49 protein-coding genes (2 of these 49 only partly in view) are annotated in these 57218 nt (G+C 62.2%); 24 read left to right on the top strand and 25 right to left on the bottom strand.

The window, feature by feature from the left end; translation table 11 throughout:
• Positions 1–986, top strand: partial view of a macrolide transporter subunit MacA gene (gene macA, locus ACXX81_RS12220; RefSeq protein WP_458571751.1) — the 3' portion only. 166 nt of this gene lie to the left of the window's left edge; 986 of the gene's 1152 nt are visible here — the last part of the coding sequence; the start codon falls outside the window, past its left edge; the stop codon is at positions 984–986.
• 3 nt (positions 987–989) lie between these two features.
• Complete coding sequence (locus ACXX81_RS12215) at positions 990–2948, top strand: MacB family efflux pump subunit (RefSeq protein WP_322213367.1); 1959 nt, start codon at positions 990–992, stop codon at positions 2946–2948.
• Between the two features lie 110 nt (positions 2949–3058).
• On the opposite strand, the gene ACXX81_RS12210 is transcribed toward ACXX81_RS12215, so the two are convergent.
• Positions 3059–3727, bottom strand: a complete 669-nt coding sequence (locus ACXX81_RS12210) for a helix-turn-helix transcriptional regulator (protein ID WP_231421854.1) — start codon at positions 3725–3727, stop codon at positions 3059–3061.
• A 278-nt stretch (positions 3728–4005) separates the two neighbouring features.
• Between ACXX81_RS12210 and ACXX81_RS12205 the strand changes: the two genes are divergently transcribed.
• The 3 genes from ACXX81_RS12205 to ACXX81_RS12195 are packed head-to-tail and all read left to right on the top strand — an operon-like array spanning position 4006 to position 6092.
• Positions 4006–4596 carry a histidine phosphatase family protein gene (locus ACXX81_RS12205; protein ID WP_458572587.1) on the top strand — a complete coding sequence of 197 codons (591 nt, stop codon included), beginning with the start codon at positions 4006–4008 and terminating at the stop codon, positions 4594–4596.
• A gap of 9 nt (positions 4597–4605) precedes the next feature.
• On the top strand, positions 4606–5361 hold the full coding sequence (cobF, locus tag ACXX81_RS12200; RefSeq protein WP_322213368.1) for a precorrin-6A synthase (deacetylating): 756 nt from the start codon (positions 4606–4608) through the stop codon (positions 5359–5361).
• An 11-nt stretch (positions 5362–5372) separates the two neighbouring features.
• On the top strand, positions 5373–6092 hold the full coding sequence (locus tag ACXX81_RS12195) for an alpha/beta hydrolase (RefSeq protein ID WP_458571750.1): 720 nt from the start codon (positions 5373–5375) through the stop codon (positions 6090–6092).
• Between the two features lie 466 nt (positions 6093–6558).
• Here ACXX81_RS12195 and ACXX81_RS12190 read toward each other — a convergent pair whose 3' ends face one another.
• Entirely contained in the window at positions 6559–7110 is a 552-nt protein-coding gene (locus ACXX81_RS12190) for a DcrB/PsbP domain-containing protein (protein WP_209981258.1), read from the bottom strand.
• A 74-nt stretch (positions 7111–7184) separates the two neighbouring features.
• Positions 7185–8993: a monovalent cation:proton antiporter-2 (CPA2) family protein gene (locus ACXX81_RS12185; RefSeq protein WP_458571749.1), complete on the bottom strand. Its 1809-nt coding sequence runs from the start codon at positions 8991–8993 to the stop codon at positions 7185–7187.
• Between the two features lie 196 nt (positions 8994–9189).
• Between ACXX81_RS12185 and ACXX81_RS12180 the strand changes: the two genes are divergently transcribed.
• The 4 genes from ACXX81_RS12180 to ACXX81_RS12165 all read left to right on the top strand — a co-directional run bounded on the left by ACXX81_RS12180 (position 9190) and on the right by ACXX81_RS12165 (position 12855).
• Complete coding sequence (locus ACXX81_RS12180) at positions 9190–9555, top strand: type II toxin-antitoxin system RelE/ParE family toxin (protein WP_209981262.1); 366 nt, start codon at positions 9190–9192, stop codon at positions 9553–9555.
• The gene (locus ACXX81_RS12175; RefSeq protein ID WP_209981264.1) at positions 9548–9853 is read left to right on the top strand and encodes an XRE family transcriptional regulator; all 306 of its coding nucleotides are present in this window, start codon (positions 9548–9550) and stop codon (positions 9851–9853) included. Before ACXX81_RS12180 ends, ACXX81_RS12175 begins: the two co-directional genes overlap by 8 nt.
• A gap of 87 nt (positions 9854–9940) precedes the next feature.
• A complete protein-coding gene (locus ACXX81_RS12170) occupies positions 9941–11497 on the top strand; it encodes a DUF726 domain-containing protein (protein ID WP_209981265.1) in 1557 nt (518 codons plus the stop codon).
• A gap of 38 nt (positions 11498–11535) precedes the next feature.
• The gene (locus tag ACXX81_RS12165) at positions 11536–12855 is read left to right on the top strand and encodes an Nramp family divalent metal transporter (protein WP_209981269.1); all 1320 of its coding nucleotides are present in this window, start codon (positions 11536–11538) and stop codon (positions 12853–12855) included.
• 27 nt (positions 12856–12882) lie between these two features.
• On the opposite strand, the gene ACXX81_RS12160 is transcribed toward ACXX81_RS12165, so the two are convergent.
• From ACXX81_RS12160 to ACXX81_RS12150, 3 genes are all read right to left on the bottom strand, one after another.
• Positions 12883–13260, bottom strand: coding sequence for a type II toxin-antitoxin system VapC family toxin (locus ACXX81_RS12160; protein WP_057009402.1), 378 nt, complete (start codon positions 13258–13260; stop codon positions 12883–12885).
• Positions 13257–13610 (bottom strand): type II toxin-antitoxin system Phd/YefM family antitoxin, encoded by a 354-nt coding sequence (locus ACXX81_RS12155; protein WP_322213374.1) that lies wholly within the window; start codon positions 13608–13610, stop codon positions 13257–13259. The genes ACXX81_RS12160 and ACXX81_RS12155 overlap by 4 nt, the downstream gene beginning before the upstream one ends.
• Before the next feature lie 140 nt (positions 13611–13750).
• On the bottom strand, positions 13751–14683 hold the full coding sequence (locus ACXX81_RS12150) for a LysR family transcriptional regulator (protein WP_003235598.1): 933 nt from the start codon (positions 14681–14683) through the stop codon (positions 13751–13753).
• Between the two features lie 118 nt (positions 14684–14801).
• On the opposite strand from ACXX81_RS12150, the gene ACXX81_RS12145 reads away from it, so the two are divergent.
• From ACXX81_RS12145 to ACXX81_RS12135, 3 genes are all read left to right on the top strand, one after another.
• A complete protein-coding gene (locus tag ACXX81_RS12145) occupies positions 14802–15290 on the top strand; it encodes a DMT family transporter (protein WP_057009399.1) in 489 nt (162 codons plus the stop codon).
• A gap of 4 nt (positions 15291–15294) precedes the next feature.
• Positions 15295–15747, top strand: a complete 453-nt coding sequence (locus tag ACXX81_RS12140) for a DMT family transporter (protein WP_057009398.1) — start codon at positions 15295–15297, stop codon at positions 15745–15747.
• An 89-nt stretch (positions 15748–15836) separates the two neighbouring features.
• The gene (locus ACXX81_RS12135; RefSeq protein WP_338480643.1) at positions 15837–16007 is read left to right on the top strand and encodes a metallothionein; all 171 of its coding nucleotides are present in this window, start codon (positions 15837–15839) and stop codon (positions 16005–16007) included.
• A gap of 182 nt (positions 16008–16189) precedes the next feature.
• On the opposite strand, the gene ACXX81_RS12130 is transcribed toward ACXX81_RS12135, so the two are convergent.
• From ACXX81_RS12130 to ACXX81_RS12115, 4 genes are all read right to left on the bottom strand, one after another.
• Positions 16190–16462 carry a hypothetical protein gene (locus tag ACXX81_RS12130; RefSeq protein WP_458571748.1) on the bottom strand — a complete coding sequence of 91 codons (273 nt, stop codon included), beginning with the start codon at positions 16460–16462 and terminating at the stop codon, positions 16190–16192.
• Positions 16463–16766: 304 nt separating this feature from the next.
• Positions 16767–17795, bottom strand: coding sequence for a purine-nucleoside phosphorylase (locus ACXX81_RS12125; protein ID WP_231421824.1), 1029 nt, complete (start codon positions 17793–17795; stop codon positions 16767–16769).
• Positions 17796–17809: 14 nt separating this feature from the next.
• Positions 17810–18760, bottom strand: coding sequence for a nucleoside-specific channel-forming protein Tsx (locus ACXX81_RS12120; protein ID WP_209981280.1), 951 nt, complete (start codon positions 18758–18760; stop codon positions 17810–17812).
• A 172-nt stretch (positions 18761–18932) separates the two neighbouring features.
• Positions 18933–19853, bottom strand: a complete 921-nt coding sequence (locus ACXX81_RS12115; RefSeq protein WP_322213377.1) for an AraC family transcriptional regulator — start codon at positions 19851–19853, stop codon at positions 18933–18935.
• A gap of 245 nt (positions 19854–20098) precedes the next feature.
• On the opposite strand from ACXX81_RS12115, the gene ACXX81_RS12110 reads away from it, so the two are divergent.
• The 7 genes from ACXX81_RS12110 to ACXX81_RS12080 all read left to right on the top strand — a co-directional run bounded on the left by ACXX81_RS12110 (position 20099) and on the right by ACXX81_RS12080 (position 27720).
• The gene (locus tag ACXX81_RS12110) at positions 20099–20872 is read left to right on the top strand and encodes an L-iditol 2-dehydrogenase (protein WP_458571747.1); all 774 of its coding nucleotides are present in this window, start codon (positions 20099–20101) and stop codon (positions 20870–20872) included.
• Between the two features lie 91 nt (positions 20873–20963).
• A complete protein-coding gene (locus ACXX81_RS12105; protein ID WP_209981287.1) occupies positions 20964–21554 on the top strand; it encodes a putative antibiotic biosynthesis monooxygenase in 591 nt (196 codons plus the stop codon).
• Positions 21551–23389, top strand: coding sequence for an amidohydrolase (locus tag ACXX81_RS12100; protein WP_458571746.1), 1839 nt, complete (start codon positions 21551–21553; stop codon positions 23387–23389). Before ACXX81_RS12105 ends, ACXX81_RS12100 begins: the two co-directional genes overlap by 4 nt.
• Positions 23390–23411: 22 nt before the next feature.
• The gene (ycaC, locus tag ACXX81_RS12095; protein WP_209981292.1) at positions 23412–24029 is read left to right on the top strand and encodes an isochorismate family cysteine hydrolase YcaC; all 618 of its coding nucleotides are present in this window, start codon (positions 23412–23414) and stop codon (positions 24027–24029) included.
• 118 nt (positions 24030–24147) lie between these two features.
• Positions 24148–25029: a LysR family transcriptional regulator gene (locus ACXX81_RS12090; RefSeq protein WP_458571745.1), complete on the top strand. Its 882-nt coding sequence runs from the start codon at positions 24148–24150 to the stop codon at positions 25027–25029.
• A gap of 354 nt (positions 25030–25383) precedes the next feature.
• A complete protein-coding gene (locus ACXX81_RS12085) occupies positions 25384–26442 on the top strand; it encodes a diguanylate cyclase (protein WP_231421829.1) in 1059 nt (352 codons plus the stop codon).
• Between the two features lie 48 nt (positions 26443–26490).
• A complete protein-coding gene (locus ACXX81_RS12080; RefSeq protein ID WP_231421830.1) occupies positions 26491–27720 on the top strand; it encodes a M20/M25/M40 family metallo-hydrolase in 1230 nt (409 codons plus the stop codon).
• Positions 27721–27839: 119 nt separating this feature from the next.
• On the opposite strand, the gene ACXX81_RS12075 is transcribed toward ACXX81_RS12080, so the two are convergent.
• Together ACXX81_RS12075 and ACXX81_RS12070 are read right to left on the bottom strand one after the other, a co-directional pair.
• Complete coding sequence (locus ACXX81_RS12075) at positions 27840–28256, bottom strand: hypothetical protein (protein WP_458571744.1); 417 nt, start codon at positions 28254–28256, stop codon at positions 27840–27842.
• A 7-nt stretch (positions 28257–28263) separates the two neighbouring features.
• Positions 28264–33093, bottom strand: coding sequence for an RHS repeat-associated core domain-containing protein (locus tag ACXX81_RS12070; protein ID WP_458571743.1), 4830 nt, complete (start codon positions 33091–33093; stop codon positions 28264–28266).
• A 278-nt stretch (positions 33094–33371) separates the two neighbouring features.
• Between ACXX81_RS12070 and ACXX81_RS12065 the strand changes: the two genes are divergently transcribed.
• On the top strand, positions 33372–34238 hold the full coding sequence (locus tag ACXX81_RS12065; protein WP_231421833.1) for a pirin family protein: 867 nt from the start codon (positions 33372–33374) through the stop codon (positions 34236–34238).
• 340 nt (positions 34239–34578) lie between these two features.
• On the top strand, positions 34579–36024 hold the full coding sequence (locus ACXX81_RS12060) for a mechanosensitive ion channel domain-containing protein (protein ID WP_458571742.1): 1446 nt from the start codon (positions 34579–34581) through the stop codon (positions 36022–36024).
• Between the two features lie 37 nt (positions 36025–36061).
• Here the strand turns inward: ACXX81_RS12060 and ACXX81_RS12055 are convergent, their stop codons facing one another.
• Positions 36062–36760, bottom strand: a complete 699-nt coding sequence (locus ACXX81_RS12055; protein WP_231421834.1) for an SDR family oxidoreductase — start codon at positions 36758–36760, stop codon at positions 36062–36064.
• A 104-nt stretch (positions 36761–36864) separates the two neighbouring features.
• Between ACXX81_RS12055 and ACXX81_RS12050 the strand changes: the two genes are divergently transcribed.
• Positions 36865–37293 (top strand): winged helix-turn-helix transcriptional regulator, encoded by a 429-nt coding sequence (locus ACXX81_RS12050; RefSeq protein ID WP_209981311.1) that lies wholly within the window; start codon positions 36865–36867, stop codon positions 37291–37293.
• Between the two features lie 17 nt (positions 37294–37310).
• On the opposite strand, the gene gudD is transcribed toward ACXX81_RS12050, so the two are convergent.
• Positions 37311–38660, bottom strand: coding sequence for a glucarate dehydratase (gudD, locus tag ACXX81_RS12045; protein ID WP_458571741.1), 1350 nt, complete (start codon positions 38658–38660; stop codon positions 37311–37313).
• Positions 38661–38673: 13 nt separating this feature from the next.
• Complete coding sequence (locus ACXX81_RS12040; RefSeq protein WP_458572586.1) at positions 38674–40023, bottom strand: MFS transporter; 1350 nt, start codon at positions 40021–40023, stop codon at positions 38674–38676.
• Between the two features lie 319 nt (positions 40024–40342).
• Between ACXX81_RS12040 and ACXX81_RS12035 the strand changes: the two genes are divergently transcribed.
• A complete protein-coding gene (locus tag ACXX81_RS12035; protein ID WP_209981316.1) occupies positions 40343–41044 on the top strand; it encodes a FadR/GntR family transcriptional regulator in 702 nt (233 codons plus the stop codon).
• Between the two features lie 608 nt (positions 41045–41652).
• Here the strand turns inward: ACXX81_RS12035 and ACXX81_RS12030 are convergent.
• The 10 genes from ACXX81_RS12030 to ACXX81_RS11985 all read right to left on the bottom strand — a co-directional run bounded on the left by ACXX81_RS12030 (position 41653) and on the right by ACXX81_RS11985 (position 56781).
• The gene (locus ACXX81_RS12030) at positions 41653–42801 is read right to left on the bottom strand and encodes a hypothetical protein (protein ID WP_209981318.1); all 1149 of its coding nucleotides are present in this window, start codon (positions 42799–42801) and stop codon (positions 41653–41655) included.
• A gap of 149 nt (positions 42802–42950) precedes the next feature.
• Complete coding sequence (locus ACXX81_RS12025; RefSeq protein ID WP_458571740.1) at positions 42951–45461, bottom strand: fimbria/pilus outer membrane usher protein; 2511 nt, start codon at positions 45459–45461, stop codon at positions 42951–42953.
• Between the two features lie 89 nt (positions 45462–45550).
• Entirely contained in the window at positions 45551–46279 is a 729-nt protein-coding gene (locus ACXX81_RS12020) for a fimbrial biogenesis chaperone (protein WP_458571739.1), read from the bottom strand.
• Positions 46280–46351: 72 nt separating this feature from the next.
• Positions 46352–46954, bottom strand: coding sequence for a fimbrial protein (locus tag ACXX81_RS12015; protein ID WP_209981324.1), 603 nt, complete (start codon positions 46952–46954; stop codon positions 46352–46354).
• Between the two features lie 184 nt (positions 46955–47138).
• Positions 47139–47786 carry a response regulator gene (locus tag ACXX81_RS12010; protein WP_209981326.1) on the bottom strand — a complete coding sequence of 216 codons (648 nt, stop codon included), beginning with the start codon at positions 47784–47786 and terminating at the stop codon, positions 47139–47141.
• A gap of 12 nt (positions 47787–47798) precedes the next feature.
• On the bottom strand, positions 47799–50981 hold the full coding sequence (locus ACXX81_RS12005; protein WP_458571738.1) for a hybrid sensor histidine kinase/response regulator: 3183 nt from the start codon (positions 50979–50981) through the stop codon (positions 47799–47801).
• Positions 50982–51064: 83 nt separating this feature from the next.
• The gene (pvrR, locus tag ACXX81_RS12000; RefSeq protein WP_209981330.1) at positions 51065–52258 is read right to left on the bottom strand and encodes a response regulator cyclic di-GMP phosphodiesterase PvrR; all 1194 of its coding nucleotides are present in this window, start codon (positions 52256–52258) and stop codon (positions 51065–51067) included.
• On the bottom strand, positions 52245–55043 hold the full coding sequence (locus tag ACXX81_RS11995; protein ID WP_458572585.1) for an ATP-binding protein: 2799 nt from the start codon (positions 55041–55043) through the stop codon (positions 52245–52247). Before ACXX81_RS11995 ends, pvrR begins: the two co-directional genes overlap by 14 nt.
• Positions 55044–55100: 57 nt before the next feature.
• A complete protein-coding gene (locus ACXX81_RS11990; RefSeq protein WP_209981332.1) occupies positions 55101–56081 on the bottom strand; it encodes a fimbrial protein in 981 nt (326 codons plus the stop codon).
• 16 nt (positions 56082–56097) lie between these two features.
• Positions 56098–56781, bottom strand: coding sequence for a fimbrial biogenesis chaperone (locus tag ACXX81_RS11985; RefSeq protein WP_458571737.1), 684 nt, complete (start codon positions 56779–56781; stop codon positions 56098–56100).
• 214 nt (positions 56782–56995) lie between these two features.
• Between ACXX81_RS11985 and ACXX81_RS11980 the strand changes: the two genes are divergently transcribed.
• Positions 56996–57218, top strand: the 5' portion of a protein-coding gene (locus ACXX81_RS11980) for an ANTAR domain-containing protein (RefSeq protein WP_458571736.1). 299 nt of this gene lie beyond the right edge of the window; 223 of the gene's 522 nt are visible here — the first part of the coding sequence; its start codon is at positions 56996–56998; the stop codon falls past the right edge of the window.

The following is a 57218-nucleotide window of genomic DNA, read 5'->3' as shown; positions in this document are numbered from 1 at the left end:
AAGGCATCAAACAAGTCGACGTCGGCGCCCAGGTCTCCGGCCAGTTGAAATCACTCAAGGTCAAAGTCGGCGACAAGGTAAAAAAGGGCCAGTGGCTCGCCGAAATCGACCCCCTGATCCTGCAGAACACCCTGCGCAAGGCCCAGGTCGACGAAGAAAACCTCCAGGCCCAGCGCCGCGCCACGGCGGCGCAGCTCAAGCAGGCCAAGTCGGTGTACGAGCGCTACAAGGGCCTGCAGATCGACGAGTCAGTGTCCCGTCAGGACTTCGAAGACGCCGAGTCAACCTACCAGGTGCAGCAGGCCAACCTGCTGTCGCTGGATGCGCAGATCAAGAGCGCGCATATCCAGATCGACACCGCGAAGGTCAACCTGACCTACACCCGCATCAATGCGCCGATCGACGGCGATGTGGTGGGCATCGTCACCCAGGAAGGCCAGACGGTGATCGCCAACCAGCTGGCGCCGGTGCTGCTCAAGTTGGCGGACCTGGACACCATGACCGTCAAGGCCCAGGTGTCCGAGGCGGATGTGATTCATATCAGCCCCGGCCAGCAGGTGTATTTCACCATTCTCGGCGAGGCCGACAAGCGCTACTACGCCAAACTGCGCGGCACGGAGCCGGCGCCGCAGAACTTCCTCGAGACCCAGAGCGCCGGTACGCCCAAGCAGAACACGGCGGTGTTCTATAACGCGCTGTTCGACGTGCCCAACCCCGACCATCGCCTGCGCATCGCCATGACCGCCCAGGTGCGCATCGTGCTCGACACCGCCCAGGGGGCGCTGATGGTACCGGTGGCGGCGCTGGGCGCGCGCAACAACGATGGCAGCTATGCGCTGCGGGTGCTGGATGCCAAGGGCAAGGCGCAGGCGCGCAACGTGAAGACCGGCATCAACAACAACGTCAAGGTGCAGATCCTCGACGGCTTGGTCGAGGGTGACAAAGTGGTGATCGGCGACGCCACGCCTGCCGTGGCGGGGAACTAAGCCATGACCCAGCCACTGTTGGAGCTCAAGGGCATCACCCGCAGTTTCATGGCCGGCGAGCGTGAATTCATTGCGCTCAAGGGCATCGACCTGACCATCCAGGCGGGGGAGATGGTCGCGATCATCGGCGCGTCCGGCTCGGGCAAGTCCACCTTGATGAACATCCTCGGCGGCCTGGATTACGCCACCGCTGGCAGCTACAAAATCAACGGCATCGAGACCCGCTCCCTGGGCGATGAGCAACTGGCGGAGCTGCGCCGCGATTACTTCGGGTTTATCTTCCAGCGCTACCATTTGCTGGCGCACCTGAGCGCGTTGCACAACGTGGAAATGCCGGCGATCTACGCCGGCACCCCCGAGACTCAGCGCCACAGCCGCGCCCGCGAACTGCTGACGCGGCTGGGCCTGGCCGGGCACACCCGCCACCGGCCCAGTCAGTTGTCCGGCGGTCAGCAGCAACGGGTGAGTATCGCCCGGGCCTTGATGAACGGCGGCGAAGTGATCCTCGCCGACGAGCCCACCGGGGCGCTCGACACCCACAGCGGCAAGGAGGTGATGCGCATCCTCGCCGAGCTGCACGCGGCCGGGCATACGGTGATCATTGTCACCCACGACCCCAAGGTGGCGGCCAATGCCCAGCGCATCGTCGAGGTGTGCGATGGCGAGATCGTCAGCGACAAGGCCAATGCCAGTGTCGGCCTCGAGCTGCCCGGCGAAACGCCCATCGAGTCACGACGCAGTGGTGCGCGGCGGCTGGTGGCGAGCCTGGGGTTGTTCAAGGAGGCGTTCAACATGGCCTGGGTCGCGCTGGTGTCGCACCGCATGCGCACGCTGCTGACCATGCTCGGCATCGTCATCGGCATCACCTCGGTGGTGTCGATCTCGGCCATCGGCGAAGGGGCCAAGCGCTACGTGCTCAAGGACATCCAGGCCATCGGCAGCAATACCATCGATATTTTTTCCGGCACCAGTTTCGGCGACAGCCGTGCTTCGGCCATCGAGACGCTGATGCCCTCGGATGTGGACGCGTTGAACCAGCTGTATTACGTCGACAGCGCCACGCCGGTGGTGGGCCGCAACCTGCTGCTGCGCTTTGGCAATATCGACCTGGATGCGCAGGTCAACGGGGTGAGCGAGCGCTACTTCAAGGTCAAGGGCCTGAAGCTCGAAGCCGGTATTGCCTTCAGCGAAAACGATGCGCGGCGCCAGGCCCAGGTGGTAGTGATCGACCACAACACCCGCCAGCGCCTGTTTGGCGCGCATGTCGACCCGCTCGGCCAGGTGATTCTGGTGGGCAACCTGCCGTGCACGGTGATCGGGGTGACGGCCGAGAATAAAAACATGTTCGCCGCCAGCAAGTCGCTGAACGTGTGGGTGCCTTACGAGACGGCGGCGGGGCGCGTGCTGGGTCAGCGTCATCTGGACAGCATCACCGTGCGCATCAAGGACGGCCAGCCGAGCAAGGTGGTGGAGGACAACGTCAATAAGCTGATGCTGCAACGCCACGGCACCAAGGATTTCTTCACCAATAACCTCGACAGCATCATGCAGACCGTGCAAAACACCAGCCGCTCCCTGGCCTTGCTGCTGTCGCTGATCGCGGTGATTTCGTTGCTGGTGGGTGGTATCGGTGTGATGAATATCATGCTGGTGTCGGTCACCGAGCGGACCCGCGAGATCGGCATTCGTATGGCGGTGGGCGCGCGGCAGTCGGATATTCGCCAGCAGTTTCTGGTGGAGGCGGTGATGGTGTGTCTGATCGGCGGGATCATCGGGATCTCGCTGTCCTACGCCATCGGCTACCTGTTTTCGCTGTTTGTGAAAGAGTGGGAGATGGTGTTTTCGGTGGGCTCGGTGGTCACCGCGTTTGCCTGTTCCACGCTGATCGGCATTGTGTTCGGGTTTGTGCCGGCAAGGAATGCGGCGCGGCTGGATCCGATTGAGGCGTTGGCCAGAGATTGACAAAGGTGGAAGGGGGCTTGCTCCCGATCGCGGTGTTTCAGTCGCACATGCAGTGGCTGACACGCTGCAATCGGGAGCAAGCCCCCTCCCACAATTTGCTGGATGCTGGCTTAAAGACCGCTGTTGTTCTCGGTGGCATACATCCACCGCAACAGCGAATGCCGCCCGCTGATACCCAGTTTGATCGACGCGCGCTTGAGGTAGCTTTCGATGGTGTTGACCTTCAACGCCAGTTGTTCGGCCAGCTCTGGCGCGGTTTTCCCGGCCAGCAGGCCGACGCACACTTCCAGCTCGCGGGTGGACAGGGTCAGCCCCGATTGCACCAGGCGCTCCTCGATGCGCTTGCGCAGGGTTTCGATGCCCTGATGTTTTGCCGCCACCGGTTCGCTGTCGTTGCCAGGCTGGATCGCCGTGATGTGTTTTTCCACCATGGGCAGCAACAGCGTGGAAAACTCCTGCAGCATGTTGCGTTCCTGCGGCGAAAAGCTTTCGGACTGGTGCGAACGGTAGACCGAGAGGATGTAGCGCACGTCATCCTTGCGCCGAGTCAGGTGCAGTTGCGCTGCGGGCTGTTCCTCGCCCAGCGTTGCCATCGAATCGGTGTAGACCGGGCTGATTTTGCGCCGCGTATGCCCCTCGGGGCTCACTCGCAATTGGGTGATATGGGTAGCGTCCACCGCCAGTTGGGTGAGGATCAGGTCGTGCAGCATGCGTGGGAAATGTCGGCTCCCGGTGCTGGCAATGACTTTGCCTATATGAGGAAACAGCTGAGCGTTCATCCAATCGTCCATGAGTGTCAGGTGCGGGTATTCGGCCTTGCAGCGACGGGGTTCAGGTGCCAATACGAATAACCCACAGTGATAGTCCATCCCGCCAGCACCTATGCTAGTACAGCCTCGCCACAGGAAGGGGATCCAATTTGAAAAAAACGGCTCAAGGCCGCACGCTGCGGGCTGTTGGCCCAGCGTCCAGCGGCCTTTTCCAGGTTTGTTGTAACATATGAATACAACTTCGCCGTTTCAGGGCGGACTGCATGCCAACCCAGAGTGAACCCGCGATGCAACCCACCCGGTTGACCCTTGTCTGCCACGCCGCCACTCCCGCGCAGAAATACGCGCGATTTGCCGATGACGACTCGGTGGTAATGGATTGGCAGAGTGACGCGTTATCCCTGGCCGGTCGCTTCAGCAAACCCCCGCAACTGGTGTGCGGCCCCGAGCTGCGAACCCGTCAGACCGCGAGCCTGTTCGGTAACGAGGCCACGCTGGAAACCGCTCTGCGTGACCTCGACATGGGCCGCTGGAAAGGCCAGGCGATTGACCAGCTCGACACTCACGCGGTGAGGGCCTGGCTCGCCGACAGCGCCGGTGCGCCCCATGGTGGCGAATCGGTGGATGCGTTGTGCGAGCGGATCGCGCAGTGGCTCAAGCAGCTGCAAACCCAACCCGGCCATGTGCTGGCCGTGACCCATCCGTTCGTGATCCGCGCGGCGATGCTGCAGGTGCTGCGGATGCCGGTCGAGATGATCTACCGGATCGACGTCGCGCCACTGTCCTGCATCGAGCTGCGCTTTACCGGCGTGTGGCGTCTGCGCCTGGACACTCACCCCTGGCCGTCCGAACATGGCAACATCCACGCCCCGCACTGAGAGCACCCCATGAAACGCATCCTGATCATCGGCATTGGCGCCGGCAACCCTGACTACATCACGATGCAGGCGGTGAAGGCGCTGAACCGCACCGACGTGTTCTTCCTGATGGACAAAGGCCAGAGCAAGGACAAGCTGATCGACCTGCGCCGCGAGATATGCGAAACCTACATCACCGAACCCGGCTACCGCTTCGTCGAGGCCGATTGCCCCGAGCGCGTGCGCGGTGAGATCGACTACACCACGGCGGTGCAGGTGCTTAACCGCGACAAGCAAGCCACTTTTGAACGCCTGATCAATGAGCACATGGCCGACGGCGAGGTCGGTGCGTTCCTGGCCTGGGGCGACCCGGCGCTGTACGACAGCACCCTTCGCATTCTGCAGGCGATTCTGGCCGCAGGTCAGTGCGAATTCGAGTTCGAAGTGATCCCCGGCATCACCAGCGTGCAGGCCCTGGCCGCGCAACATAAAGTGCCGTTGAACCGCATCGGCAAGTCCGTCGAAATTACCACCGGCCGGCGTTTGGCGGCAGGGCAGGCCAGTGATGCGGATACGCTGGTGGTGATGCTCGATGCCGAAGACTCCTACCGCAGCGTGGCTGAGCAGGGCTTTGATATTTATTGGGGGGCCTACCTGGGCACGCCGGATGAAATCCTGATCAGCGGCAAGGTCAGTGAAGTGGCTGAAGAAATCGAACGGGTGCGCAAGGCCGCGCGCCTGGAAAATGGCTGGATCATGGACACTTATCTGTTGCGCAAACCCTGAGGTGACCTCCCATGCTCAAACTGTTTGCCCTGGCACTGACCCTGGTGGCCGCTGCCGCCCACGCCGACTCGAACCTGCACACCGATTTGCCGTTGTCCTACCTGGAACAGACCCAGGGCGATGCGCGCAACCAGCCGTTGGTGATCTTCCTGCACGGGTTCGGCAGCGACGAGGAGGATCTGTTCGGGATCAAGGACGCGTTGCCCTCGACCTGGACCTACCTGTCGACCCGCGCGCCAACGCCGGTGGACCCCCATGGCTATCGCTGGTTCACCAAGACCACCGGCGAGCGTGATTACAACGGCGAGACCGCTGACCTGCAGCGCAGCGCCGCGCTGATTGAAGACTTTGTGCGCAAGGCCACGGTCAAGTACCACACCCAGAGTGATCGCGTGTTCCTGGTGGGGTTCAGCCAGGGCGCGATCATGTCCTACGAGGTGGGCTTGCGTAAGCCTGAGCTGCTGCGGGGCATCGCGGCGCTGAGCGGCAGCGTGCTGCCGGTACTCAAGGCTGAGCTCAAGCCCGATGACGCGCTGGGCAGGCTGGCGATCTTTATTGGCCATGGCACATTGGATCAGGCGCTGCCGTATGCGTCGGCGACGCGGGCGAACGAGGTGCTGGTGGGGTTGGGGTTGAAGCCGCAGTTTCATACCTATGAAGGCATGAACCACACGATCAGCGAAGCGGAGGTGCAGGACCTGAAGGCCTGGCTTGAATCGAACCTGAAGTGAGCACGGTTGCAATGTGTGAGGGGGGCAAGCCCTAATGCCGCTCAGTTAAGCCAGCGTGATGCTCGAAGCAACGAGCGGTGCGACTTTTCGGTGTACATATCGGTTTGTTCGGTAACGGCGGCTTAGGGTTCCGCCCTGACGGCGGGTAACCCGGCGTCCTGCCGGGTTACCCACGCTCCAAAACCTGCGTTCGGCCAGCGTGTTTGACGGGGCGCTTCCAGATCAAAAGCAAAAGCGCGGCGGCCTGAGCGCCGACCGGAATGGTTTGCGAACGCTGTACAAAATGTGGGAGGGGGCTTGCTCCCGATGGCGTCGGCCCAGCAAACATTGATGTTGAAGACCCACCGCTTTCGCGGGCAAGTCGAATCGTCGCACCGCCGCTCCCACAGGGGAGCTGCGCTTAACTGAACGGCATTGGGGCAAGCCCCCTCCCACAAGGGGTTTTGTGTTGGTTGTGGGAAGTGGGTTATTTGCCGGTGATCTGTTTCACCAGTTCGGCGTGCCCCTTCACATCATCGGCCCGCGAAATGGCCTGGATCACCAGCAACTGGTTGCCCGAGCCGCCGAGGAACGTGGAGTTCAAGGTCTTGCCGCCGCCCTGGGTAGCGGTGCTGTCGACCTGACGCATGCCCAGGCCCTTGAAGTTGAGCTTTTTCTCGCTCTGTTTCTTGAAGTCGGGCAGGGCGGCGCTCTGGTCCTTGATGAAACCGGCGACGGCGCCGTCAAGGAACTTGGGGTCGTTGTCCTCGATCTTTACCCCGTCCTTGCGCACGGTTTCGGCGACGATCACCACACTTTTCGTACTCTGATTGGCGTACAGGGTGCCCTGGGTGTCGCCGGTGCCATCCTCGGCCTTGCCGGCCGGCAGGGTATCGGCGACGTAGGCCTTGGGCAGGCTGAAGGTGAACTTGCCGCCCAGGGTGGAGATGGTCTGTGTGCTTGGCTTGGCGGCAGCGAACACGCTGCCGGCGGTCAGTGCGAGGGCAAGCAGGACGGCGGTCTTGGTGAAAGTGGCCATGAAGCACTCCGGTGATAAAACGAAATTGCGCCTTATTCTGTCAGAAAATTTGCAAGATCGTTCCTCCCCCGGCCTCACGCCTTGTCGGACTCTTCCTCAAGCCGATCCATCTCAAACAGCCGCGCCAGTTCGGTGCGGGCTTCCTGGGCGGTCTGCATGACCTTGGCCGCGTCGTCGTATACCGCATGCTGGGCGGCGAGCACTTGCAGGTCGTGGTTCCTGAAGCGGCTGATGCGCGCATCGGCCTGGGCCTGGCTCAACCCCAGGCCAACCAGGGTACGGCGGCTCATTTCGAGGCTGGAGTAGAAGGTCTCGCGAATCGGCGAGGCGTCGAGGTCCACCAGGCGGTGCACGTGCTGGCGGTTACGTGCGCGGGCGATGATCTTCATGTGCGGGTAGAGGTTGCGCACCAGTTCGGCGGTTTTGATGTTGATTTCGGGGTCGTCCATGGCGATCACAAAAAATTCCGCCTGGTCGACCTTGGCCGCGTGAAGGATTTCCGGACGCTGCGGATCGCCGTAGAACACCGGCATCCCGCCGAAGCTGCGGGTCAACTCGATGGTTTCCACCGAGGTGTCGAGGGCGATGAACGAAATGTTCTGCGCGCGCAGGATCCGCGCGACGATCTGCCCCATGCGGCCCATGCCGGCGATCACCACGCGTGGCGCATCGCCTTCGATGGCGCGGTATTCCTCGGGCACTTCCAGCGGCCTGGTCTTGCGCTTGAACAGCTTCGGGCAGATCAGCAGCAACAGCGGCGTGATGGCCATGGACAGGGTGATGGTCAGCACCAGAATGTCGTACAACTGCGGTTCGAACAGGCCCTGGTCACGGCCGATCTTGAACACCACGAAGGCAAACTCACCGCCGGCCGCCAGCACCACGCCCAGGCGCAGGGCGCTTTCGCGATTGAGGTCACCGGCCATGCGGCCCACGGCATACAGGATCGGCAGCTTGAGGCCGATCAACAGCAGGGTCAGGCCGATGACCACCAGCGGCGAACTGAGCAGCAGGCTGAGGTTGGCGCCCATGCCCACACTGATAAAGAACAGCCCGAGCAGCAGGCCCTTGAACGGTTCGATCTGCGACTCCAGTTCGTGACGGTACTCGGAGTCTGCCAGCAGCAGGCCGGCGAGGAAGGCGCCCAGAGCCATGGACACGCCGACCAGTTCCATCAACCAGGCCGTGCCGATCACCACCAGCAGCGCGGTGGCGGTGGACACTTCGCGCAGGCCGGTTTTGGCCACGATGCGAAACACCGGGCGCAACAGGTAACGCCCGCCGATGATCACCACGGCGATACTGCCCAGCACCTGCAAGCCGTGCTGCAGGCCTTCGGACTCGGTGGTGGGGTGGCTGCCGCCGGCCAGCAACGGCACCATGGCGATCAGCGGGATGGCGGCGATGTCCTGAAACAACAGGATCGCAAAGGCCATGCGCCCGTGGGGCTGGTTGAGTTCCTTGCGCTCGGCCAGGCTTTGCAGGCCGAACGCCGTGGACGACAGCGCCAGGCCCAGGCCCAGCACAATCGCGCTGTTCCACGCCTGACCGAACAGCCACAGCGCCACCGCGCCCATCACCAGACCGGTAAGCAGCACCTGCGCCAGGCCGATGCCGAACACCGCCTTGCGCATCACCCATAAACGCTTGGGCGACAGCTCCAGGCCGATGATGAACAGCAGCAGCACCACGCCCAGTTCGGAGAACTGCGCCACGCTCTGCGGGTTACGCACCAGGCCCAATACCGACGGCCCAATGATCACCCCGGCGAACAGATAGCCGAGCACCGCGCCCAGTTGCAGGCGCTTGGCCAACGGCACGGTGAGCACGGCGGCGAGCAGAAACACCACGGCTGCTTGTAACAGGTTGCCTTCATGGGGCATTGCGAACTCCAGAATCTTCAAAGCCAGTCAACAGGGCGCTATTAGAGCGCTTTTTGCCGACTGAGAATTGTATTTTTGCCGCGCGTGCGCATCGGCCAAGACTTGTAGTACGTACAAATAATTTGCCACTGGCGAGGAAAGTCTTACGGTCTAGGGTTATGCCATTGAGTTTATATTCCATGGGTGGCATATTTGCATGAGTTGGGACATAGAATACACGGACGAATTCGGAGACTGGTGGGCTGATCTGGATGCAGGAGAGCAATCCTCGGTATCTGCCAGCGTTGATCTGCTGGGGCTGTTTGGACCAGGTCTGCGCTTTCCCCACAGCAGCGATGTCAAGGGATCTCGACACGGTAACCTGCGAGAGCTAAGGGTGCAGCACGCCGGTCGCCCTTATCGGGTGCTGTATGCATTCGATCCCCGCCGTTGCGCATTGCTGCTGATAGGTGGCGATAAAACATCGCGACATCGATGGTACGAAGAGCACGTCCCCGTGGCAGATAAGTTGTATGACGTTCATTTGGAAACATTGCGTAGAGAGGGCCGTAACCATGGCTAGAAAATTCGCTGAACTTCAAGCTCGCATGTCACCCGAATCGCGGGCTGAGGCCGAGCAGATATTCGCGCAGCATGTGAGAGAAATGCCGCTGCATGAGCTGCGTAAAGCCCAGCAGTTGAGCCAGGAAAGCCTGGCCAAGGCGTTGAAGATCAACCAGGCTGCGGTCTCTAAAATGGAACGCCGCACTGACATGTATATCAGTACCTTGCGTGACTACATACGCGCCATGGGGGGTGAGCTGGAAATCATCGCGACGTTTCCCGACGGGCAGGTGAAGATCGACAACTTCGCTTGCTGAAGGCCGCGAGCGCCATGCTTTTTTCACATTGCCCCTGGCTGCCCTTTGTTACCATCGCCTTCCATCGTCGCCAGGAGTCACCGCCCCATGCAGCACCAGTGGGATGAAATGCACCGCACCCGCAAGCCCACGTTCGTATTGTGTGGCGAGCCTCAGGGCGATGTGCTCAATCTCTATGTCCACGGTTACTCGGCATTCTTCAACCAGCAACAGCTGGGTAACTTCAAGCAGCAGCTGGCAGGTATCGAAGGCTCGACCAACCTGATGCTGTTCTGGCCGGCCGGGCATTTTCTGGAAAACCTGTTTGCACCGTTCAAGGACGTGATCGCCTCGATGCTCGGCGGTGGCGGCCTGGGCGCGGCAACCGTGGGGCTGGGCAAGGCGATTGCGTATTTTCTCGACCACTACAAAAGCGTCGAGACGCGGGTGGATGAGGTGGCCAAAAGCTTGCTGCCGGAGCTGGCCAATTACCTGCATGGCGAGTCACTGACGGTGCGCCGCATCAACCTGATCGGTCATTCCCTGGGCGCGCGCATTCTCGTCAAAAGCCTGCTCGCCAGCCCTGAAACCGCGCGCGAGCTGCCGCTGAACAATGTGCTGCTGATGGGCGGCGCCATCTGTACATCGAGCCCCTGGGAGCAGGTGGCGGCGCCGTTGACGGGGCGTGTCATCAATTGCCACTCCAGCAAGGACTGGGCATTGGCGATAAAGCCCGACACCGAGCGTTGTATCGGCCGCTATGCCATCCCCGTCACGCCTGCGCTCAAGGCCAAGGTGACCAATGTGCATCTGGCCAGCTTCGACCATGCGGCGTATTGGCCCCAGCTGAAGACGGTGGTGCAGTACACCGACCTGTTGCAGGAGCGGCGCGGCATGATCCGCTTTGACCCGCGCAGCAGCGAGGTACGGTTTGCCGAGGAGGATGTCGACCTGTTCCCTGTGCTGGTGCAGGCACGGCCGGACGAGTTGAAGTTTTTGGCCGAGCTGATGGCGCAAAAGCGCAGCGCCTCGATTGACGCCTCGGTGCGCGAACCCCGCAAGCTGGCCATCGAACTGCAGCGCATGGGCGGCGACAGCCTCATGAACATTGCCCGCGGGCATGGCGTGAGTTATCGCCAGATCGCCCAGGACGTGGCGGGGCGGCTGGGGATCAAATTCGCCGAGCCGATCGCCAGTGTGGCGCTTGCCGACCTTGAAGCGCAGGTCGCCGAGAAACTGATCGAGCAGTACAAGGACAAACTCAGCCAGGCCGACCGTCAACGGTTCGACGCCGAACTGCGGGCCGCGGCGCAAAAGGAGCAGGGTCTGTTCAATCGCTTCGCTGTCGGCCGCTCGGCCACCACAGCCTTGAGCGGCACTGCGCTGGCGGGGCTGACCGGATTCATGTTGAGACGCGGCGCTGCCTCGGCGATTCCGGTGGTGGGCCAGGCGCTTGCGGCGGCGATGTTGCTGGTGAGTGGCGTACGGGCGTTCTCAGGCCCTGCGTATTCCATCACCACCCTCGCGGTGTTGGTGGTCGGGGTGATTCGCCAGCGCATGGAGCGCGAAGCCTTGAACCAGGAGCTGGACCTGGTGGTGCAGGTGGTCGAAGCGTTCGATCTGCCTCGGGACACGGTGATGCGCACGGTTGTGTCTGACTGCTAAGCTGCGTGCCTGTCTTGTGTGTTTACCTGGAATCGCGCGTGAAATTCAGCCTGCCAAAAATCGCTACCGCCCCCTTTTGCCCGCCGGAAGTGGCCGGCTCCGTTGCCGTTGACCCCAAGGCGTCGTTTTTCAAGCGCGCGCTGATGTTTGCAGGCCCCGGCCTGCTCATCTCCATCGGCTATATGGACCCGGGCAACTGGGCCACGGCCATCGAAGCCGGTTCGCGTTATGGCTACAGCCTGCTGTTTGTGGTGTTGCTGGCCAGCCTCGCCGGGATGGCGGTGCAGTGCCTGTGCTCGCGGCTCGGCATCGCCACCGGCAAGGACCTGGCGCAGCTGTGCCGTGAACGCTACAGCAAGCGTTCGGCCCGCACCCAGTGGGCCTTGGCCGAAATCTCCATCATTGCCACCGACCTCGCCGAAGTGCTCGGCTGCGCGTTGGCATTTCACCTGCTGCTGGGGGTGTCGCTGACCACCGGTATCGTCATCACCGCCTTCGATACCTTGCTGATCCTGGCCCTGCAGAACCGTGGCTTTCGCCGCCTGGAAGCGATCATGCTGGCGCTGGTTGCCACCATCGGCGTGTGTTTCTTTATTGAGCTGGTGCTGATCAAACCCTACTGGCCGGATGTGTTGAGCGGGTTCACCCCGTCGCTCTCGGCCATCAGCGATGCGGCGCCGTTGTACCTGGCCATCGGTATCCTTGGCGCCACGGTCATGCCGCATAACCTCTACCTGCACAGCTCGATTGTGCAGACCCGGATGATCGGCAAGGACCTGGCCAGCAAGCAGGACGCGGTCAAGCTGGCACGCATCGACACCATTGGCTCTCTTGCGCTGGCGCTGCTGGTCAATGCCGCGATCCTGGTACTCGCCGCGGCCGCCTTCCACAAGACCGGCCACACCGACGTCGTGGAAATCCAGGACGCTTACCATCTGCTTGACCCGTTGGTGGGTGGCGCGTTTGCCAGCATCCTGTTTGGCATCGCATTGCTGGCCTCCGGGCAAAGCTCCACCTTCACCGGCACCATTGCCGGGCAAGTGATCATGGAGGGTTACCTCAACCTGCGTATTCCGTGCTGGCAACGACGCCTGATCACCCGCGGCCTGGCGCTGATCCCTGCATTCCTCGGGGTGTGGCTGATGGGGGACGATGCCATCGGCAAACTGCTGATTCTCAGCCAGGTGGTGCTCAGCCTGCAGTTGCCGTTTGCGCTATACCCGTTGATTCGCATGACGGGTGACAAGCAACTGATGGGCCCGTTCGTCAATCGCCTGCCCACGCGGTTACTGGCGTGGTTCCTGTTTGCGGTGATCAGCGGGGCGAATGCGTGGTTGATTGGGCAATGGTTGTTTTGATCTGAGTATCCGAGTGTCGGAGGTGATCTAGACGAGGATCGCCAGCGATGTGTACTGAGCAACCTGCGGATCGGTGGTCAATAGTCTCATCGGTTCGCTGATGGCGGTTGCAACGATAAGTCGATCAAAAGGGTCTTTGTGATGATGCTCCAGATCCTTTACCGCGATGGCATGCTCGGAGGTGATGGCTAATTCGACGACACCGCTCTCCAGACAGTACCCACGAATTTCGTCCAGATCGACATGGAGCTTTCCCAGGCTTACCTTGATTGCCATCTCCCAGAATGTCGCCGCGCTGATGTAAACGTCGGCTGCATTTTCGATGAGCTTTCGTGCTTTGCTGGACAGTTTGGGATCGCCACTGAGTGCCCAAAGGAGGATGTGAGTGTCCAACAGTACCCTCATGACGCCTTGCCCTGAAACGAATCCAGCAGATCGTCCGGTAGGGGAGCGTCAAAGTCGTCCGGGATGACGAGTTTCCCCTTCATTGCACCAACCCTCTTGCCGTTGGGCTTGGTCATCGGGACGAGTTGGGCCATTGCGCGGCCATGCTTGGCGATGGTGATGATGTTGCCAGCGGCGGCCTCATCAACCAGTTTTGACAGATTATTCTTTGCTTCGCCCAGCGGTACGGTAACCATAGAGTTCTCTCCATGTTTTGGCCAAATATAGTCAAAACCAGCTGAGCTATCAAAGACGGGTAGACAGCTGTCAGACCGGCCAGATCGTATTTTTTTGTAGTACAGGACATTCATGGCAATTCTCCGAAGAAGGACGTTGCTGGAGTCTGCCTCTTGAAGACGGGTGTCATAAATAGTGGCCCGTAAAATCGGACCCGGACTACTTTTCCTACTAGGAAATTTCCTCACGCATAACGCCCGCGTCGCCTGAACGCTCACCGATCCCAATACGGCACTGTCCCAAAACACGCCGCAAAGTAATCGATCACCGTACGCACCTTCAGCGACAACCGTCGGCTGCCCGGCCATAGCGCGGCGATCTGTTGCGGTTCGAGGGTGGTGGCCACTTCGTAGTCGCTCAGCACCGCCTGCAAGGTGCCGGCGCGCAGGCTTTCGCCGATCAGCCATGATGGAAATACCACGAATCCCAGGCCCTGTTCTGCGGCGTGGGTGAGGGTGTCGGCGTGGTTGCCGGTGATCGGGCCTTTGACGCTGTAGGGCGTCCATTCGCCCTGGGCGCGGCGGAAGAACCAGCGTTGCTGGCCGGTGACGCCCTTGTAGGCCAGGCAGTGGTGGTTGAGCAGTTCATCGGGGTGGCTGGGCGTGCCGTGCTGCGCCAGATAAGCGGGGCTGGCGGCGAGACGGAAGCGCTGGGGCGCGAAGATGCGTGCCTGCATGCCGGAGTCGTTGAGTACGCCGATGCGAAACAGTAGGTCGGTGCCATCCTGCAATGGATCGACGAAGGTGTCGGTTTGCTGGATGTCCAGTTGCAGCTTGGGGTAACGCCGGCACAGCTCGCCGAGCCACGGCGACAGGTGACGCTGGCCGAACACCATCGGGGCATTGATGCGCACCAGGCCGCTGGGCTCGCTTTCCTGTTCCTGCAGGGCCTGACCGGCGGCTTCCAGTTGCTCCAGCATCAACCGCGCATGCCGCCCGAGCAGGCGTCCGGCTTCGGTCGGGCTCACCGCGCGGGTGTGCCGATAGAGCAGTTGCTGGCCGAGGGCCTGCTCCATCAACTGGACCTGCCGGGAAATGGAGGAGGGCGCAAGGCCTTCGCGGCGGGCCACTTCGGAAAAACTGCCATGGTCCAGCACGGCGACGAACAGGCGCAGCGCCTTGAAACTCAGTTCATTCAAACCCTGCATCAGGTCTCCTGGTTGTGCGTATTGCGCAAAGGTGTTGTCCGCATGCTCCCATTTATCGCACAGGGCAGCCACTGGATAATGCGCGCCATCCATTTTTTTGTTGAAGCGTAGGTGATGTATGCAGGCAAGTTCTGTCGAGGGCGTGGCGCAGGCCAGGCCAAAACGAAACATTTTGAAGTTGCTGCTGTTGCCGCTGGTGATTCTGGCGGGCATGGGGCTGTCGATGGAAGCCGGTTTGCTCGGCCCGCTGGGTGAGCAGGTCGGGCATCTGTGGGCGACCTTGAGTATTTTCGGGGTGGGTTCGGCGCTGCTGTTTCTGCTGCTGTTTTTCAGCGGTGCGCGAAAGGGCCCGGCGCTGAGCGAGCTGCCGCGCTGGCAGTTGATCGGCGGTTTCCTGGGGCCGATCTATGTGGTGGTGCTGACCCTGGCCACGCCCCACATCGGGATTGCCATGACCATGATCGCGATCCTCTCGGGTCAGGTGGGCAAGAGCGTGTTGATCGACCACTTCGGCTGGTTCGGCACGGCCCGCAAGCGGGTCAATAGTGAGCGCTGGATTGCCCTGGCGTTGATTGTGGTGGCACTTGTTTTGATTGCGCGGGGTTGAGGCGATGAATCTGATTCTATTACTGGTGGTCGTGGTTGCCGCAGGTGCGGTATTGAGCGTGCAGGCGGCGATCAACGGGCGCCTGGGGCAGACGGTCGGCGTGCTGCGCAGCAGCCTGGTGACCTTCGGCATCGGCGCACTGGTGACGGCGCTGCTGATTTTCTTCTTCGAACCGGCGCACGCCGTGAGCCTGTTGGACGTGCCGAAATGGCAACTCACCGGCGCGCTGTTCGGCGTGGTGTACATGATCGTGATGGTCGGCGCGGTGCCGGTGGTCGGCACGGCCGTCGCCACGGTGGCGGTGATCACCGGGCAATTGGCGATGGGCATGCTGATCGACAATTTCGGCTGGCTGGGGAATCCGGCCATTGAATTGTCGGGCAGCCGCATCGTGGCAATGGTCTGCCTGGCGCTGGCGCTGGTGTTCATGTACCGCAGTAATACGCGCAGCGAGTGATGGTTTGAACCATCCGCGGCGGGCCATAGTCACTGCTTAAGGTGGCGGTGTTCGCCGCGCCATGACGACCATGAAGAAGGAGTCTGACCATGCCAGATCAAACCTGTGCCTGCCCACACTGCAAGTGCGTGTTGGGTGTTGATGCGGTAATGAAAGACGGTAAGGGCTATTGCTGTGAGGGCTGTGCTCAGCATCATGCGCATGGTGAGCCGTGTGCTGCGCAGGCCAATTGTGAGTGTGCCAAGTCGGCCCATGGCTGAATGCTTGCGGGCTTTGGGAGGCGACGGTCTTAGAGTTGACCGACGTTTTCCTGGCTGGCGATATTAAAAATGTGCGAGGGGGCTTGCTCCCGATAGCGGTGGGTCAGTCAGCTTATGTGTAGTTGACCCACCGCCATCGGGAGCAAGCCCCCCGCCCATCTGTGTGATTGCATCCGGCTTGGCTATTGGGTCTCCAGCTCCAGACGCAGGCTGTGGTCGGACAGGCGCTTGCGGTCCTTGACCACGGCGCTGGTGCGCTTGCCTTCCAGTGCGAACACCACCGTCTGCGCATGGTGCAGGTCGTCGGGCAGGGGTTGAAGCACCTTGAGCACCAGGCCGTCGGGTTCGTGCCGCACGCTCACCTGGCATTCTGCGTGTTTGGCCAGTGGCCCGAACAAGGTGTCCTGGGTGTAGTCGATCTGCGCTTTGCCGTTGACCTGTGCTGTTGAGCCCATGATTTTTCTCCTTGATCAAGCCTGGGCGCACGTCCCGAGTGGCGCTATTGCCAGGCTTGTGATGTAAACAAGTGATCGCCATGGAGGTTAAAAATTCACTAATCCTAATAGATAGCGCTTTTGTGGCAAGCGGGCTTGCCCCGCGTTGGGGGGCGCAGCAGCCCCAAAACCAGGCTCTGAGCAGTGTCAGGCACACCGTATGCGCCTTAATTGGGGGCGCTTCGCACCCCAACGCGGGGCAAGCCCGCTCGCCACAGAAGCCCGTTCGCCACAGGGGCATTCGGGGTCTGGAAACGCGTGTAGGTTACTCGACCTCGGGCACGCCTTTTTCCCAGGTCGACCAGTTGCTGAGGATCGCCTGCACCAGCGGGTTACCGGTGCGATAGAGGTTCTCCAGCGCCGGCACGAAGCCGCCCTGGTCGGCGTATTTGAGCAGGTTGTCCACCTCGCTGTAGCCCGGATAAGGGCGGTCGAAGTCGGACCCCGCGCGCACCACGGCCAGGCGCTGGATGTCCACCAGGCCTTCACGGCTGGCGCGCAGCAAGGCTTCGTAGGTGGAGTTGTCCTCCTGCTGGGTGGTGCAGTACTCGCCTTTGTTGTCGGTGAGCAGTTTGGTCCAGACTTCGGCTCGCTCACTCAGGCGCGTGCCGGAAAACCAGGTATTGCCCGCCAGGGTGTCGCAACGGGTCACCTGCGGCGGCTGGTTGGCGGGAGCGGCGGGGTAGTGCTGGCGCCAGGCCGCCGATTCCTTGCTTTCGGAAAGCGTGACCTTGTGCGACAGCGCAAAGGCCTTGGCCTGCAACTTGGGGTTCAGCTCGAACACTTCGGTCTTGTAGTCCAGCGGCGGTTTTTCGTTGGGGCCTTTTGTGTTGATGCCGATATAACCCGTTGGCCAGTCCTTGGGCGCATCCCGCGAGTCCAGCTCCCACTGGGTGCCGAACTCCACCAGATAATGGGCCCAGGCCGCCGTGCCGAGGGTGCCGTGTTTGGGGCTGATGCCGGCGATCCCGGCGATCAGGAAGTAACTCTGGCGCAGGTCGAACTTGGGCGACAGCGCCAGTGCCAGCGTCGACGCTGCGGCGTTGGTCTGGCCCATGCCGGTCACCAACAGGCACACGTCCTGGGTGTTGCAGCGAATCACCGGGTATTCGGCGGACAGGCCGGGCACACGGACTTCCTGCTTGAGCGCCAGGCGGTCTATCCAGGTTTGCGCCTCGGGGGCGAACATGGTGATCAGCATCACCTTGGGTTTGATCGGTGCGGTCTGCGCCAGCACCACAGAGGGCAGCAGCGCGAGGCTCATGGCAATCGACAGACGGGTAAACGCTTTCATCCAAAACTCCTTGATCAGAATTGATAGCCCACGCCGGCGTAGTAACCCCAGCCGTCCGAGCGTGCGCGAAAGTTGCCTTCGCCGAAATTCAACTCGCTGCCATCTTCCCAGTTGCCGCCGTTGTGAAAGTAACGGCCGACCAGGGTGAAGCGCAGGTGCGTGAACGAGTACAGCAACACGTTGGTCGCCACCAGTGAGTTGGCGGTGCGCGCCGGGTTGTCCTTGTGCAGGTCCGAGCCGAAGTCGTAATTGGTAAAACCGATGTAGGTCAGCGAGGCGCCGTTGTCGAACTTGCCGATGGGCACGATGTACTTCATCTGGGCACGGTAGCCGTCCCATGAGTATTCATTGCTGGCGCCGTAGTTTTCCCACTGGTAACGGCCGTAGAAGTTGGCCGAGAGGTTGACCCGCGAGTGCGTGTCGATATCGGTGCCCAGGCCGCTGTAAAGGGTGTTGGCGCGGTTTTCCTTGTGGCTGCCGTGGTCGTAGATCCAGTCGAACGCCACGTACCATTCCTTGAACGGGCCGATGGCCAGGCTGCGGCCGGCCAGGTAGTCGATGGAGATACGCGGTTCGTGCTCCATGAACACCGGCGAACCGTGGTCCCACACGCCTTTGTCGTTGCTGTTGCCGATGGTGAGGATCTTCGGCACATCGACATAGCCGTACAGCTCGAACGGGCCCTTGCGGCCGAAGTACTCGTATTCCAGATACACATCATCCTGCGGCCGGGGGCCGAAGCTGATGTCCTTGCTGCCGATCAAGGTCAGGTCCTGGTTGAACCATTCAGAAAGATAAACGCCCTTTTTCGTCGCAGGGCTGGCTTCAGGGCTCAGGGTTTCGCCCTGTGCCGAGTCATCGGTGGGCTTTTCCTGCGCCAAAATGGGTGCACTGAGTACTCCCGTAACGGCGGCCAGGACCATGGAAACACCAAAGCAGGCCCGGGGCCTTGAGTTCAGGTGCATTGAAAATCCCTATTCGTACGCGGTGGGGACCCGATTATTCAGGCCGACATGAACCCGCCTGGCAGGTTCGTAGCGCAAACGTTTGCACGGGCCGTACCAACTTTGCCCAATGGACTGAATGGCATGGAAAAAAGCGAAATTAGTCGACCTGTTGATCAGAAATGACTGGGTGTCATTTTTCGCCGGGATTAAACAGATGTACCGCACTGCCACGCCGGTATTCGCTCGGCGTCTGCTGCATCTCGATACGGAAGTGCCGATTGAAGTTGGACAGGTTGGCGTAGCCCACTTCAAAACAGATATCGGCCACCGACCGATCGCTTTGCAGCAGCAGGCGGCAGGCACGCTGCACGCGGAACTTGCGCATCAGGTCGATAAAACCGTGGCCGGTGTTGCGCTTGAAGAAGCGCGAAAACCCCGGCTCACTCATCTGCAGCTGTTGGGCAATGACCGACACGCGCAGGTCGCCGGTCAACTCACGCATCAGGTAATCGAACGCGGTGTTGATGCGTTCGGCGCTACGGGCGTCCAGGGTTGGCGCGTAGCAGGCGCTGGCCAGCGCTTTCACCTGCGGTGCCGGGGCGCTTTTCAGGGTGTCGAGCAACTGCAGGAACAGGATCAGGCGTTGCAGGCCGTGGGCATGGCCGATGTCTTCCATCAAGGCCGCCGCCTGCACGGCGGTGGCGCCGCTGAATTGCAGGCCGCGCCGGGCCCTGTCGAACAGGGGCTGCAAGTCGCCCAGTTCCGGCAGCGTGTTGCGCAGGGCCAGCAGGGCGGCGCCGTCGAATTGCAGCACCACGTCGCGGCCGCGCAGGCAGTCGCCGGGCGCCAGCTCGCCAATCCAGTCGTGGGGCAGGTCGGGGCCGATCAGGGCCACGTGCCCGGCACTGAAGGCGCCGATGTAGTCGCCCGCCACCAGCTTGCCGCTGCCTTGACGGATCAGGTGGATCTCGAACTCGGGATGGTGGTTCCAGCGTGCCAGCTCGAAGGGATAGTCGTGTTCGAACCAGCGGAAACAATGCTCCGGCTCGGGCAGGATCACTTCCAGCTCGGCGGGGCGATGTTCGAACAGGGTGGCGCGGTCAACGGGCATGCGGCTGCCTCTTGTGCGTTGGGTCACGCCAAAATACTCGCCCGGAGCCTGCCTGCGCTACCTCTGTTATCGCGTGCAACCGGTACTTTTTTGCGCCTGGCGCGCCGGTTAAAAAAGTACCGGTCGCGCATGCGCCAGGCGTTTGTGAGGGTCAGGCCAAGCTGCTGTAATCGTTGCTCGACAACAAAAACAGCAGGCGCACACCGCCATGGCTCTCGCAACTAATGTTGACGGACACTGACCCCATGAAACGACTCCAAGGCAAGAGCGCGCTGATCACCGGATCGGCGCGGGGCATCGGCCGGGCCTTTGCCCAGGCCTATATTGCCGAAGGCGCAACGGTTGCCATCGCCGATATCAACCTGCAGCAGGCCCGGGCCACGGCCGCCGAACTGGGCCCGCACGCCTACGCCGTGGCGATGGACGTGACCGAGCAGGCTTCCATCGATGCGGCCATCGACGCGGTGGTGGCCCACGCCGGCAAACTCGACATTCTGATCAACAACGCCGCGCTGTTTGACCTGGCGCCCATCGTCGATATCACCCGCGCCAGCTTCGACCGGTTGTTTTCGATCAACGTCGCCGGCACGCTGTTCACCTTGCAGGCCGCGGCCCGGCAGATGATCCGCCAGGGCCATGGCGGCAAAATCATCAATATGGCCAGCCAGGCCGGGCGGCGCGGCGAGCCGGTGGTGGCGGTGTACTGCGCCACCAAGGCCGCTGTGATCAGCCTCACTCAATCGGCCGGGCTCAACCTGATCAGGCAGGGCATCAACGTCAACGCCATCGCGCCGGGGGTGGTCGACGGCGAGCACTGGGACGGCGTCGACGCCCTGTTCGCCAGGCATGAAGGCCTGGCACCGGGCGAGAAAAAACGCCGGGTCGCTGCCGAGGTGCCGTACGGCCGGATGGGCACGGCGGATGACCTGACCGGCATGGCGGTGTTCCTGGCGTCCACGGACGCCGATTACGTGGTGGCCCAGACCTATAACGTCGACGGCGGCAACTGGATGAATTGAGCGCTTTTTACAGCACATACATCCAATTCCCGCGCCGCCAATACCGGCAGAATTCCCCCATTGCTCAACGCTGCATGGGGGACTCAAGACCATGGACGCAACATCCGGCACCGGCCCCGACGAAGTCGTCACTCTGGTCGTCAAACACCTGATCAAGCGCGGTCGCGAGGCCGACTACGAAGCCTGGCTGCGGCGCATCGTGCACATCGCCGGCGAGCGCCCCGGCCACCTCGGCGTCGACGTGGTGCGCGTCACGCAGAACGGCCAGGCGCTGTTCACCTGCGTATTGCGCTATCGCTCCACCCACGACCTTGAAGTGTGGCTCGACTCCGCGCAGCGCAAGCTGTTGATCGACGAAGCCGCGCCGATGCTCGCCGATGGCGACCACACCGAAGTCGGCGGCGCCAACGAATTCTGGTTCACCCCCCTTGCCGACAGCGCGGCCAAGCCGCCGCGCTGGAAGCAGGCGGTGGTGAGCCTGTGCGTGATCCTGCCGCAGACCTTGATCCTGCCCTTTATCTGGGGGCCGATCCTGCGCCTGCACCCGTTCCTCTCCAATTACGTGGTCTCCACCTTTCTGGTCACCCTGACCATCGTGCTGTTGGTGGTGTACCTGTTGATGCCGGCGGCCACCCGGCTGTTCGCGCCCTGGCTCGAAGCCTCCGTAAAGGAAACCCTATGAACGCCGACCTGATCCTGTTCAATGGCCAGTTCCACACTGTCGACCGTGAAAACCCGCGCGCCACCGCCGTCGCCATCCACCAGGGCCGCTTTGTCGCGGTGGGCACCGACGGCGAGGCCATGGCTCTGCGCGGCAGCGGCACCCAGGTCATCGACCTCAAGGGCCGCACGGTGATCCCGGGCCTCAACGACTCCCACCTGCACCTGATTCGCGGCGGGCTCAACTACAACCTCGAGCTGCGCTGGGAAGGCGTGCCGTCCCTGGCCGATGCCCTGCGCATGCTCAAGGACCAGGCCGACCGCACGCCCACCCCGCAGTGGGTGCGCGTGGTCGGTGGCTGGAACGAATTCCAGTTCGCCGAAAAACGCATGCCGACCCTGGACGAGTTGAACCAGGCCGCGCCGGACACGCCGGTGTTCGTGCTGCACCTGTACGACCGCGCCTTGCTCAACCGCGCGGCCCTGCGCGTGGCCGGCTACAGCAAAGACACGCCGAACCCGCCGGGCGGCGAGATCGTGCGCGACAGCCACGGCAACCCCACCGGCATGCTGGTGGCGCGGCCCAACGCGATGATTTTGTATGCGACCCTGGCCAAAGGCCCGAAGCTGCCCCTGGCGTACCAGGTCAACTCCACCCGCCAGTTCATGCGCGAACTCAATCGCCTGGGCCTCACCAGTGCCATCGACGCCGGCGGCGGTTTCCAGAACTACCCCGACGACTACGCGGTGATCGAGCAACTGGCCAGGGACGAGCAACTGACGGTGCGCATCGCCTACAACCTGTTCACCCAGAAGCCCAAGGAAGAGCTCAGCGACTTCAAACACTGGACCGGCAGCGTCACGCTGCACCAGGGCGATGACTACCTGCGCCACAACGGCGCCGGCGAAATGCTGGTGTTCTCGGCGGCTGACTTCGAAGACTTCCTCGAGCCACGCCCCGACCTGCCGCTGACCATGGAGCAGGAGTTGGAGCCGGTGGTGCGTCATCTGGTCGAGCAGCGCTGGCCGTTCCGCCTGCACGCCACCTATGACGAATCCATCTCGCGCATGCTCGACGTGTTCGAGAAGGTCAACCGCGATATCCCGTTCAATGGCTTGCCGTGGTTCTTCGACCACGCCGAAACCATCACCCCGCACAACATCGAGCGCGTGCGCGCCCTCGGCGGTGGCATCGCGATTCAGGACCGCATGGCCTTTCAGGGCGAGTACTTCGTTGAACGCTACGGCGCCAAGGCCGCCGAAGCCACGCCGCCGATCCAGCGCATGCTCGCCGAAGGCGTGCCGGTGGGGGCGGGCACCGATGCCACGCGGGTGTCGAGCTACAACCCGTGGACCTCGCTGTACTGGATGGTCAGCGGCCGCACCGTGGGCGGCCTGGCGCTGCACGCCGAAGGACTGCCGCGCCTCACCGCGCTTGAGCTGTTCACCCATGGCAGCGCCTGGTTTTCGTCGGAGCAGGGCAAGAAGGGCCAGATCAAGGTCGGCCAGTTGGCGGACGTCGCTGCGTTGTCGGCGGACTTTTTCAGTGTCGACGAAGAAGCCATCAAGTGGATCGAGTCGGTGCTCACCGTGGTTGGCGGCAAGGTGGTGTACGGCGCCGGCGACTTCGAGGATTTCGCGCCACCACGCGTGCCGGTGCTGCCGGACTGGTCGCCGGTGGTCAAGGTGCCCGGCCATTGGCGCCCCGGTGCACCGATGCAGGCTCAGGTTCACCAGTGCAGCGGCCCCTGTGGCGTGCATGCCCACCGCCATGAAACAGCGCGCCTTTCCAGCGTGCCGGTCAGCGACTTCCAGGGGTTCTGGGGTGCGTTTGGCTGCTCGTGCTTTGCCTTTTAACCCCCCCTGAAGGAGTTGACCCATGACCTACAAGCGCTTGAACAAAGATGATGCCGTGGTACTGCTGGTGGATCACCAGACTGGCCTGATCTCCCTGGTACAGGATTTTTCGCCCAACGAATTCAAGAACAACGTGCTGGCCCTGGCCGACGTCGCCAGGTTTTTCAACCTGCCGACCATCCTCACCACCAGCTTCGAAGGCGGTCCCAACGGCCCGCTGGTGCCGGAGCTCAAGGAACTGTTCCCGGACGCGCCGTACATCGCGCGTCCAGGCCAGATCAATGCGTGGGACAACGAGGATTTCGTCAAGGCCGTGAAAGCCACCGGGCGCAAGCAGATCATCATCGCGGGTGTGGTCACGGATGTGTGCGTAGCTTTCCCGACGCTGTGTGCCCTCGCTGAAGGCTTCGAAGTGTTTGTGGTCACCGACGCTTCCGGCACCTTCAACGAAACCGTGCAACAAGCGGCCTGGGCCCGCATGACCGCCGCCGGTGCACAGCTGGTGAACTGGTTCTCCGTGGCCTGCGAACTGCAGGTTGACTGGCGCAACGACATGGAAGGCCTGGCCAACCTGTTGTCGCCGCGCATCCCCAACTACCGCAACCTGATGAACAGCTACTCGGCGTTTACTGCCAAGTAATCCGTTTAGAACAGAACGATGCTGCCTGTGGGAGGGGGCCAGCCCCTTCCCACAATGTGTTTTGTGGTGTGCCTGGTTAACCGCTATAAACCTGCCAACTGTCTACCGAGAAGTGACAATGAACCCCTTCGAAGACATGCGCCTGTTCTGTCAGGTGATGGAGTCCGGCAGCTTCACCGCCGCTGCCGAGCAACTGGGCCTGTCCAAGCAATTTGTCAGCCGTCGGCTGATCCAGCTCGAAGACCGCCTCGGCGTGCGTCTGCTCAACCGCTCCACGCGGCGCCTGGACGTGACGCCACTGGGCCAGCGCTATTACGAATCCGCCCTGCGCCTGCTCAGCGATGTCGAGCAAATGGAGCAGGGCATCGCCGGCCAGAACAGCGAACCGCGCGGTACCCTGCGCCTGAGTGCGCCGTTGTCGTTTGCCATGGCGCACCTGGGCTGCCTGTTGCCGTTGTTTTTACAGCGCTACCCGCACGTCGCGGTGGAGGTCGACTTGAGCGATCGCCCCGTCGACCTGATCGGCGAAGGCTACGACCTGGTGCTGCGTATCGGCACCCTGGAAGATTCCACCCTGATCGCCCGCCGCATCGCCAGCATCCCCCGCGTGTATTGCGCCAGCCCCGACTACCTGGCCCTGCGCGGCACGCCGCAAAAACCTGACGACCTCGCCGAACACGACTGCCTGCCCTACGGCCACGGTCGCCAGGTGCAATGGCGGTTCAAAGGCAAGGTGCAGGCGCTGAATGTCAGCGGGCGCATGCGTGTGAACAACGGCGACCTGCTGCGTGATACGGCCATCGCAGGTCTGGGCATCACCTATTTGCCGACGTTCATCGTCGGCGAAGCGTTGAAGGACGGCCGTCTGGTGACGGTGCTGGACGATTTCGCACCCGAGGCCCTGACGTTGTCGGCGGTGTACCCGCAGCATCGGCAAAGCTCCAGGCCGGTGCAGACGCTGGTCGAGTTTTTGCGCGAGCGTTTGGCGGGTGGCTGCTGACAGGGGAGATGGACCCGTTATCCCTGTGGCAGCGGGCCTGTCGTGGCGAGCGGGCTTGTTGTGGCGAGCGGGCTTGCCCCGCGTTGGGGTGCGAAGCGCCCCCAATCAAGCAAAACGCGGTGTACCTGATACGGCTCAGCGTCTGGTTTTGGGGCTGCTGCGCAGCCCAACGCAGGACAAGCCTGCTCGCCACAGGGAATCTGCGCTTAACTGAACGGCATTAGGACAAGCCTGCTCGCCACAGAGGCTCCCGTTCGATCTTCGGTGCGCATGAGCGACCGGCCGATAAGCGTTAGTGGCTAATGGCCGTTACCCTGATAGACTCCAGGCATTCATCCAGGATCACACGCGACCATGGCTGCCCCAGGAGGAAACGGAGTTCCGCTCGCTACCCGTTTGTATAAATCCCGCGCGCTGGGGCTGACGCTCGGCTTTGTGTGCGTGTTGTTTGGCATGTACCCCCTCGATCCATCGCCGTGGGTGTGGGCGTGGATGCTGGTGAACGCGTTTGTCTGGCCCCATGTGGCGTTTCAATTGTCATTGCGGGCGGTGCACACCCTGCGCAGCGAGCGGCGCAATTTACTGTTCGATTCCTTCTGCGGCGGGTTCTGGGTCGGTGCCATGCACTTCAATCCGCTGCCCAGCGTCACCACACTGTCGATGATGACGATGAACAACGTCGCCATTGGTGGCCCGCGCTTCATGTGCGCAGGGTGGATCGCGCAGGGCTTGGGCGTTTGTGCAGCGCTGCTGGTGTTCGCCCCGGCGTTTGTCGCCGTGACCACCCAGGCCCAGCTGTATGGCTGCCTGCCAATCCTGATGCTGTACCCGCTGGCGCTGGGCTGGATCTGCTATCGACAGGCCCGGACCCTGGCCCGGCATAAGCGCGAACTGCTGGCCTTGAGCCGTACCGACAGCCTGTCCGGCTTGCTCAACCATGGCGCGTGGAAGGATCATTTGGAGATCGAGTTCCAACGCTGTCGCCGGGAGCAGCAGGGCGCGGTGATTGCGCTGATTGACATCGACCATTTCAAACTCATCAACGACACCTACGGCCACGTCACCGGTGATATCGTCCTGCGCCAGTTGGGCAAAGTGTTGCGCCAGAACTTGCGTATCACCGATCTGGCCGGGCGTTACGGGGGTGATGAGTTCTGCATCATCATGCCGGGCATGCCGCTCAATCGTGCCACCGACGTGATGGATACCCTGCGTGATCGCTTCAACGCGCTGGTCTATGACCAGGACCCGACCTTGCGCGCCAGCTTGAGCATCGGCCTGGCGCCGTATCAAGCGGAGCATGCCGATTGCACCCGGTGGCTCAACGATGCCGACCTCGCGCTTTACGAGGCCAAAAGCGGCGGGCGCAACCGCGTCAGTTGCGTACAAGGCAGTTGGTTGCGATCCGTCTAGTGGGGTAGGGTGTGACTTTTCCTACCAGCACTTAACAAGGATCGGTTTATGCTTTTCACCTTCCCGCGCACCCTTCTGGCCGTCACGCTGGCCTTGTCCTTCGCAGTCCCGGCCTACAGCGCCGAACCCCATAAACAGATTCAGGCGGGTGCCGAGCAATACAAAGGCCAGGCGCTGAAACTGCTGGAGCGCCTGGTGAACATCGATTCGGGCTCTGGCTATGGGCCAGGCCTGACACAAGTCAGCGACATCGCGGTCGATGAGCTCAAGCAACTCGGCTTCAGCATCGAACGCGTCCCGGATGCCGCCGCCAACAGCAGCCATGTGATCGCCACGCTCAAGGGCAGCGGCAAGGCCAACATTCTGCTGATGGCGCATATGGACACCGTATTCAAGGAAGGCTCGGCCGCCGAGCGCCCGTTTCACATCAAGGACGGACGCGCCTATGGCCCCGGCGTGATGGATGACAAGGGCGGTATCGTCGCTGGCATCTACGCGCTCAAAGTCCTCAAAGACCAGGGCTTCAAGGACTACGCAAAAATCACGTTCCTGCTCGACGCCAGCGAAGAAACCGGCTCCGATATCGCGTCCGACCTGATCCGCAAAACCGCCAAGGGCCACGACGTCACCCTCAACCTGGAACCCGGTCGCCCGGCCGACGGCCTGGTGGTGTGGCGCAAAGGCAGCGCCACCGCCGTGGTCGACGTCAAAGGCAAAGCCGCCCACGCCGGCGTCGCCCCGGAACTGGGACGCAACGCTGCCATGGAAGCTGCGCACCAGATCCTGCAACTGGGCAAACTCGGCGACGAAGACAAGAAAACCACCATCAATTTCACCGTGATCAACGCCGGCGACCGCACCAACGTCATCCCCGACCACGCCACCGCCAAGGCTGACGTACGCGCAGCATTGCCGGAAGAGTTTGATCGGATCGAAAAGGACCTGGTGCGCGTATCCGCCAACAAGCTGATCCCGGAAACCGAAGTGACCACCACGCTCAAACGCGGCTTGCCGCCAATGCCGCAGACGGCAGAGTCCGACAAGTTGGTGGCAATTGCCCAGGGCATTTATGGGGAGTTGGGCAAGCAGTTGACCATCGAAGGCAGCGGCGGGGCAGCGGATGCCAGTTTGTCGGCCGGAGTGGGCACGCCAACGCTGGATGGATTCGGGATTGTGGGGGGCAATATTCATACGCCGGAGGAATATGCTGAGGTGGAGAGTGTGGTGCCGCGGGTGTATTTGTTGAGTCGGATGATTATGGAGCTTTCGAAGCGGTGAGTGGGGGGGCTCACTCGGTGTTGAGTGAGCCTTTTTTGTGAGACTACTCTGTGTAAAGTCAGTTGCTGTGGCGAGCTCGCCACAGGGTCTTAGTTGTGCCAGGAAAAGTTGTGTTGGTTCTACCATGTAGATTGATCTTCGAGGCTGGCTTTATGAAGGTCGTCCTTCCATACCTCATGGGCTAAGCGGTAGATGTCGGCGAAAAAACCTCTAGGGTCGGCTATCTCTGTTTCATCCCAAGCTATTGTGATGTGCTCATCATAGTCACTCTCGAACTCTTTCGCAAAATCAAAATTCGGACTATCCAGCGCATCTTTAAGCATCGATATCAGAATAAATCGATGCCTGTAAGATAAATACATAAGGTCATCGAGGATATAATTTTTTATTATGATTTCCCGGTCTTTACTGCTGTTAGGATCATATGCCCAAAGCGCCTCGCCTTTAGTTTCTTCAAGGTCGTAAATAGATAGAGCGGCTAGAATGTAGGAGATTTTTGGTGTGAACGGTGAGTCTCTGAAAGGTGACTTCAACATGATTATCTCAATATGGGAACGCGGTAAATGGTCGAGTTATATCATTTTTGTCAAATCTGACCTCAGCGTTATTCATATTCTCCATATATTTTGGATTGTTTTTGTCTTTTTTGTTGGGCTTGTAACCGTGTCCGGAGTTTGTTATTTCCATTTTGATCACAGGGTTGCCAGAAGCGTCATGCTCTGTATAGCGGGGATTGGCTCCCTGCATTTTATAGATGGCTTTATTAAGCGCGTGTAGATGCACCTTCCAGCTTTTGAATTGAGAACTGGAGTTTACTTTCCCTTTTTTTCCATTTGCGGGATTTGTTCCATCTATTGAACGCATTTGCATGGCGGTGCTGGGTATTTCTTTTCCGTGTTTAGCCACTGTATGCATATCATATTTTTTTTCAATTTCCATCACGCGCCGTTTTGCATTTTCCTCCGTTAGCTCGTCAATGCGCGCACGTCGCTCTTTTCCTACCGGCATGGGCAGCGTTGGCAGTCGCTCGTTTACCTTGGCCTTTCCAATTGGGTTTTCGAGCCCTGCGGTGGGTTTACATCCACCGTCACCGGGACATGAACTCAAGCCTAACGGATCCACCCACCCCGTAGGATTGGGCACATATCGGTACGCATTGATCCCACCCGCCAGCTTCACCGGGTCCGGCGTCAGATAGCGCCCAACATCCGGATTGTAGTAGCGATGACGGTTGTAGTGCAGGCCGCTTTCTTCGTCGAAGTATTGACCTTGAAAGCGCAGCGGGTTGTCGACTTTTCCGACGTCGAGGCGGCTGATGTGGCCGTAGGCGCGGTAGTGGGCGGACCAGACGATTTCGCCGTCTGCGGCGGTGAGTTCCTGTGGGGTGCCGAGGTGGTCGAGTTGGTAGTGGTAGGGCTGGGTGGCGCTGGGACCGAAGCCTTCCAGCAGGGCTAAAGGCCGGAAGCTGTCGGGTTCGTAGAGGTAGCTGCGGTGGCGGTCGGCGTGGTGTTCGGCGATCAGTTTGTCGCCTTGCCAGAAGAACTCGGTGGTTTTGTCATCGACGGTTTTGCTGATGCGGCGGCCAAAGGGGTCGTAGCGGTAGTGGGCGGTTTGGCCGTTGGGTTTTTTGACGGCGATCAGCCGATGCTGACAGTCGTAGCGGTATTCGGTGACCAGTGCGTGGCCTTTGCCTCGGCGTTCGCGGATCAGGTTGCCGAAGGCGTCGTAGTCGTAATGCCGGTCGCCCTGGATCATCAGGCGATTGCCGGCGACGATGTCCGGGCCGGGGCGGTCGTGCATCAGCAGGTTGCCGGCCGGGTTGTGGCCGAAGCGTTCCTGCAGGTCCTGCGAATGGTCGGCGCGGGTCAGGCGGTGGAGCGGGTCGTAGGCGTAGCGGTGTTCGCCTTTGCGCGTATCGAGAATGCGGGCGAGGTTGCCGGATTTGTCGTAGTCGTATTGGCGGCGGTAGTGGCGGTTTTCCTGTTGCGTGATGGCGTGGGCGTGCAGGCGGTGTTGGTCGTCGTAGTGGTAGTGGCTGATTAATTCGCCTTGCTGTCGTTGCTGCTCCTTGCCCGCTTTGAATAGATGCGAGGTGAGCACTTCACCGTTGAGCTGAACCGTCGCAAGGTGGCCACCTTTATCGTGGTTAAACGTGACGCGGTTGTTATCCGGCAGGCGCAGGCGCTGCAGTTGACCGCAGGCGTCATAGCCATAACGCAAGGTGCCCCAGCCTTGATGCTCGGCGGTCAGGCGGTTTTGTCGATCGTATTCGTAGGCCAGCGCCCAGTGGCCGTCTTCGACGTGGAGGAGATTGCCCTGGCGGTCGTAGGCATAGTCAACAAGGGCGCCATCGGGCAGGGTTTTTCTGACAAGGCGTCCGGCGTGGTCACGCGCGTAGCGGGTAACCAACTGACTGCCATCGTCGCCATGTTCAGTCTTTTCCTGCAGATTGCCGTTGAGGTCATAAACGTAGGCGGTACGCTGGCCGTCAAAGCCGATTTCCTGCTGGATCAGGCCGTTGGGGTGGTAGGTAAGCCGGTAGGTCTCGCCCACCTCGTTTTCGATCTCGGTCAGCAGCAACCGAGTATTGTCGTAGCGGTACTGGACCTGCGTGCCATCGGCATTGAACCGTCGACTGATCAGGTGCAGCCCGTCGGCATACTCGTAGCGGGTGACGTGGCCCAGTTCATCGCGTTCGGCGGTGATTTTTCCGTAGGCGTTGTAGCTGTATTCCCTGCATGCACCGTCCGGCAATATCAGCCGAATCAATCGACCGACGCTGTCCCATTGGTATTGGGTCAGCGCCCCATGCTCATCCTCGCGGGCAACCTCCCGTCCCAGGTCGTCATAGCGATAGCGCCTGATCCCGCCATTGGGCAACTGTTCCTCAAGCAGTTGCCCGCGCTCATTCCACACCAGCCGTTGGCAACTGTGATCGGGATACCAGACGCCAATCAGTTGCCCGTGTTTGTTGTAGCTGTAGTCAGTGATGTGGCCGTCTGGATCAGTCCTGCGCGTTACGTCGCCTTGTTCATTACGCTCGTATTTCCAAACCGCCTCACCCCGGCGCACCACTCGTACGAACCCGTTGTCATGCTCGTAGGACGTCGGCTCATCATCCCCCGGAAACAGCGCCACCAACCGCCCAGCATCGTCATACTGATACGCCGTCACCGCGCCCAGCGGGTCCTGCTCAACCGTCAGCCGGCCTTTTTCATCGTAGGATTTGAAGTGTTGAGCGCCATCCGGATCAACCCGTTGCACCAGCCGCGCCCGCGGGTCATGCACATACACTTCCTGACTGCCATCGGCGTTATGCACGGTGACGCGTCCGTCATCACCCCACACATAGCGCGTGTCCATCTGCGCAAAACTGGCCCAGTGCCGTACACAGCGCGCCGCCTTGCCGGAACGTTCCCACGCCCAGAAGAAACTCGCCCCACCGGCCAGCCCACGTTCCAGAATCACGTGCTGCTCGTCGTACCGATAAACCTCGCATTCACCTACGGCATTGGTCGCCGACACCAGTCGGCCTGTGTCGTCGTAGGCGTAGGACACAACTGTCTGTTCAGTCACCCAGTCGTAAGGCTCACGCCCCTTGGCGCGATGCACCTGATAGTCCACCGCGCCAATCCGGCCCTGCGCATAGCGCAACCACAGCGAGCGCCCGGCGCCGTTGTCCAGCCGTTCAATGCGCCCCAGCACATCACGGGAAATGCGCAGCCGGTTGTCATACGCATCACTGATCGACACCAGCACGCCATCACGAAAGTGGTAAAACCGCGACGCCTGGGCCAGCACCAGTTCATCCGGTAAATCGCCCAGGAAGATCGCTGCTTCGGCCAGGCTGTTGGTGATCGCCGGGCGCGAAACGGTCGGCAAGGGCAGGGTGGTCGAGCGATTTTCATGGTCGGTCCACACCACCGAATCGCCGGACACCACCAGCCGCTGCGCCAGGGCATGACTCCAGCCAAACCCCAGCCCAACGTCGATTTCCACCGCACTGGTGCGATACACCCGCGTCCACTCAAACGGCAGAATCCCGTCCAAGGTGCCGTCGGTGAGGGTGAGCAATTCCTCGCCGGTGACCATCGACACCGGGCAGCCGTTGGTCACGGTTTTATCGGAAGAAGCAGACGCATCCCCCGCCGGGTTTTTCGCCGAAACCGGCACGTCATCCACGGGCGATTCGTGCACGAGTGCGGTGCGCTGCTGCTTGCTGCGCACCGCCGGCACGGCGTTCGGCACCAGCTCCTCGCCCACCTTCAGCGGCGCCACCGTCTTGATCGGCGTGGCCGAGCTTCCCAGCAGCAACGGCTTGGCCGTCTCGACATGCTGCGCCAACCCCGGCGGCGCCAACTGCTCGGCGAGCATCTCCAGCCAGCGGCGTACCCGCCCGGACTTGATATGACCCACCACCTGCACGCCCAGGCGAATCTTCACGCCCATGCCCCGCGTGGCCCAGATCAGCAACAGATTGATCAGCACCTCGCCGGTGATTTCGCCCACCAGCTCAACCATCTGCGGTGGCGGCAGCAGGCGGATCCAGCTGGTCATCGCCGACAGGTAGATAAACAGCAGCGGCTCATCACTGAGCACCAGCAGGCCGTGGGCGATGGCGTCCTTGCCCAGTGTGAGCAGCTCATCCAGCTCGCTTTGGGAGACATAGCGCAATAACTGCTCGCTGTTGGCCTTGAGGTTGGCGATCAGGTCGTACAGCTGCGTGATGTTGTCCCACAGGTTGTAGAGGGCTTTGGCCAAACCGCCCGCGAAGGCGGCGCCCTGCAGGGCGCTGCGCTTTAAGGGTGGGACTTTGGCGAACTCAGTCCACTGCGCTTGGAAGGTGTCTTTCCATTCCTCGCGCAGGCGAGTTTCCAGCCCGGCGGTCAGCGACTGATAAGACGCATACAGCGCCTTGATGTGGTCTTTGGAAACATTGGGGTAGAAGGTAATTTGATACGGCTGGCCGCGGGTGCATTCCGGGATTTCAAGCCTGCCGCTGGCATCTATCGTGCGATGGAGCGGGGCGCCCAGAGCGCTGCCATCCGGGGCGATGGCCTGCACCATCACCGGCGTATCGCCGATGGGCACGAAGCGAGTGCTTTCGAACAGATGCACCAGGGTCAGCGAACCCTGGGCGGGGCAGGTCGCGACAACAGCGCTTGGCGTGCGCGAAGACACCGGTGCACTCAGCGTGATGTCTTCGCCGACCTTGAAGATCTGTTCAAGCTCCAGCGCCGAGCCGCTCCAGAAGCTCTCGGCCCATGCGTCGAAGGTGTTCAGGCAATCGCGAAAATCACGAAAAACGCTTTCGACGTCCGGTGCCTTGGCATCCATTGGCGTCAGCACCAGCTTGGCAATGACCGGAATCATGAAACAGCCCCGCAACCAGGGGCCTTAGCCAGCAACTCCATCTGCAATCCCTCGCACTGTGTGATCAGGCGAAGGACTTTGCAGAGGTCGGAGTAGGAGGGGAGTAGAGGTTATCCGGCGGCGCTGTGGGATGTTTCAGTAGAGCTTGTCTCCCATACGATGCTCCGCAACAGCGCGCACTGATGTATCGTTCCATACATGGAACGATCAACGCTGTTTTTACCGTCTAGCGCACAATTGCTATCGGTTTTAAGGTGTATGCACTTTGGAGGTACATCATGAAAAAGCTTATCGGTCTTTACACCAGCCCTCGTGGCCACTGGGTCGGCGACGGCTTCCCGGTGCGCACGCTGTTTTCCTACGACAACCTGGGCAAGCACATCAGCCCGTTCCTGCTGCTGGACCATGCCGGCCCGGCCGATTTCACGCCGACCGAGCAGCGGCGCGGCGTCGGCCAGCACCCTCATCGCGGCTTTGAAACCGTGACCATCGTGTACGACGGCGAGGTCGAACACCGCGACTCCACTGGCGCCGGTGGCAAAATCGGCCCCGGCGACGTGCAGTGGATGACGGCGGCCAAGGGCATTCTCCACGAGGAATTCCACTCCGATGCCTTCGCCCGCAGCGGCGGGGCGCTGGAGATGGTGCAACTGTGGGTCAACCTGCCGGCCAAGGACAAAATGGCCGATGCCGGTTACCAGACCATCGTCGACGGTGACATTCCTGTGCTGCCACTGGCCAACGACGCCGGCAAGCTGCGCCTGATCGCCGGAGAGTTCGCCGGCACCCAAGGCCCGGCGCGCACGTTCACGCCCATCGACGTGTGGGACCTGCGCCTGAATGCCGGCAAGGCCGTCACCTTGGACCTGCATGCCGGGCGCAATACCGCGCTGGTGATCCTGCGCGGGACGGTGCAGATCAATGGCGAAGAGGTGGCGCGCCAAGGGCAACTGGCGCTGTTCGAGCGTGACGGCCAGCAGCTTTCACTGGCGTCGGACGACGACGCCATGGTGCTGCTGCTCAGTGGCGAGCCGATCGACGAGCCTATTGTCGGGCACGGACCGTTCGTGATGAACACCGAGCAGGAGATTCATCAGGCGTTTGCCGATTTCCAGGCCGGCAAATTCGGCCAGATGGATGCCTGACCCTGTGGGCGGGGGGCCAGCCACCTAGAAGGCAACCACCTCCCTCTGGTGAGCGGGCTTGTCGTGGCGAGCGGGCTTGCCCCGCGTTGGGCTGCGAAGCAGCCCCCTAATCAAGGAAAACGCAGTCTGCCTGGCACTGCGCAGAGCCTGGTTTTGGGGCTGCTGCGCAGCCCAACGCAGGACAAGCCTGCTCGCCACAGGGAATCTGCGCTTAACTGAACGGCATTAGGGCAAGCCCGCTCGCCACAGGTTTGGCGCAGCCTTCTACATTTTGTGCTGCGCTATACCCGCCATCTTGATTTCATGCGATCTTCCCGTCATTGCCACTGGAGTCGCCTGGATGCCCTCATTTATCGCCGATCACCCGATGCTCTGCGCACTGGTATTGATCCTGATCGACATCGCCGTGTGGCGGCTGATTTCCGCCAACCTGGCCAACTGGAAGCTGGCGGCGCGGTTGGTGATTTTTGCGGTGTTCAGCGCGGTGCTGTTCAACGATGGCATGAACCCGATGCTGGTGGCGCCCTATGCCGACGACACCGCGCTGCATATGGCCGCCACCGCTTTGCAGATCGGTTGGTGGCTGTTCGCGGCGCGCACGCTCACGGTGCTGCTCGGCGCGTTGATGATGCAGCGGGTCGGGCACACCGGGCGGTTGTTGCAGGACTTGATGGGCGCGGTGATTTTCCTGATCGCGATCATCGCCGCCATGGCCTATGTGCTCGACCTGCCGGTCAAGGGCGTGCTGGCCACCTCCGGCGCGGTGGCGATCATTGTCGGCCTGGCCTTGCAAAGCACCTTGAGCGATGTGTTTTCCGGGATCGTGCTCAACACCACCAAACCCTATCAACTGGATGACTGGATCTCCATCGACGGCACCGAAGGCCGTGTCACCGATATCGACTGGCGCGCCACACGGTTGCAGACTTCTCAGGGCAGCCTGGCGGTGATTCCCAACTCGCTGGCGGCCAAGGCCAAGATCATCAACTTCTCGCGCCCGGCGGACATGTTCGGCCTGACGGTCAGCCTGCAGGTCAGCCCCCATGCCCGTCCGCAAACCGTGATCGATGCGCTGGAGCGCGCCATGCAGGGCTGTCGACCGTTGCTGGCCAAACCCGCGCCGAGCGTGGCGTTCAAGGCGTCCGCCAGCGGCGGCGTGGAGTATGAAATCAGTGGTTTCGTGCCGGCCATGACCCTCAAGCGCGAAGTGCGCAACCAGCTTTACGACCTGGCGTTCCGGCATTTGCAGGCGGCGGGCGTGGGCCTGCTCTCGTCGACCGAGAGCAGCGCACCGGCCGAGATGTCCGGCGCGCGCGCGTTGCTGGAGCGCTCGTCGATTTTCTCTACGCTGCGCCAGGAAGATAAAGAAACCTTCAGCCAGAACATGACCCTGCACACCTACCGTGCCGGCGAGATGATCCTGCCGGCAGGCGAGGTCAGCGATCATTTGTTTATCGTCGAGTCCGGCGTTGTGTCGGTGATGCTCACCAAGGCCGGGCACACCTTCGAAGCCGGACGCATGGGGCCGGGGGAGGTGATCGGCGAGGCGGGCATTCTGTCCGATCAGGCGGCGCTGGCGGACTTTACCGCGAAGACGTTTTGCACCCTGTACCGCATCGAAAACGAATACCTCAAACCGTGCCTGGATGCACGTCACGACATCGGCGAAGCCATGAAGGCGCTGCTGGATTTTCGTCTGCATGCCGCACAGGTGTTGACCGAGGACGCGCCGGTGGTGCCGGTGAAGAAGGGCTTTTTGCAGTGGTTGCGCACGCGCGGCCTGTAACGGCGCTGTCGCGATCCGACAGCGCCGCCGCGTTGCGTCAGAACGTCAAATAGACCGGGCTGGCAGTGGACAGCGAGGCTTTTACCCCCTGCGCCGTGTCACTGATCAGCGCTTCCTGGCGGTCTTCACTCAGGGCTTGCAGGGTGACCGCGACCACCTCGGCCGGCGTGCTTTTCGGCGCCTGCACATCGGCCACCATGTCGGTGTCGATGTAGGCCGGGTGCACGCCGATGACCAGCGTGTTCTGCCCACGCAGTTCGCCACGCAGGCCGTTGGTGAGGCCCCACTGGGCGGACTTGGAAGTGCTGTAGCCGCCGGAGCCGGGCGGGCTCAGCCAGCTCAGGACCGAGAGGATATTGATCAGGGCGCCGCCGCCTTGCCTGGCCAGAATCGGCGCAAACGCGCGGCTCATGCGCAGGGTGCCGAGGGTGTTCACTTCAAAGTGCTGTTGCAGGTTTTCGACGCTGTCTTCAGCGAGCAACGAACCGTACTTCAAGAAGCCCGCGTTATTGATCAGTACACTGACGTCGCCGCATTGCTCGGCGGCGCGCTGCACGCTGGCCGGGTCGGTAATGTCCAGAGTAATCGGCGTGCTGCCGGGAATCTCGACACTGCCCGGATCCCGCGCGCCGGCGTACACCTTGGCCGCGCCTGCGGCCAGCAGCGCAGTGACGAACGCCTTGCCCAGGCCACGATTGGCACCGGTCACCAATACCACTTTTCCACGAATATCCATGAGATGCTCCACGCGCCAGTTGGGTTTAATTATGAAACCATTTTTATCCTGTGCGTTTGGGTCCTATAATGCAACCTTATTTTTCACGCAGGCGCAGGGATACGATGAAACGCAAATGCCTGGAAGGGAACGGCTGCCCGGTGGCGCGCGCGCTCGATGTGGTGGGCGACTGGTGGACGCTGCTGATCATTCGCGATGCATTCGCCGGCGTCACGCGCTTCGGTGATTTCCAGAAGCACCTGGGCGTGGCGAAAAATATCCTCGCCACGCGCCTTAAGGACATGGTCGAGCAAGGCCTGCTGGAAACCCGCGAAGTCGGCGCGCGCAGCGACTATCAACTCACGGACAAGGGCCGCGCGCTGATGCCGGTGCTGGTCACGTTGGCCCAGTGGGGAGAGGCGCATACCGAGCCCGAAGACGTCGGTACGCAGGTGCTGGATGCGCGTCTGCTCAAGCCGCTGCGCAAGGTCGAGATCGTGTCCGAAGACGGCCGGGTGCTGGGGCTTGGGGACATTGTCACCCAGGCCCCGTAGGCCTTGATAACGAGGGTTCAGCGCACCAGGCACGGGCGCTTGTTGTCGAAGCTCCAGCCGGGAATCAGGAACTGCATGGCGACGCTGTCATTGCGCGCGCCCAGGCCCATGCCTTGGTAGAGTTCGTGGGCATGCGCCACGGCGTCCATGTCGATCTCCACTCCCAGGCCCGGCTTGGCCGGTACTCGGATGTGGCCGTCGACAATCTGCAACGGCGCCTTGGTCAGGTGCTGGCCGTCCTGCCAGATCCAGTGGGTGTCGATTGCGGTAATGTCGCCCGGCGCCGCCGCCGCCACCTGGGTGAACATCGCCAGGGAAATATCAAAGTGGTTGTTGGAGTGCGAGCCCCAGGTGAGGCCCCACTCGTGGCACATCTGCGCCACGCGCACCGAGCCCTGCATGGTCCAGAAGTGCGGGTCGGCCAAGGGAATGTCCACCGATTGCAGCTGGATGGCATGGCCCATTTCGCGCCAGTCGGTGGCGATCATATTGGTCGCGGTCGGCAGGCCGGTGGCGCGACGGAATTCAGCCATGACTTCGCGACCTGAATAGCCGTTTTCCGCGCCGCACGGGTCTTCGGCGTAGGCCAGCACGTGGTGCTGATCGCGGCACAGGGCGATGGCTTCCTTGAGTGACCAGGCGCCATTCGGGTCCAGGGTGATGCGCGCGTCGGGGAAGCGTTCGGCCAGTGCGGTCACCGCTTCGATTTCCTCTGCGCCGCGCAGGACCCCGCCTTTGAGCTTGAAGTCGTTGAAACCGTATTTGGCCTTGGCGGCTTCGGCCAGACGCACGATGGCGTCCGGGGTCATGGCCTGCTCGTGACGCAGGCGGAACCAGTCGTCGGCGTCGGCTTCGCTGCGGTAGGCGAGGTCGGTGCGGCTGCGGTCGCCGATGTAGAACAGGTAGCCGAGCATCTTCACCGCGTCGCGCTGCTGGCCTTCACCGAGCAAGGCGGCCACCGGCACGTCGAGGAACTGGCCGAGCAGGTCGAGCAGCGCGGCTTCCATGGCGGTTACAGCGTGGATGGTGATGCGCAGGTCGAACGTCTGCAGGCCGCGTCCGCCGCTGTCGCGGGTGGCAAAGGTGCGGCGCATGGCATTGAGGATGCTCTGGTATTGGCCGATAGGTTTGCCGATCACCAGGCTGCGCGCGTCTTCCAGGGTCTCGCGGATACGCTCGCCGCCGGGCACTTCACCGACGCCGATATGCCCGGCGCTGTCCTGCAGGATCACGATATTGCGCGTAAAGAACGGCCCGTGGGCGCCGCTGAGGTTGAGCAGCATGCTGTCGTGGCCGGCCACCGGAATCACTTGCAGGCTGGTGACCACCGGGGCGTTGCTGGCGTGGTGCTGATGTTCTGTGTTCATGAAGAAGCGTTCCTTATTTGCTCAGGGCGGGGGCAGGGTGCAGCACGCTGGCGGCGTGGGCGCCGGGGCGGGTCTTGGCGAAAAACACCAGGATGGCCGCGAGGATCGACGTCCCGGCCAGCCCGTACAGGCCGCCCTGGATCGACCCGGTGGTCTGCTCCAGAAAGCCGAAGGTGGTCGGCGCGACAAACCCGCCGAGGTTGCCAATGGAGTTGATCAGCGCAATCACCGCCGCTGCGATGCGCGCATCCAGGTAGCCCTGGGGAATCGGCCAGAACAGCGACGACGCCGACTTGAAACCGATGGCCGCAAAGCAGATGGCGATGAAGGCGAAGACCGGCCCGCCGGTGGTGGAAAAGAACATCCCCGCGGCGGCAATCAACAGCGCCGTGGCCACCCAGGCCTGCTGGTGCTTGTATTTGCCGGCCAATGCCGCGAACGAGTACATCGCGATGATCGAGATCAGCCACGGAATCGAGTTGTAGAAGCCCACCTGGATGTCGCTCAGGTCGCCCATCTTTTTGATGATGCTCGGCAGCCAGAAGGTGGCGGCGTAGATGGTCAGCTGGATGCAGAAATACAAGGCGCAGAACAGCATGATCTGACGGTCCTTGAGCAAGGTGCCCAGGGTTGGCTTGACCGTGTTGGCGGCATCGCGCTCGCGTTGCTCGCGGTCGATCTCGCCCACCAGCGCGTCCTGTTCCTCACGGCTGAGCCATTTGGCATCGTGGGGTTTGGAATCGAGCCAGAACCACACGAAAAAGCACAGCAGCACCGACGCCATGCCCTCGATGATGTACATCCATTGCCAGCCGTGCAGGCCCAGGCCTGTGATTTGCAATAGCACGCCGGACAGCGGGCCGGAGATCAGCGAGGCCAGCGCCGAGCCGCTGAGAAAGATCGCAATCGCCTTGCCGCGCTCCACGCCGGGCAGCCAGCGCGTGAAGTAATAGATCACCCCCGGAAAGAACCCGGCCTCGGCCACCCCCAGCAGAAAGCGCAGGATGTAGAAGTGGGTTTCGTTCTGGATGAAGGCCATCAAGGTGGCGGTGATGCCCCAGGTGAACATGATGCGGGTCAGCCAGATACGCGCGCCGACCTTTTGCAGCAGCAGGTTGGAGGGCACTTCGAACAGCGCGTAGCCGATGAAGAACAGACCGGCACCCAGGCCGTAGGCCGCGGCGCCGATGCCCAGGTCATGTTCCATGTGGGTGCGCACGAAGCCGATATTGACGCGGTCGATGTAATTGACGATGAACATGATCACGAAAAGTGGCAGCACATGGCGCTTCACTTTCTTGATCGCGCGGGCCAGCACGGGGTCGTGGGCAGGCGCAGCTGTGGCGGGGCTGGAAGGGGTCACGAGGTAGAACTCCCACTGATTATTGTTGTGCGGGTTGGGTTCAGGGTCGTCGGACATGTCTGACAACTTGCCAGACATCATACAACTGAGATTTTTAAAGTGGCAACCCCTATCTCCAGACCTGTGATGACCCCGGCGGACGCTGGCTTGCCTGGGATAGCTTCACATTGCTGTACCTGACGCACCGCAGTGTCTGCATCGCAGGCAAGCCAGCTCCCACAAAAGACAGGTGCATTTCGGGGAAAATTTGTTTGTTGTCATACAAGTTGCTGCTCAAGCAGGGTGCTAGTATTGCGCGGTCTTTTCGATGGACCCGCCCATGCTCACCGACCTCCCACGCAAGCGCTCCCAGGGCCTGGCCCATGACATCGTCAGCGACCTGACCCAGCAAATTCTGCTGGGGCAGATGGCGCCTGGCGAGAAGCTGCCGTCCGAGTCCGCCATTGTTGGCGAGTACGGTGTCAGTCGCACGGTGGTGCGCGAGGCGCTGTCGAAATTGCAGGCGGCCGGGCTGGTGGAAACCCGGCATGGCGTCGGCACGTTTGTGCTGGCGCGCGACTCGCGCCAGGGCCTGCACCTGACCCACGACACCGCTGTGAGTGTGCGCGGCATCCTCGAACTGCGCATGGGCCTGGAAACCCAGGCCGCCGCCCTGGCAGCGCTGCGCCGCACCGACGCGCAGTTGCAGCAGATGCGCCAGGCCCTGGATGACTATCAGGATTCACTGGGCAGCCACGACAGCAGCGTCGAACCCGATGTGCGCTTTCATCAGTTGATCGCCCAGGCCACGGGCAATAGCTACTTCACCGACGTGATTCAGCACTTGGGCCATTCGGTGATTCCGCGTTCGCGCATCAACGCTCAGGAGCGGGGTGATGCGGACCTGGTGCAACTGGGGCAATTGGCCAATCTGGAACACGAGGCGATTCTCAAGGCCATCCGCCGCCAGGATCCGGATGCGGCGCGTGCGGCCATGTTGCTGCATTTGAGCAATAGCCTGGAGCGTATGACCGGGGAGTAAGAGCGCCCCAGATCAAAAGCAAAAGCGCGGTGGCCCCGGAGCCGACCGGGGTTGTCTGTCGTACGCTGTACAAACTGTGGGAGGGGGCTTGCTCCCGATGGCGGAGTGTCAGTCAGCTTATTGTTAGCTGACCCACTGCTATCGGGAGCAAGCCCCCTCCCACAGTTGATCTCCATTTGTCTGTTGGATATCACACTTCTTTTGATCTGCTTTGCTTTGCTTTGGCTTTTGATCTCAAGCGCCCCGTCAACCACGCTGGCCGCACGCAGGCTTGAATCCGTGGGTAACCCGGCAGGACGCCGGGTTAGCCGCACTGGGCCATGGATGGCCCATTGCGGCGGCCCACGGATTCAAGTCTGCGTGCGGGCACACCGAGCGTGAGCGAGGTGCCGAGTGGTGGGGCAAGAGCCCTTTTGGTTACTTTTGGGGCTCTTTTCCAAAAGTGACCCGCCGTAAGGGCGGAACCCATATCAGCCATCACCCAAACAACGGATAAGTACCCCCCCCCCCCCACCCCAAAACTCCAGGAATTCCCCGACAAGAACTTCATGACCGCGCGAAAGAGTATTCCCAAGCGCCACATGGGAATACTGCCCGAACGCAGCGCGCTATTCAGCCTTGCCCTGCATCGGCCAGATCCGCTCCCGCTGCGTCTGCCCCAGCCACACCATGCCGTGCATGAACGTCTCGCGCTCTTGCGGTGTGGTCAGCGGGAACTGCGCCAGATGGGTATGCGCCATTTCCCGCACTTGCTCGAACCACGCCCGTTTATCCTCCTCATTATCAAACGCCTGCCCCTCCAGGACATGCGCGGGCATCAGCTCGCTCGGCTCCAGCGGCAATGCATCGCGGGTGAAGAGGCGCGCGTTGATGTTTGCGCTGCAGATCTCCACGGTCAAACCGGTAATGCCCTTGGCCAGCAGCTTTTTAAGCGGCTTGATCTTCTTGTGGGTCTGGGCGGCAAAGTTGGTCGACTTGAGCAACGTGTTGTACTGCGGCTTGAAGTGGTTGATCAGCGCCGCTTCCGCCAGGGTGACCACCTCGTCGCGATTGAGGCGCACCGCGCGCAGCCGTTCGAAGTGCGCGTGATCCTCTTGCTCGCAGGCTTGGGGATCAAGGTTGAGGTCGCCGCCATTGCTGATCACGGTGCGCCCGTGTTCGAAGCGATACAGCAGCAGCGAAATTTCCAGCTCCGGGGTGTGGGTCGAGGCTTCGGCCAGGATGCGTTGCAGGGTGGTGTGGTTGAGCAAACGGTCAACGGCGGTCAGTGCGTTGACCTTGCCCAGGCCCTGGCCGACATACAGCACGTTCATGTCCCGTTGCTCGGTGTGCAGCGCACTGCTGGCGTTGGCGACCACGATATGGGCGGCGGTGATGACCTGGCGTGTGGCGGTGGTGATCAGCAGATGGGTGCCGTTGGGGGCGACCTGCACCTGCTCGATGGCGTCGCGATCCCCCGGTGTGATTGGCGGGATCTCGTAGCTGAAGGGGATCGGCTGCTCGCCGGTCTCGTCCATCACCAGGAAAAAACTGCCGTGCACGGTGCGGCCCTGCAACTGCAGATCGTAAGGATTGATCAGCACCCGTCGGCGCGCAGTGATCAGGTAGATATTGCTGCCGGCGATCATCTCCCGATAAAGGGCGTCATCCTTGGCCCGGTAGAGGTCGGCGGGGGTCAATACCGAGGGCGGGCTGGAGTAGAGATGGGTGGCACCTTCGGCCGAAAACTGTCGAAGAATGGAGTCCATGCTGTTCATCGTCGTGTCCTTGTATGGCTGCACACAGTGGCAGGGTGGAGCGCTATTTTGCCAAACTCGCGACGCGTCGGGCACTGGCCGAACGGTCAGGTACTCCCACCTTCTCCCGTATCGCCTTCAGCCGCCCTGACAGCCGTGCTTGCCGTGCATCACGGCGTGCACACCAACGCCTGGCGCTCATAATTCAATGCCTTGTTCTGCGCCGGCAGCGCATAGTCTGCCGTGCAGCGGTGTTCGCCCCACTTGATCACCAAGCTGCCCTGGTCCTGCTCCACCAACGCCAGCGCGTTGCCATTGGGGTCGGCAATCGCCAATTGCTTGCCCGCCGCATCTTCCAGCGAGGCGCCGAATGACAGCGGCCGGTGCTGCGCATCAAACAACTCGAACAACACCCGCCGGCCGGTGGTGCCGCTGTAGCGCGCCACCACGATGGCGCCCCGGCGCGGCACCCGTTGCTGGGTGGCGTTGGTGACTTCGACGTTGGCGCCCAGGTCGCGGGTGTCCAGGCTGATCCAGTTGACCCGGTAGGGTTGCGCCGTGGGGATGACCGCGTAACCGTTGTATCCGGTTTCTACGCCGCTGTAGCTGCTGATCTTCGCCCCTGAAATGCCCGGCACCTCGGCCAGGGCGAAGGTTTCGCTGAGGGTCTGCCCCAGGTTGATTCCACCCGCGTGAGCCACCACCGAGCCTGCCACGTTGAGGTTCTGCGAGGTGTAACCCTGGCCCTGGTTGAAGCCGAAGCCGACGTCGCCCATGGACGTGCGGCTGTTGAGCGTCACCGAGCCGGAGTCACCGCTGGTGTCGCTATGGCCCGCCTGCACCGAATAGGAGGTGCCGCTGGCGTCGGCGACATAGCCATTGATGCCCGCCTGGGTGGTGGTGTTGCCATGCTGTCGGCTGCTGGTCACGAACGCCCGTGGCGCGCGGGCCTGGCCGCCCAGCGGAAAGGAGATCGACAGGTTGAGTTGAGTGTCGCTGCCTGACTCGCCCCAGGTCACGATCTGCTCGGTACGCGTCACGTTGAGGTTGTAGTTCAGGTCGCCCCAGTTGTTGCTGTAGCCGGCGGTAAAGTTGCGCGAGCCGCCGCGGTTCCAGTAGCGCTGGTCGCTGGCCGTCACGTACAGGCTGCCCAGTTCGCGGTTGCGGCCGATGCTCTGGTTGAGGGTCAGGTCGGTGCGGGTCTTCGAGTGGCCGCCACGCAAGCGCAGGTCATCGCTGTTGTCCTGCACATGGTCGGTGAGGGTGCGGTAGCCCTCGGTGGAGTAGCGGTAGGCGGCCAGGGTGAAGTTGGTGTCAGTGCCGGTGAAGGTCTTGGCGTACAGCGCCCGCACGCTGCTGCCCTGGGTGGTTTGCCCGTGTGCCTTGCTCGAGGAGTGCGTGGCGTCCAGGGAGAAGGCGCCGAAGGCGGTATTGCGGCCGGCGCCGAGCGACAGCGCGCTGTAGTCCTCGCTGGCCTGTACGCCGAGGATGCCGCTCAGGTTGCTGGTCAGGCCGTACGCCAGGGTGCCGCTGAGAAAGCGCGGCGACGCCAGCCCGTCGGCATTGCTGCTGAAGGTGCCCGCCGAGACGCTGTACTTGAGCTGGCCCTCGCGCACCATGATCGGCAGGCTGGAAAACGCCTGGGTGGTCACGCGGCGGCTGCCGTCGGCTTCGATCACGGTGATCTGCAGGTCGCCGTTGGAACCACTGGGGTAGATGTCGTTGATCTCGAACGGCCCCGGCGCGACGTTGGCGGTATAGAGGATGTAGTCGTTCTGGCGGATTTCCACGGTGGCGTTGGTCTGCGCCACGCCGCGGATGACCGGCGCATAGCCGCGCTCGCTGTCGGCGCGCATGCCGTCGTCGGAGGCCAGCTTGACCCCGCGATAGCGCACGCTGTCGAAAAGGTCGGTGTCGGAGAAGATTTCACCGGCGCTGAACTGGCCCTTGATCGCCGTGACGTCGTGCTGCGCGTAGGTGCGGTTGCTGGTGAAGGTGTTCGAGCGCCCCGTGCCGCTGCTCAGATTGGACTCGTTGCGCAGGCGCCAGCCCCCCAGGTTGATACCGTTGCGCAGGCCAAGGTTAGTGGTGGTGCGCGTGGCGTAGTCGCCGGCGGTGCGGCTGCTGTTGAGCTGATAATTGATAAAGGCGGCGGGCACGCCTGCATCCCATAGCTGCGGGTCGACATAGCCGCGCAAGCCGCGCTGCATCGCCACTTGCGGGATGCTCGCCAACAGGCGCAGGCGACTGCTGTCGTAGCGCACGCTGGCGGCGTCGATCAGGTCGGCCAGGGCATAGCAGTCCTGCGGGTGTTGCGGGTCGAGTTTGCCTTCGGCCTCAAGGCGGGCCAGGTCGACACCCAGTTGCTTGAGCAGCTCCAGGTTCAGGCAGGCTTCGACCCGCTCGGTGTGCCGGTTGTGCTTGAAGTCGATATCGCGCCGGCCTACCAGCACCTCGTTGCTGTACAGATCGACGCGGTAGTTGCCCGGCAACACGCTGTCGGCGGCGAGCAGTTGTTGCAGGTCCACCTGCGACTGCGCGCCTTGCAGGAAGGTCGTGTTGAAGCCTTGCGCAGCGTCATCGGCCAGCGCCGGGGCGGGCACGCAGGCGACCATCGCCAGCCACAGCGTCTTCAATTTCAGTGCGCCACGCGCGGGGCTGTTGCTGGAAAGAAAAGACATGCGAAGACCTGTGGCATCCCGGATTGGCAGACAGGCGCGCACGCACGCATCTACGCACGTGAAGTGAGCCTGTGGGTGAGAGAAACGGCTTAGGGGTTGAGGCGTGATTCGGTCGCGGACACCGAGGTCGAAGCGTTACCCGACAGCACTGCGCTGTAGTGATTCTGCGCGCCGTAGTCATTGATGCTGGAGAACGACAACAGCACCGGGCCAGGGTGGAGGGGCCCGCCGAGCGGGAAGGTTCGGACCTCGCCGGGCGCAATCATGGTGGAGTCGCTGGCCAGTTGCGTCTGCACTTTAAGATCGGCCATGGACACGTGGTACAGCGTCGGGTTCGTCACCTGCACACCCTGTTTGACCAGGCGCCACTCAAGTTGCGCCGGTGCCTGCAGCGCGCTGCCCGGCAGGCCCGCAGGCCGGTAGAAGATCTTGATGCGTTGGCGGATGGCCAACTGCAAGGTGTTTTCGGTTTCGCTGGCCCTGGGGATTTCCTGCACGTTGAGCCACATTACCGACTCACGGTCCGTGGGCATGCCGGCGCCTTCATAGAGAATGCGCAACAGCTGCTGCTCCTTGGCAAACACCCGCGCCAGCGGCGGGGTGACGGCGAAAGGCGCACGGCTGGCGCCGGCATCATTGTCGTCGACCCAGGACTGAATCAACACATCCTGATTGCCGTTGCGCACGGTGATATTGGCTTCCTTGTGGTCGCCATCGAACACGATGCGGGTGGCATTCAGGGAAATGCTGGCGGCGGCGTGGCTAGCCATAAGCATGCCCAGCAGCCCCAGGCATGCAGCGAAAGAACGAGGCAGCATGAGGGTTATCCGGTGGTATCAAAAAGGCTTGAACAATGGCGAGGCCGCAGGGCCTCGCACGTCGCGCGCGGGTTATTCGTATTGCAGGATGAACGGCAGGGTGGCATCACCGCGACCGGCGGTGGATGCACCGGCGGCGCCGGTGGTGACGTAGGCGGCTGCGAAGCTCAGGGTGGCATCGCCGCCGGTACCGCTGGCGCTGTGCATGCTGCTTTCGATGCGTGCGGTGGTTGGCGAGCTGAGGTTGATCAGGCTGCCTTTGCTGTCGAGCAGGGCAATACCGACGTTTTGTGCGGTGGCCGAGCCCGGGGTCAGGGCCAGCACGTTCTTGCCGGTGACCAGGCCCGAACCGCCGTTGTTGGCGTCAAAGATCATCGCGACCTTGGTGCCCTGGTTGCAGTTGACGTTCAGCTTGAAGTCCTTGGCAGTCACACGGCCTGCGGTCGGGTTTTCTGCGGTGCCCATGTCCTTGATCGAGACGTTGCCCATGTCCACCGAAATGGTACGGTCGGAGTTGGCACCGTCGACCGAACACGCATCATTGTTGATCACGCCGGTGAAGGTGATTTTGCCGCTGCCGCCCAGGATTGGCTTTGGTGTTTCGCCTTCGGCGAAGGCTGCGCCGCTGGTGCACAGCATGGCCGAGGCAAGAACAGCCAGGGAGAACTTCTTCATGATGATGTCCGTCAGTGTTAGTTGGAGAAAATGCGGTTGTTGAACTGCCGGGAAAGAATAGAAAGTTCGAAGGCTGGGGAAAATAAGACGATTCTTATAAGCCGCGAAAGTTGCCTTGCAGGTCGCTGAAAACGCAGCGGGAGAGGGGCCAAGCCATTGGCGAGAATGGCTTGCCAGTGCGGGCTTAGTTGAAAATATTGCGCGCCAGGCAATAAGCGAGAAGGTCCTGATCGCTGCTTACTTCAAGTTTGCGCATGGCCGATATTTTTTGCGCGCTGATGGTTTTGGAACTTCGATTCTGATGACGGGCAATATCGCTCACGCTCAGGCCGGATACAAACAGGCGCAGAATTTCGAACTCTTTGGGCGACAGGCTGGTGAAGCGTTCGTCGATGGCCGTGATTGTCTCGATCACCGAGGTCCTGGGCGGTTCCAGGCTGCGGTACGGGCTGCGCTGCGCAATCGCCTGGAGTGCCAGTTCAATCTCGGTGTGCAGCTGGCTTTTCTGGATGATGCCGACCACGCCCAGCTCCTGCAGGCGGGTAAGGATCAAGTGGTTGGAAATCATCGTCAGGATCAGCACCTGCACCTGTGGAAAGTGCCGTTTCAGGTATTCCACCAGCTTGAGGCCGTCGCCGTAGGGCGAGTCACCCGGCATGTTGTAGTCGGTAATCACGATGTCCGCGCCCTGGCGCTGCAACAGCTCGATCAAACCGGCCGAGCACACTGCCTCGCCGACCACTTGAAAGCGCGTGTCGCGCTCCACCAATTCGCGTACGCCCAGCAGCACGATCGGGTGATCGTCCGCGATAACCACGTTGAATGTTTTCATAAGGACCGTCCGTCATGCCGGTTCAGAGGGGGGAGCGTGCCCGGGCTGGAGTGTTTCCAGCACGGCCGACAGTCGTTGCATTACAGCGTTTATCTGGTCTTCCAGTACGGGGTCGAGCAGTCCATGGTCCAGTGCGGTTTCCAGTTCGATGCAGGCCTGGGCGAGGTCGAGCGCCTGCACGGCACCGAGGGCGCCGGCGGCCGCATGCAGTAATTGACCCAGGCTGCGCACATCGCGCTGCGCCAGTGCCGCGCCGATGCGTTGCAGGTCCTGGCGCATGCTGCTGATGAACAGCGCACGCATTGCGTCCGACAGCTGCACGCGGTCGACGAAGGCGGCGATGGGCACCTCGGGCGGCGGCTTGACCTGGCACAGCTTGATCAACTGGGCGCGCAGGGTTTGCAGGCTCAGCGGTTTGACGATCCAGGCGTTCATGCCTACCGCCAGGCAGCGCACGCCTTCCTCGCGCATCGCGTTGGCGGTGACGCCGATGATCGGCAGGTGCGGGTCGTGCTCGCGCAGGGTTCTGGCCAAGTCATAGCCATTCATCAGCGGCATGTTCACGTCGGTCAGCACCAGGTCAAAGGCCTGCGGTTGCCACAGTTGCAGCGCCTGCTCGCCGTTGTCGGCCAGGGTCGCCGAGCAACCGAGCGCCGCCAGTTGTTCCTTGATGATCGCCTGGTTGACCGGGTTGTCCTCGGCCACCAGGATGCGCAGCCCCAATTGCCCGGCGCTTTGCCGGCGGGCGGCTGGCGGTTGCTCGTGCTTGCCGTGCTGTGCCAGCGACACCGTGGTGGCGAGGGCGCGCAGGTCGTGCAGGTCGACCACCCAGCCCTGGGCGGTGTGCAATGGCGGGCTATGGGCGCCCGGCACGCATTGCACGCGCTGGCCGGGCCAGGGCCGCGCGGGCGTGTCCGGCAGCAGGTCGACCAGCACCCCATGGCGCGGGTCAGGTTCCTGACCGGGGGCGGCAAGGTGGGCGGCGATGCCCAGGCGATTGAGCCAGTCGGTCACCGATTGGGCCAGCTCGCGCACCGGCGCCTGCACATACACCGCTGTGGCGCTGGGCTCGATCAGCGGCGGCTGGGTCAGCGCGCCGCCGCACAGCGGCAGGCGTATTTTCAAGGTAAAGCTGCTGCCCAGCCCCGGCTCGCTGACCACCCGGATCTCGCCGTCCATCATCTGCGCCAGCCACCGGCAAATCGGCAGGCCCAGGCCCGCGCCGCCTTCGCTGGCGGTGGCCGGCGCCTGGTAGAACAGGTCGAACAACTTGGCCTGCTGAGCCTCTGCAATGCCGGCGCCGGAGTCGGTGACCTGCCATTCCAGCTCGACATGGTCGCTGTCGCGCGCCGTGACCCTGGCGCGAATCACCACGCGCCCGATGTCGGTGAACTTGATCGCATTGCTCACCAGGTTATTCAGAATCTGGCGGATGCGCATTGGGTCGCCCAGTACGGCGTCCGGCAACTGTGCGTCAATGCAGCTGTAGAGCTGCAAACCCTTGCGGCGGGCGAAGGCCGCGTAGGTGTGCAAGGTGTCTTCGAGCATGTCCAGCGGGCAGAACTCCACGGCTTCGATCGCCATTTGCCCGGACTCGATCTTCGACACGTCAAGCACGTCGCTGATCAACTGGAACAGGGTGGCCGATGAGCGCTGGATGGTCTGCAGGTAGGTTTGCTGGTGCGCGTCAAGATCGGTCAGGCCGAGCAGCTCCAGGGTGCCGAGCACGCCGTACAGCGGCGTGCGGATCTCATGGCTCATGGTCGCCAGGAACAGCGTCTTCGCCTCGTTGGCGGCATCGGCGGCGCGGCGTGCATCTTCCAGCGCCTGGGCATCGTCGATGTGCCGGGTGATGTCGTTGAACGCATACAGGCGCACGTCCTCGGCCTGATAGCGGGTCGACACGAAGCCGATCTGCAGGTGCCGGCCTTCGATCTCCAGGTGGATTTCGCCGCTGTCGGCACCGTCATGGGTGCCGGCCATGGCGGCCACCAGGCGTGCAGTGCCTGGCCATTGTTGGGCGCGCTGGTTTTCGATGAGTACCTTTCCATCGCTGCGCCGTACCACGCACAGACCGGTGGGCGCGGTGTCGATGATCACGCGGCTGAACGCCACGCTCTCGGCAATGCGCTCATGCGCCAGGCGCGCCGGGTTGATCACCTGGCGCCGATACCAGCGGCTGCCGCCCCAGCCCAGTGTGACCAGGCCGACAAGGAACAGCGCCAGGGTGCTCAACGGCCACAGCGCCGAGTGGAAGAAGTGCGAGTAGTTCAGGCCATACACCGCGCTCCAGGGTTGCTCGCCGGGCTGGGTGATCTTGAATTCAAAACCGTCGGCGGTGAAATGCACGCCATCGCCGAGCGGCGCCTGGGTCGCTGGCCCGACCAGCCGGCTGCCGTCCGGCGCAAACAGGGTAAGACGGTCAAACGCGGAGTGTTCGAGCACCCGTTGTACGTCGTCGACCCGGGACAGGTCGAGCAAGGTGCCGACCACCGACTGCTCCGGGCTGTCGAGCGGCAGGCCGATGTAGGCCAGCAGATCATCGGGCGCCGGGCCCGCTTGCCAGTACACGCGGTTGGGTTCCAGCGGCTGCGGCGTCTGCTCCAGGGCTTGCTGGACTGCGTTGACCTGTGCGACCAGATTGCCGGTGTCTTCGGTGTTTTCGCGACGCTGGTAGCCCACCGATGGAACCGTGATGGTGTAGCGGGTATGCCGATCGAGGAGGAAGGTTTGCGGCGCCTCGTACGGCGACGACGACCAGAAGGCGCTGTAGTAGCTGGTCAGGTGCGCGCCGAGGGCGAAGATCTGCGGTCTGGCGGCGGCGCCGACTTCCTGTTCGTCGAACTTGACGCCGAACGGCACTGAAAACGAATACTTCTGCCCTTCGTACAAGGTGCGCCGGGTGTCGACCATGCGGCTTTTGAGGCTGACCTGCACATGGGTGGCGCGCAACAGCTCGGCCTGGATGCCGGGATGGGTGAGGCTGCGCAGGTAGGACTCCTGTTCCTGCAGGTTTTCCATCAGCCGTGCAAAGTGAAAGCGCGTGGCGCCGTAGCGGGTTTCGATGGCCCGTTGCAGCGACCAGTAATTGGTGAGCACCAGCAGCAACGCAATGCCGATCAGTACCATCAGGCCCTTGTTCAGGCGCAGGGAGCTACGGGTGAAGGCTTCGAGGACCGCGTTGTTGTGCTTCATCAAGGGTTTCCGCAGGCGCAGGAGAAATCGGCACTGGATGGAGCTTACTCCTTATAAAAGGGCAAATAATCCGGGGCCGTCTGCTAGTGAGATGTCGCAGGGCCATCATTGTTCAGTAGTTGCTGAAATTGCTCTGAAGACACGGCGTGGGAGATCAGGAAACCCTGCACCTGGTTGCAGTCGATCTTGCGCAGCAAGGCCAGTTGCTGGGGCGTTTCCACGCCTTCGGCGACCACCGTCAGGCCGAGCTTGCGGCCCAGGGCAATGATGCTTGCCAGGGCCTGGGCGATGCCTTCGTTGTCGTGGCTGCCCTGGACCAGCGCCTGGTCGATTTTCAATTCCGTAAAGGGCGTGGACACGAGGTTGAGGTACGAGCTGTAACCCTTGCCGAAATCATCCTGCGACAGGCCAAAGCCCTTGATGCGCAGGCGACAGGCACCGGCGTAGAAATTACTGATGTCCTGGGGCACCGAGCATTCCATCAATTCGAAGCAGATCAGCCCTGGGATGCCGTCGTGGTGCAGCACGAATTCCAGCAGGCGGTCGGCCAGGTCGTGGCTGTTGAGCAGGTGCGTGGGCAGGTTGATCGACACCGGAATTTCGTAGCCGCGCTGGCGCCAGCGCTCCTGGGCCTGGATCGCCTGCTTGAGCATCAGCCACAGCAGGCGTTCTTCCAGTTCGAACGCTTTGATCGCCGGCAGAAACGCGGCCGGCAGCATCACGCCTTGCTCGGGGTGCATCCAGCGCACCAGCGCTTCGGCGGCGACGATGCGCCCGTTGGCCAGGGATTTTTTCGGCTGGAACCACGCCTGCAACTGGCCGCTGCTCATGGCCTGCAGCAGCGCGTGACGGTCGATGTCCAGGTGCTCGGCCAGCGCCGGGCAGGGCTTGCGCACCTGGTTGTGCAATTGGTCCACCAGGCTGCGCAGGGCGTCGATGGCGACCGGTTTGGAGATCAGTCCGATCACCTCCACATCGAGGTTCTTCGCCACCAGGCTTGCGGCCATCAGCATGCGCCGCGACGCCGCGCTCATGATCGCCAGCGCCGGTTTGCAGCGCAGGCCGGCCAGGCACTGGATAAATTGCACGCCGTCCATGCCGGGCATCAGCAGGTCGGTCAGCACCAGGTCGAAATCCCTCTGGCGCAGGCGCTCCAGCGCTTGCTTGCCGTCCAGGGCCGCTTCGAGCCTGAAATCCCCCAACTCACCGAGCAGGTGCTGCAGGTAGATGTGCTGCAGGGGGTGATCCTCGACAATCAGAATACTAATGGGCTTCATGGGTGATCCGTGCATAAGGCGCCAGGGAGTTGAAGAGAGCCCGCAACGCAAAGGGTTTGACCAGGCAATGGTTCATGCCTGCGGCCAGGCACAGGTCGGCCTCGCCGCGCATGGCGTTGGCGGTGGCCCCGATGATCGGCAGCGGGCAGCCCTGGCGACGCAGTTCGCGTGCCAGTGCGTAGCCGTTGAGGTGGGGCATGTTCACGTCGGTCAGCACCACATCGAAGTGGCCGGCGGCGTACAACTGCAAGGCTTCGCGGCCGTCGGCGGCCAGCTCCACGGTACAGCCGAGTTCTTCGAGTTGGTCGCGCAAGATCAGTTGATTGATGACGTTGTCTTCGGCCACCAGCAGGTGCAGGTTGAGTTGGCTCAGGTCGCGCGGGCGCGTCTGTGCATCGGTGCGGGCCACCCACAGGCCCTGTGCCTGGCTGACGGCCTGGTGAATCGCGCTGAGGTGATTGAGGTTGACGTGCCAGCCGCCGGCGTCGACCTCCAGCGCCGTGCACGCGCTGGCGCTCACGTGGATCACCGGGCCCGGCCAGTCGGGCACCAGCGAGGGATCGACACTGCCGGGGTGCACTTGCAGCAGCAGGTGATTGTCCGCCAGTGTCGGCAGGCCGGCCTGGGCCCGTGCGCCCCAGCGGCGCAACCAGCCGCTGATGGCGTGCGCCAGTTCCGGGATCGGCGAGACCACGTAGACGGTTTCGGCCAGCAGGGGGGGCATGGGGTCGGTGGGCGCTTCTTCCAGCGGCAGGATCAGGCTGAAACTGCTGCCCAGGCCCAGCTCGCTGACCATGCGGAGGTTGCCGTTCATCAACTCGGTGAGGCGCTGGCAGATCGGCAGGCCCAGGCCGGTGCCGGCAACCACGTTGGTGTTGCCCTCACTCTGGTAGAACGGCTCGAAGATCCGCGCCTGGTCTTCCTGGGCGATGCCTTTGCCTGTGTCCGACACCTGCCACAACAGGCTGGAGCGTTCGCCGTCGCGGCCCAGCACCTTGACCCGCAGCACCACGCGGCCGTAGTCGGTGAACTTCACCGCGTTGCTGAGCAGGTTGTTGAGAATCTGGCGCAGGCGCGTCACGTCGCCGATCAGCCGCTCGGGCAGTTGGGGGTCCAGGCACGCATACAGTTGCAGGCCTTTGCCCTGAGCCGCTGCGGCATAGCCCTGGATGATGTCGTGGACCACCTCCAGCGGCGAGAACTCGCTCAACTCCAGGGCCAGTTGCCCGGCTTCGATTTTCGAAACATCCAGCACGTCGCAGATCAGCTGCAACAGCGTCGAGGACGAGCCTTCGATGGCTTGCAGGTAGTCTCTCTGCTGTGCGTCCAGGTGCGTGCGCGCTAGCAGTTCGAGGGTGCCGAGCACGCCGTACAGCGGCGTGCGGATTTCATGGCTCATGGTTGCCAGGAACAGGGTCTTGGCTGCATTCGCCGCATCTGCCGACTGCCGCGCGTCTTCGAGCGCCGCCTCGACCTGCTTGCGCGTGCTGATGTCGCTGAAGGCGCAAAACAGCACATCTTCGCCGCGATAGCGGGTGGGGGCGCTGCTCAGGTACAGGTGGCGACCGTCGACGGTTTCAAAGTAATCGCAGTGCTCGCTTGCCTGCGCGTCGAATGCCTGCTCGATCCAGCCGGCGCGCAGGGCCTCGCGCTCGGGGCCGTCGCCCAGCCATTGCTGGGCCAGGGTGTTTTCCAGCACCACCTGGCCATCGGTGCGGCGCAGCACACAGAGGGCGACGGGGGCGGTCTGGATCACGTCGCGGCCGAACGCTTCGCTTTCGATCAACGCCTGGATGCGATGGATCGAGGGAATGATGAAGCGCTGGTCGACGCGGCGCATCACCAGCCAGATCAGCGCCAGGCTGCACAGGCAGAACACCAGCGAGCCGAGCAATTGTTTCCACAGCCCGGTGACCACTGCGCGCAGGTCGATGGAGTACATCAGTTGCCAGTCCGAGGACTTCAGGTGTTTGCGAATCACCAGGTGGTCGGGCAGCCAGCCGTTGCCGACGAAACCGAAGAAGCTGTCTTCCCGCGGTTTGAGAGGTTGCTGGCGCAGCTGCGCATCGGCGCGGTTGCTGAACACCAGCATGCCCTGGGAGTTGAGCATCATGAACTCACCGGCGCTGTGATCGCCCAGGGCCTGGGACACTCCGCTGCTTTCCATTTCCAGGCCCAGCCAGCCGGAGGCGGGGTCGCGGTCGTCGAGGCGAATGAAGATGTAGAGGTGCGCGTGTTGCTCGGTCTTGTCGCTGAGCCACAGTTCCTTGAGCGTGGCCGGGTCGCTGTGTTGCAGCGCTTTGAGGCGATTGAGCATGCACCTGGAAATCGGCAGCACCTGTGCGGTGGCGTCATACAGCCGTGTGACCTGCGGCACGGGGCTGGCGCTCACGTAGAGCAGGTTGACCTGTCTGGCCTTGAGGTAATCGCGCATGCGCGTGGTCAGCCAGAGGCTCCACTGGCTGCCCGGCGTGTCACCCAGTTGCAGGTGTTGTTCTTCTGCGGAGGCGGGGTAGATCGGCGAGCGCTTGCGTACCGCCGACAGGCTGAGGCTTTCGAGCAGGGCCTGGCGGTTGGTGAAAAAGGTGTGGGCTTGGGCGATGGCGCTGCTCATGTAGCCGCGCCGTTGCGAAATATCGTTGTTGAAGGTGGACAGCAGGAAGGTGTAGACCCCGCTGAGGATGCCGATCAGCAGCACGGCCGCGAAGATTCGCAACAGCCGCCTGGCGGCTTCGGGTCGGGAAAGGACGGGGTTGATCTGCAGCAGGTAACTTTTCAATCGCATCGGCGCACTGTAAGCAGGCGTGTGCGCCGGGGGCATAAGACGATCCTTAAAAGCCGGCTACTTGTAGTACATATCCACCACCACGGCGCCCTCGAACGGGCCGGGAATCGGCAGGGAGCGCCATTTCAGATCGGCGCGAAATTCATCGTGGCTCTGGCCCAGGCCCATCAACTGCTGCAGGGTGAACCAGGTATTGAACGCCAGCGGCTGCTGGCTCTCGGCGCGTGACAGCGAGATGCCCACCGAACGGTTGTTGTCCGGCACCAGCAGGCCGTTGATCACGCTGCCGCCGCCCGCCGTGCTGGCGAAGCGCGCGCTGACGGTGTAGGGGGTGTCGCAACCCTTGCGCAGGTTCAGGCTGAAGTTGGCGCTGCTGGCGACTTCGCCGATGGCCGCCTGGCGCGAGGGCGTGGGGAAAGTGACCACGCTGGGGGTGATGGTCAGGTCGGGGGTGCAGGGCACGAAGCGGATGTCGTTCATGCCGGTGACCACGTAGTTGAAGTTGCTGTTGGGCCGAGAGTTGAGCCCGCGCACGCCGTCCAGTTGAAACACGCGATAGGACGTGAGGGTGCTCGCCTGGCCGCTGGGGGGCGTGGGGTCGTATTTTTCGATGAACACGCTGAAGTTGAGGGTGAAGCGCGCCTTGTCCCAGCCGATGCAATTGGACGTGCAGCCACGGTCGGAATAGAACCCGGTGCTGACCTTGCCGCTGCTTTGGGTGATCGGCTGGTTGTTATAACGAATGCCCACGCGAATCCCCTTGCCGATGCTGACGTTTGCCGGGTTGACGTAGAAATACACCAGCTCGCGGCCAACGCGGTAATCGTCCTTGCAGATCACGTTGGTGGAACGTGGCCCGGACTCCCAGATAATGGTGCCGTTGGGCGCGTCGGCGGCCACCGCCAGCGCGGTGCCCAGCGCTTCCTGGGTGATGATCGAGTCGGTGCCGTCCTCGCGGCACGCCAGCGCATGGCTGGTGGCGGGCAATACGGCGCAGGCCCACAGCAGCAGCGGCAGGCAGCGTTTGATAAGGGACATGGGGGCCTCGTGTTGGTTACTTGAGCGCCGCGCTGTGGCGGGTCTGCAAGCCGATATCGTTGATGTTGGTGAAGTGCAGGGTGGCGCCTGCGGACAAGGGGCTCGGTGCGGCCAGGGTTTTGCTCTCGCGGGGTTTGAGCAGCAGGTAGTCGCTGAGCACCTGTGTGTCGGTGTGCACGTCCACCAGCGACAGGTGAAACGCGCTGGGGTTGCTCACCGTAACGCTTTGCCCGCCGTCACTGCGCCATATCAACTGTGGCAGCGCCTCGGCTGAACCCCCCTTGAGCGTGGGCGGCCGATAGAGCAGCTTGAGCCGCTGGCGAATCGCGAACTGCACGGCGTTGGGGCTTTCCGGTTTCCGAGGGATTTCCATGATGTTGAGCCACAGCAGCGATTCACGGTCGCTGGGCAGGCCTTCGCCGGCGTACAGAATGCGCAGCTTGTGATGCTCGCCGGCGCCCAGCTTTACCAAAGGTTCGGTCGCGGCGAACAGCACCGTGCGGTCGTCGGGAGCGTCGCCGGTGATCCAGGTTTGCACCACCATTTCACGGTTGGCCTGGTTGACCACACTGATGCTGGCGTCCCTGTCCTGGCCGAAATAGATCAGGCGCGTGCCTTCGATTTTCAGCGCCGCATGGGCGGGCGGTGGCGCGAGGGCCAGCAGCGCACTGGCCAGAAGCAGCATTCTGAGTAGGAACATGAGCACGGGAACATCCATGGAAGCGTAGGGGAACGCAGGCCATGGTAGGGAGAGGTCGGCGCTATGGCTTTGAGGCGATTCTTAAAAGCACTTGCCTTGGGCGCGCCCGCGCTGTGCCGTTTCAGAATCGCCTTAAAGTCAGGTCTGACCCGTGACGGTTAACGTGGTCGGCGTTGAATGATCGACGTTGATGCCCAACTGTCAGGTTTACCCTATGCCCAATAAAGCCTTACGCCTTGTGATTGCCGATGCCGAGCTGCTGCCTCGGATCAAGATCGAGAAAATGCTCAACCAGCTGGGCTATCACCGTATCGCCCCGCTGAGTTCGTTCGATGAGCTGCAGGCGTTGACGCGCGCGGGCGGTGTGGCGTTCGACCTGTTGATCATCAATACCGCGCTGGTGCATTCGCGGCAGATCAACCTGTTGAAGTACTGCC

It is taken from the genome of Pseudomonas sp. GNP013 (genome assembly GCF_054343995.1).
Note: the sequence above shows the minus strand (reverse complement) of the source record. Positions and strands in the feature narration are given on the sequence as shown.

Excerpts from the sequence above, each read along its gene's own strand:
- ACXX81_RS12175 (WP_209981264.1), top strand. The coding sequence starts at position 9,548 with ATGGCTAGAAAATTCGCTGAACTTCAAGCTCGCATGTCACCCGAATCG.
- ACXX81_RS12090 (WP_458571745.1), top strand. The coding sequence starts at position 24,148 with ATGAACCCCTTCGAAGACATGCGCCTGTTCTGTCAGGTGATGGAGTCC.
- ACXX81_RS11985 (WP_458571737.1), bottom strand. The coding sequence starts at position 56,781 with ATGTTCCTACTCAGAATGCTGCTTCTGGCCAGTGCGCTGCTGGCCCTC.
- ACXX81_RS12030 (WP_209981318.1), bottom strand. The coding sequence starts at position 42,801 with ATGAACAGCATGGACTCCATTCTTCGACAGTTTTCGGCCGAAGGTGCC.
- ACXX81_RS12135 (WP_338480643.1), top strand. The coding sequence starts at position 15,837 with ATGCCAGATCAAACCTGTGCCTGCCCACACTGCAAGTGCGTGTTGGGT.
- ACXX81_RS12140 (WP_057009398.1), top strand. The coding sequence starts at position 15,295 with ATGAATCTGATTCTATTACTGGTGGTCGTGGTTGCCGCAGGTGCGGTA.
- ACXX81_RS12115 (WP_322213377.1), bottom strand. The coding sequence starts at position 19,853 with ATGCCCGTTGACCGCGCCACCCTGTTCGAACATCGCCCCGCCGAGCTG.
- cobF (WP_322213368.1), top strand. The coding sequence starts at position 4,606 with ATGAAACGCATCCTGATCATCGGCATTGGCGCCGGCAACCCTGACTAC.
- ACXX81_RS12205 (WP_458572587.1), top strand. The coding sequence starts at position 4,006 with ATGCAACCCACCCGGTTGACCCTTGTCTGCCACGCCGCCACTCCCGCG.
- ACXX81_RS12105 (WP_209981287.1), top strand. The coding sequence starts at position 20,964 with ATGGACGCAACATCCGGCACCGGCCCCGACGAAGTCGTCACTCTGGTC.
- ACXX81_RS12110 (WP_458571747.1), top strand. The coding sequence starts at position 20,099 with ATGAAACGACTCCAAGGCAAGAGCGCGCTGATCACCGGATCGGCGCGG.
- ACXX81_RS12130 (WP_458571748.1), bottom strand. The coding sequence starts at position 16,462 with ATGGGCTCAACAGCACAGGTCAACGGCAAAGCGCAGATCGACTACACC.
- ACXX81_RS12075 (WP_458571744.1), bottom strand. The coding sequence starts at position 28,256 with ATGTTGAAGTCACCTTTCAGAGACTCACCGTTCACACCAAAAATCTCC.
- gudD (WP_458571741.1), bottom strand. The coding sequence starts at position 38,660 with ATGAACACAGAACATCAGCACCACGCCAGCAACGCCCCGGTGGTCACC.
- ACXX81_RS12150 (WP_003235598.1), bottom strand. The coding sequence starts at position 14,683 with ATGCAGGGTTTGAATGAACTGAGTTTCAAGGCGCTGCGCCTGTTCGTC.
- ACXX81_RS11990 (WP_209981332.1), bottom strand. The coding sequence starts at position 56,081 with ATGTCCCTTATCAAACGCTGCCTGCCGCTGCTGCTGTGGGCCTGCGCC.
- ACXX81_RS12085 (WP_231421829.1), top strand. The coding sequence starts at position 25,384 with ATGGCTGCCCCAGGAGGAAACGGAGTTCCGCTCGCTACCCGTTTGTAT.
- ACXX81_RS12035 (WP_209981316.1), top strand. The coding sequence starts at position 40,343 with ATGCTCACCGACCTCCCACGCAAGCGCTCCCAGGGCCTGGCCCATGAC.
- ACXX81_RS12100 (WP_458571746.1), top strand. The coding sequence starts at position 21,551 with ATGAACGCCGACCTGATCCTGTTCAATGGCCAGTTCCACACTGTCGAC.
- ACXX81_RS12215 (WP_322213367.1), top strand. The coding sequence starts at position 990 with ATGACCCAGCCACTGTTGGAGCTCAAGGGCATCACCCGCAGTTTCATG.
- ACXX81_RS12210 (WP_231421854.1), bottom strand. The coding sequence starts at position 3,727 with ATGAACGCTCAGCTGTTTCCTCATATAGGCAAAGTCATTGCCAGCACC.
- ACXX81_RS12155 (WP_322213374.1), bottom strand. The coding sequence starts at position 13,610 with ATGAATGTCCTGTACTACAAAAAAATACGATCTGGCCGGTCTGACAGC.
- pvrR (WP_209981330.1), bottom strand. The coding sequence starts at position 52,258 with ATGAAGCCCATTAGTATTCTGATTGTCGAGGATCACCCCCTGCAGCAC.
- ACXX81_RS12015 (WP_209981324.1), bottom strand. The coding sequence starts at position 46,954 with ATGAAGAAGTTCTCCCTGGCTGTTCTTGCCTCGGCCATGCTGTGCACC.
- ACXX81_RS12195 (WP_458571750.1), top strand. The coding sequence starts at position 5,373 with ATGCTCAAACTGTTTGCCCTGGCACTGACCCTGGTGGCCGCTGCCGCC.
- ACXX81_RS12080 (WP_231421830.1), top strand. The coding sequence starts at position 26,491 with ATGCTTTTCACCTTCCCGCGCACCCTTCTGGCCGTCACGCTGGCCTTG.
- ACXX81_RS12020 (WP_458571739.1), bottom strand. The coding sequence starts at position 46,279 with ATGCTGCCTCGTTCTTTCGCTGCATGCCTGGGGCTGCTGGGCATGCTT.
- ACXX81_RS12120 (WP_209981280.1), bottom strand. The coding sequence starts at position 18,760 with ATGCACCTGAACTCAAGGCCCCGGGCCTGCTTTGGTGTTTCCATGGTC.
- ycaC (WP_209981292.1), top strand. The coding sequence starts at position 23,412 with ATGACCTACAAGCGCTTGAACAAAGATGATGCCGTGGTACTGCTGGTG.
- ACXX81_RS12005 (WP_458571738.1), bottom strand. The coding sequence starts at position 50,981 with ATGAAGCACAACAACGCGGTCCTCGAAGCCTTCACCCGTAGCTCCCTG.
- ACXX81_RS12055 (WP_231421834.1), bottom strand. The coding sequence starts at position 36,760 with ATGGATATTCGTGGAAAAGTGGTATTGGTGACCGGTGCCAATCGTGGC.
- ACXX81_RS12180 (WP_209981262.1), top strand. The coding sequence starts at position 9,190 with ATGAGTTGGGACATAGAATACACGGACGAATTCGGAGACTGGTGGGCT.
- ACXX81_RS12190 (WP_209981258.1), bottom strand. The coding sequence starts at position 7,110 with ATGGCCACTTTCACCAAGACCGCCGTCCTGCTTGCCCTCGCACTGACC.
- ACXX81_RS12185 (WP_458571749.1), bottom strand. The coding sequence starts at position 8,993 with ATGCCCCATGAAGGCAACCTGTTACAAGCAGCCGTGGTGTTTCTGCTC.
- ACXX81_RS12010 (WP_209981326.1), bottom strand. The coding sequence starts at position 47,786 with ATGAAAACATTCAACGTGGTTATCGCGGACGATCACCCGATCGTGCTG.
- ACXX81_RS12065 (WP_231421833.1), top strand. The coding sequence starts at position 33,372 with ATGAAAAAGCTTATCGGTCTTTACACCAGCCCTCGTGGCCACTGGGTC.
- ACXX81_RS12060 (WP_458571742.1), top strand. The coding sequence starts at position 34,579 with ATGCCCTCATTTATCGCCGATCACCCGATGCTCTGCGCACTGGTATTG.
- ACXX81_RS12070 (WP_458571743.1), bottom strand. The coding sequence starts at position 33,093 with ATGATTCCGGTCATTGCCAAGCTGGTGCTGACGCCAATGGATGCCAAG.
- ACXX81_RS12170 (WP_209981265.1), top strand. The coding sequence starts at position 9,941 with ATGCAGCACCAGTGGGATGAAATGCACCGCACCCGCAAGCCCACGTTC.
- ACXX81_RS12145 (WP_057009399.1), top strand. The coding sequence starts at position 14,802 with ATGCAGGCAAGTTCTGTCGAGGGCGTGGCGCAGGCCAGGCCAAAACGA.
- ACXX81_RS11995 (WP_458572585.1), bottom strand. The coding sequence starts at position 55,043 with ATGCGATTGAAAAGTTACCTGCTGCAGATCAACCCCGTCCTTTCCCGA.
- ACXX81_RS12160 (WP_057009402.1), bottom strand. The coding sequence starts at position 13,260 with ATGAGGGTACTGTTGGACACTCACATCCTCCTTTGGGCACTCAGTGGC.
- ACXX81_RS12050 (WP_209981311.1), top strand. The coding sequence starts at position 36,865 with ATGAAACGCAAATGCCTGGAAGGGAACGGCTGCCCGGTGGCGCGCGCG.
- ACXX81_RS12025 (WP_458571740.1), bottom strand. The coding sequence starts at position 45,461 with ATGTCTTTTCTTTCCAGCAACAGCCCCGCGCGTGGCGCACTGAAATTG.
- ACXX81_RS12125 (WP_231421824.1), bottom strand. The coding sequence starts at position 17,795 with ATGAAAGCGTTTACCCGTCTGTCGATTGCCATGAGCCTCGCGCTGCTG.